The organism is Nocardia sp. NPDC127606 (assembly GCF_042671725.1).
In the GTDB taxonomy this organism is placed as follows: Bacteria; Actinomycetota; Actinomycetes; order Mycobacteriales; family Mycobacteriaceae; genus Nocardia.
The window spans coordinates 1278718-1336388 of record NZ_JBHXWQ010000001.1 but is presented as its reverse complement, the minus strand read 5'-3'; the positions used below and the strand labels follow the sequence as shown (position 1 = coordinate 1336388).

The following is a 57671-nucleotide window of genomic DNA, read 5'->3' as shown; positions in this document are numbered from 1 at the left end:
GTCCACCGGCCTACCCGAACGCGTGGCCGCCCGGGTCGTCGCCGACATCGTCGGCTACTTCGACGAGACGGCCGAGCAGTTCGTCCGGCGCAGGCACGCCGAGCTGCAAGCTCGGGAGATGCGCAACGCCGAGATCTGGCGACGCCTCGAGATCGAACTCGGCGAGCGCCCGGTCGCGGCCCCGTCCTTCACTGAACGGCAACTTCGTCGCATCGTCTACGGGTAAGGGGTTCATCACGCCATGTGTGGAATCGTCGGATACATCGGTCACCGGCAAGCCGTTCCCGTGCTGCTGGAGGGTCTGCATCGGCTCGAATATCGCGGCTACGATTCGGCCGGATTGGCGCTGCCGCATCGAGGGAAGGCGCGTGTGTGCAAAACCCGGGGCCGGGTGCAGGACCTGCGCGACAAGGCCGACACCACTGCCCTGCGCGGCACCGTCGGCATCGCGCACACCCGCTGGGCCACCCACGGCGAGCCCAGTGATGCCAACGCCCACCCGCATACCGATGTCAGCGGCCGTATCGCCGTGGTGCACAACGGCATCGTCGAGAACGCCGAACAGCTGCGGGCCGAGCTGACCGCGCTCGGCATCGATCTCGTCTCCGACACCGACACCGAGGTGATCGCCCACCTGGTCGCGCGTGAACTCGAGGAATCGGAATCCCTCGAAGACGCCGTTCGCATCGCGCTGCACCGGGTTCGAGGCACCTACGGTCTGCTGGTGCTCGACGCGCGCCGCCCGACCGAGCTGGTGGTGGCCCGCAACGGCAGCCCCATCGTGCTCGGCGTCGGCGACGGCGAGATGTTCGTGGCCTCCGATGTCGCGGCCCTGGTCCACCACACCCAGCGGGTGGTGTTCCTCGACGACGGCGAGCTCGCGACCGTCCGCGACAGCGAATTCCGCACCAGCACACTGGAAGTCGAGTCCGAACAGACCGACAAGACCCCGACCACCATCGACATGGTGGCCGAGGACTACGCACTCGGCGGATTCCCCGACTTCATGCGCAAGGAGATCGCCGAACAGGGCGAAGCGGTGCGCCGAGCGCTGCGTGGCCGCCTCGACGACCGCTTCGCCACCGCCCACCTCGGCGGGTTGAACATGGACGCCCGGGAACTGCGCAGCATCAGCAAGGTCGTCTTCCTCGGTTGCGGTTCGGCCTACTACGCGGGCCAGCTCGGCGCCCAGCTGATCGAGGAACTGGCCCGTATTCCGGCCACCGCGGAACCGGCCTCGGAGTTCCGCTACCGCAATCCGGTCGTCGATCCCGACGCGCTCTATGTCGCGATCAGCCAGTCCGGCGAAACCCTCGATACCCTCGCCGCGGTGCAGGAGCTACAGCGCAAGGGCGGACGGGTCATCGGCGCCGTCAACGCGGTGGGCAGCGCGATCGCCCGCCAGTGCGGGGCGGGCGTGTTCCTGCACGCGGGCCCGGAGATCTCCGTTGCCTCGACCAAGGCATTGACCAACATGACCGTGTCGTTCACGATGCTGGCCCTGCTGCTCGGCCGGGTTCGCGACCTGTCGGCCGCCGACGGCCATCGCATCGTCGACGGCCTGCGAGCCCTGCCCGCCGCCATCGACCAGGTCCTCACCGACGAAGACGCCATCGCCGAGATCGCGCACCGCTACGCCAAGGCCCGCAGCATGTTCTTCATCGGCCGGGTACGGGCGTGGCCGGTGGCCCGCGAAGGCGCGCAGAAGCTCAAGGAGGTCTCCTACGTGCACGCCGAGGCCTACCAGGCCTCCGAACTCAAACACGGCCCGCTCGCGCTGATCGACCAAGAGATGCCGAGCGTGGTGATCGTCCCCGACGACGAACTGCTGGCCAAGAACCTCAGCACCATCGAACAGATCAAGGCACGCGGCGGACCGGTGATCGCCGTCACGAACGCGGACCTGCCGCCGAACGCGGCCGACGAAGTGATCCGGGTCCCGCGAGTGGCACCGGAGTTGGACCCGATGCTGCTGACGATCCCGCTGCAGCTGCTCGCCTATCACACGGCCATCGCCCTCGGCCGCGACGTCGACAAGCCCCGCAACCTCGCGAAAAGCGTCACCGTGGAGTAGCGGTCGCGTCGAGCGCGACGCACGGCGACGGGGCGGCTGGCAGGATCGTGGCGTGACTACCGCGAACCTGACCCGCTCCGAGACCGCCGCGCGATCGGCGGCGATCACCGTCCGCGCCTACCGCGTCGAACTCGATCTGTCGGCGGCCCCGGATCGGACCCGGGACGGTTTCGCGACGACGACCACTGTCGAGTTCGACGCCTCCGTCGAGCAGACGTGGCTCGACTTCATCGGCCTGTCCGTGGAATCGGTGACCGTGAACGGCGTGGAGGTCGCGGTCGAGTACGACGGGGCCCGGCTCGTGGTCGGTGGATTGTCCGAAACGAACGTGGTCCTGGTTCGGGCCACCGGTGCCTACAGCCGTTCGGGCGAGGGCCTGCATCGGTTCCTCGATCCGGTCGACAACCAGACCTACCTCTACACCCAGTACGAGCCCGCGGATGCGCGGCGGGTCTTCGCCTGCTTCGAACAGCCGGATATGAAGGCGCCGTTCACGTTCGCGGTGACCGCGCCGGCCGGGTGGCAGGTGATGTCGAATCGGCCTTTCGCGGCCATCCAGGACAACGGCGTGCTCCAGAACGTCGAGTTCTCCCCCACCTTGCCGATCTCGACCTATATCACCGCCATCGCGGCCGGTCCGTACCATCGCGTCGAATCGTCTTGGACACGCGGCGAACTCACGATTCCGCTCGGGATCTACTGCCGTGCCTCGCTGGCCGGCTATCTCGATGCCGACACGATCTTCGAGGTGACGAAGCAGGGTCTGGACTTCTTCGCCGAGAACTTCGACTACCCGTATCCGTGGGGCAAATACGACCAGGTGTTCGTTCCCGAATACAACCTGGGTGCGATGGAGAACCCCGGGCTGGTCACGTTCACCGAAGCCTACGTGTTCCGTGGCGCGGCCACCGCCGCGCAGTACGAGGGCAGGGCCAACACGATCCTGCACGAGATGGCCCACATGTGGTTCGGCGATCTGGTCACGATGGTGTGGTGGGACGACCTGTGGCTCAAGGAATCCTTCGCCGACTACATGGGCGCGCTCGCGAGCTCGGAGGCCACCGAGTGGACCGACGCCTGGGTGGCGTTCGCGAACCGTCGTAAGGCCTGGGCGTATCTGCAGGATCAGCTGCCGACCACGCACCCGATCGTCGCCGACATCACCGACCTCGAGGCCGCCAAACTCAATTTCGACGGCATCACCTACGCCAAGGGCGCCAGCGTGCTCAAACAGTTGGTGGCCTATGTCGGCAGGGATGAGTTCTTCTCGGGGGTGCGCCGCTATTTCCGGACGCATGCCTTCGGCAACACGACTCTCGACGACCTGCTGACCGAGTTGTCGGCCGATTCAGGCCGCGATCTGGCGGGCTGGGCGCGAGCCTGGTTGCAAACAACCGGGGTGTCCACGCTGACCCTCGGCGACGGTGCGATCGTGCAAACCGATCCGCGCCCGCACCGGCTCGCCGTCGGACTCTACGATTTCGATCCCCTGGGTGACTTGGTGATTCGCGAGCGGGTGGAAGTCGACATCGTCGACGCACACACGCCGGTCGCCCTGCAACCCGCTCCGCTGCGTCTGCTCAACGACGGCGATCTCACCTACGCGAAGGTCCGTCTCGACGTGGATTCGCTCGCCACCGTGGAGAGCTCGCTGAATCGGGTCACCGACCCGCTGGCGCGCGGACTGATCTGGTCGGCGCTGTGGAACGCCACCCGCGACGGTGAACTCGACGCCGAACGCTACCTGTCGATGGCACGTGATTTCGCGCCCACTGAAACCAATATGGCCCTGCTCACCGCGGTTCTCGCGAACGCGTCCTTCACCATCGGCCATTACCTGCCCGATCCGGCGCAGATTCGGTGGGGTGGGGAGTGGCTCGAATCCTGCTGGGCCACACTGCATTCGTCGGCACCGGGTTCCGGAGCGCAGCTGGCTTGGGCGCGTGCGGTGGCGGCCGCCGCCACCGTCGACGGCCGCCGTGCCACCGACATTCGGGCGATCCTGCTCGACCGGGCACCGGAGGGCTTGGCCCTTGATCCCGATCTGCGCTGGGCGCTGTGGACCGCGCTGGCCGCCACCGGCGACGCGAAGGTCGCCGACCTCGACGCCGAAGGGGAACGAGACGACACGGCGTCGGGGCGAACCGCTCACCTGCGCGCACTCTTGGCCCGGCCGGACGCAGAGGTCAAAGCCGCGGCATGGGATTCAGCGCTCGGCGACACCACGCTGACCAACGACCATCTCGACGCCACCATCGACGGATTCCGGGCCGGCTGCCACCGCGACCTGATCGCACGCTACGACGACGCCTACTTCGCGGCACTGCGCACGGTATGGGATCAGCGAAGCATCGAGATCGCGCGCCGCATCGTGGTCGGGCTCTTTCCCGCCGCCGATTCACTCGAGGGGGTCGACCGGTGGCTCGCCGTGAACATCAGCGCGCCGAACTCATTGCGTCGCTTGGTCGTCGAACAGCGTGACCACCTCGCCCGGGATTTGCGCGTGCGCGGCGTGAATTGATATTTCCCATTTCTCGCCGGGTTAAACATATCGATCGAAAAGGTCGCGCTGTCAACCCCAGTCGACCAATAACGGTTTAATAACCTCCGCGTTGGTGAACCCTTGATCTATGACCAACTCACGTAATCGGACAACGAGTACGCCGAGCATGGATCTGACCAGCACCACCATCATGTTGGCCACCTGCGTGTTCTTCCTCTTCGGCCTGACAGTGCTGACCGGATCGCTACCCGCCGCGATCCTCGGCGCCTCCTGTCTCGGCGCGGGAATGATGACGGTGCTCAAAACGCTGGACCTGCACTGAATTCAGGTCCACTCCACCGTTTCGGTGCGCATTCCCAGGCCAGGAGCTGATCCGCATGTCCAAGACCACCGACCGCACCTACGAACACGCCGAGCCCCTGTTCGCGCACTGGGCGCTGACCGATCCCCGCAGCCCCGAACACGACGCCCTGCGGGACCGGATCATCGAGGTCTGTCTGCCGCTGGCCGAGCACATCGCCCGCAAGTACGCCGGCCGTGGCGAGATCTTCGACGACCTGCTCCAGACCGCGCGACTCGGCATGGTCATGGCGGTCGACCGCTACGACGTGACCACCGGCTCACCCTTCCTCGGCTTCGCGGTGCCCACCATCATGGGTGAGGTGCGCAGGCATTTCCGCGATCACATCTGGCCACTGCACGTTCCCCGTCGCGAGAAAGAACTCCAGGGCAAGGTCAGGGAAGCGACCGAAGAGTTGAGCCGTCGGCTCCAGCGGTCCCCCACCGCCCCCGAACTCGCCGCCGAGCTCGAGGTTCCGGTCACCGACATCGCCCGAACTCTCGTGGCGGCCAATGCTTTCCAGACCCGCAGCCTCGACACTCCCGCACGCGACAACGACGGCGATCCCGGCATGACCGTCGCCGAGACGTTCGGCTCCGAAGATCCGAGCTACCGTCTCACCGAAGACACGATCACCGTCGCACCGCTGCTGGCGCAACTGACGCCGCAGGACCGGCAATTGCTGATCTGGCGGTTCTACGACACGCTCTCGCAGGGTGAGATCGCCGAACGCCTCGGCGTTTCCCAGATGAGTGTCTCCCGCAAGCTCACCAAGCTGCTGGGTGAGCTGCGCACCAAGGCCGCCGACGAACAACCGGTACCCGCCGCCTGATCTTCGGCCCGCCCGCACCGTGTCGAAACGGTGCGGGTGCGTGCTGGGACCGATACCGTCCATTGACTCTGCGGCTACCGGGCTGCACAGTTGATAAAGCAGAATCTCGCGCGTGTCGTGGCGGCGTCCACCGGGTCGGCGCTGTTCACATGGTGTGTCAGTGTGGTGCTCGTCGGCGGGAAGGGTGCGATGACGATGCGCGGTCGACGGAATCGACGGGACCGAGAGATTCGCGAGGTGCGGGAAATCCGGGCCAGTCCGGCCCACCAAACCGCAAAATTCTTGCTGTCGGTGCTGATGCTGGTCTGGTTCGGGGCCGGGCTGGCGGCGGCGATGCAGCGGGACTACTTCACGAATACCCCGGCCAATTGCGGCGATCTGGGCACGATCGGACTCACGGTGCTCGCGGGCCCGCTCAACTACCTCGGTATGAACCCGAAGGTCTCCGAATGCCAGTTGCCCGAGCCCAGCCGATGAGCGCACGCGCCACCGGAAACCGGTTCCCCGCCTGCCTCAGATGAGTTCGGCGAGCTGGTCGCGGTCGGTGGCGTCGAGCTTGATACAGGCGCGATAGATGTGGCCTTCGACCGTGCGGACCGACACGCAGAGTCGTTCGGCGATCGCGCGGTTGGACAGGCCACGGCCGATGAGGGCGGCGATCTCGCGTTCGCGTTCGGTGATCGGCAGGGGTCGGGCCGCCGCGGTGATAGCGGGGGTGCCCGCGCCGTCGCAGCGGGCGGCCAGGGCCGTTGTGCGGGCGGCCGCCTGGGCGCTGGGCCTGCGCTGTCCGGCGTGGTCGTAGATCGGCACCGTCTGCGCCTCGGCGTCGGCGGCCGACAGCAGCAGGCCCGCGGACTCGAACTCGCCGCTGACCGCGGCGAGCGCGCGGGCGTCGGCAGCGGCGAGGGCAGCGGCGTGGCGGGCGTAGATCGCCGCCACCGGGCCCTGGACGCGACCGGCGACGCTCGCGAGCCGGGTGGCGAGGGTGCGATCGCCGAATCGGGTGGCGTGGTGCAGCGCTTCGGCCTCCAGGGCGTATTGACCGGCGCTGTGCGCCAGGTCGGCGGCCTTGCGGGCCAAGTCGACCGCCGAGTGCGCGCTGTGTTCGGCAGCGGCCAGCCAGGCGCGCGCGATCATCCGCTGCGGTTCGTGCAGGGCCATGTGTGGCCCGCTGTGCTCGTCGGCGTCACCGAGCACCCGCTCGGCCTGTTCGACCTCGCCCAGCGCCGCGTAGGCGCGGGCGAGCAGCAGCCGCGCCGGCAGCTTCCACGGCAGCGAGGATTCGGCGTTGAGCGCCGCCAGCGCCTGTTCGAAGGCGGTGATCGCTTCGCGGAACCGCCCCCGGTAGGTGGCGACGACCCCGTCGGCGATGCGCGCGATCGCCCAGCCGACGAACTGGCCCGCCGAGGAGAACTCACGGTATTCGGTGGCGCGCTGTTCGGCGAGATCGAGGTCGCCGATGGTGGTCAGCGCGAGGACGTCGCCGTAGCGGACCATCACCCGGATGATCCCGTCGGTGGACTTCTGCTGGGCCCGGCTGCGGGCGGCGATCGGCGCGAAGTCGGCGCCGCGTCCGGCCACCGGCATCGCCAGACCCAGGGCGAACGCGGCGAAATCGACCGCTTGACGGGGTGAGTTCGGGTCGGCGATCACCCGCTCGGCAGCCTCGATTCCCTCGGCGAGGTGATTTTCGTGCACCGCCATCGCCGCCGCGGCCGCGTCGACCGTCAGGCGCAGGGCGGGATACTCGACGCGGGCGCGCAGCATCTCGACCAGGTCGCGGGCGTGGTCGACATCGCCCAGCGACCAGAACCGCAAGCTGGCCCGCACCACACCCCACTGCACCAGTTGCAGCGGATCGAGGCGGTCGGGGTCGAACCGGGCCAGGATCTCGTCGGCGTGCTGCGGCCTGCCCTGCCAGAGCAGCGCGCGGGAGAGCAGTTCGGCCGCGCGCAGCCCACCACCGCGCTCGCACGCGGCGCGCGCGAGCTGTTCGCCCAGCGGCAGATTGGCCAGCGACACCGCGTCCTTGGCCGCGTCGATCAGCATGACGATGTCGATCGGCCGATCGCTGTCGACGCACAGCCGTGCCAGCCGGATCCGGTGGGCCGGTGTGCTCAGGTCACGGTCCTGCAGCGTTTCGACGAGGCGCCCGCGCCGGGTGCGCGCGGCGGCGGTGCCGAGGCGACAGCGCACCACCTCACCGAGCAGGGGATGGCTGAACCGGACATCGACGACCCCATTGTGGCTCGTGAGCCGGATCAGGCCGGTGACCTCGGCGGCGTCCACCGCGTCGGCTCCGACGAGCTCGCTGAGGATGTCGATGTCGAGCGGCTCGTGCACGGCCAGCGTCTCGAGCACGTCGAGCACAGGCGCACCCGCCCTGCTCAACCGCTCGCCGAGCAACTCGACCAGACCCGAGGGCACCGCGGTGGGCCCGCGCAACTGCCAGACGCCGTTGACGTCGGTCAGGGTGCTCGCCTCGACACCGCCCTCGACCATGTTGCGCAGGAACAGCGGGTTGCCCGCCGAGGACTCCCACATCACATCGGCGCTCAGCCCCTCCAGAGTCCCGCCGAGCACGGTCTCGACGAGTTCGGTGCACTGGGTTTTGGTGAACGGCGCCAACTCGATTCGCTCGAGGTAGCCGTCCTTCCACAGTGAGGTGACCGCGTCGGGCAGCGGTTCCCCGGTGCGGACGGTGGCGATGATGCGGGCTCCGCGATCGACGGCGATCTGGTGTACCAGCGTGGCGGAGAGGATGTCGAGCAGGTGCGCGTCGTCGACGCCGATCACCGCGTCGGGCTGGGCGAGCACGTTCTCCCGGGCGGAATGCAGCAGCGCGAGCGGATCGCGCGAGACCGACGCGGCGATCCAGGGCGCGAACGCACCGAGTGGAATGGCTTGTGACGACGCGGTACAGGCCACCCAGCGCACCGGCTCGGACAGCACCGCGGTGACCATCCGGGCCAGGGTGGTCTTGCCGACGCCCGCGGCACCGACCAGGATCACGCCACCGGTGTCGCGGTTCGTCAAAGCCTTACGGACGGCGTCATATTCGGCGGGACGATCGAGCAGCTGCCAGAGTCCGCCCATACATGAAAAGTGTAGTTCTCGTCCGGCCCCGTCACAACGAATCGGCCCGGCGACACGCGTGCGGACCGGCGCGGCGGGCGCACGTGGCGGCTGTACGGGTGCCGCGGTGGTCATGGCGGGAGCTCGGTGGCGTCACGGGGCTCGAGCCGCGGCGCGTTGTTGACGTCGTGGCGGTAGTTGCTCGATGCCTCGTACACCCGCTTCTTGAGCCGGTTGATCGAGCCCAGCGGTCGGTGCGCGTCCAAGCCTCGCCAGGAGTTGAACGAGAGCACGTCGTCGCCGTAGGCACGCCGCTGCGGGGTGTACGGATCCTGCACGTCGAAGCGGATGGTCGCCACCGTGCGGTGCGGTGAGTCGTCCTCGGGCCATGGCACGGTCGCGTCCTCGATCGGCATGGTGGCGGTATCGGTGCACAACTGCACGCGCAGTTCGTAGGTGGCGCTGTGCCCGGCGAAGAAGTCGACGATCAGGTCCTGATGCGCATTGACGCCCGCGTCGGGGTCGACCGGTTGTCCTTGCAGCGCGGCGACTTCCGGCGACACCGGCACGTAGAGCAGCTTGGCCACGTAGTCGCCGTAGCGCAGTGGCGCCGAGGAGTAGAAGGTCTCGCCGAGGATGTGGGTGTTGGGTGCGACGAAGACACCGAGATTCGGTGGCACGCTGCGCCCGATCCGGCGCAGCACGTGCGTGTTCAGCGCGGCGACGAGATCGCTGCCCGCGCGCAGGGCGGCATCGGGCAGCCGGGCCAGCACCCAGGCGGTCGGCATGCCCTTGGTGAGGTAGGCGTGCGCGTCGGCGAAGAGGAACTCACGGTGGGTGACCATGATGAAGTCCTGCGTGCTCGCCTCGTCGTCGGGCAGCGCGCGCGGCCCGTGCACCCCGAGCACCTTGATCCCGAGTCCGCGGACGCCGCGTAGCTGATCGCTACGGATCACCCCGGAGGTGCTCGACAACCGCGCGATCACCGGATAGGTGGCCGGGGTGGCGAACATGCCCTGGGCCAGTTCGGGCGGCAGGCCCGCGGGCACCGTCAGTTCGCCGCGCAGGATGCCGTGACTCTTGGCGTGTGCGTCGCGCAATCCACGCTTGTACTTGCGGTAGGCGCGTTCGTTGTTGTCGCGCAGCACCGCGATGATCTTGTCGATGATCTGTTCTTCGTCGGGCCTCGGTTGTTCCAGGTCGTCGCGGTAGCTCAGGTAGCTCATCGCGGGCTCCTCCACGGGGCGAACGGATTCGCGACGCCGTCCAGCGCCGGCGCGAGAGTCGGGAAATGCCGCAGCAGCACGCTGCGCATCGTGTTGTCGCGCACCCAGGCCAGGCCCGCCTCGGTGTAGACCTCGGGCCGGAAGTCGGTGGTGAAGAACCGGTCCGCCGACAGCCGCCGCGACGCCATCAGCACGAACACGCGAAAAGCGGTGTCGCTGAAGCCGAAACCGGGCGGCTTGGGTTCGGCATAGAGGCCGATCATCAGGTCGACATCGTCCACGTCGCCGTACACCTGTTCGAGCTCGCGCGCCCACCGCGGATCATCGGTGAGTTCGTCGAACGAGGTGACCGGCGGCAGTCGCAGGTGTCGCCGGAACTCGTTGTAGCGCGGCACACCTCGCTCGCGGACCCGCAGGATGTCGACGGTCGCGAGATCGAGCAGCGGCTGGCCCGGACGCTCGAGCTGTTGCAGGTGGGCGGGGTAGTTGTGCAGCGTCAACGCGCCGGGGTTGGCTCGGCCGAAGGAGTAGAGCAGCGTGTCCATCGCCGTCTCGGCGAGCCGTTCGCGGATGTGGGCGACGCCGAGTTCGGGCAGCGGGTGCTCGGCCAGCACGGTGTCGTCGGCGAGGCTGCGGACGACGAGCGCGTCGGGGATCAGCGGGTGCATGCGGTAGACCGAGACGAACTCCTCGGTGAGCGAGTACGGCACTCCGCTGTCGTCCCGCGCGGAACCCGGTATGCCGCACAGCACTTCGTTGCCGATGAAGTGGCCGAAGCGCCGCGAAATCCGCTCCCCCAGCACACCGAACCAGTTCGCGCGCATGGCCGCGACGGTGGTGGGATGGGCGATCACGGCCGGTGTCCAGTCGACGGTGTGGATCTTCGCGATCAACGCGGAGTTGACCAGTCGGGCGGTGTCGTAGAGCTGCTGATCGTTCATGTCGGGGTAGCGCCGGGTCAGGCGGGCACAGATCGCGTTGTGTTCGCGCAGGAACAGCGAGTGCAGCAGGGCCAGGCCCACCCAGGCATTGGCCGCCGACGGGTCGAGTGCCACCAGCCGCTCGGCGTCCAGCGGCGGGAGCCCGAGTTCGTCGATCACGAGCTGGCCGTGTTTTCCCGAGCGCAGCGAAGCGGCGAATTCCGCTGTCTTGCCGTAGATCTGAGAGGCGTCCCACCAGTGGGTCTCCCCGGTGACGTAGGTCGGCGCGGCGGCCGGATCGGGGGCGGCCACCGCCGCCGTGCGTGGGATCGTCATCGGGGGGTGCGGCCACTGGTCGTCGTCGTCCAGGGTCACGATGAACGGGTCGTGTTCGGCCGGGTCGTGCACGAACCAGTCGTGCACCTCGAACTGGATCCAGGCCGCCGCCAGCAGATTCAGCGTGGTGGCCGGCTGGAATCGGTCGCGCGTGAGCAGCTGCCTGCTGATCGTGCGCGGGTTGGGTTCCATGATCCGCGCTGGAGCCTCGGGGTAGGTGCTGTCGAGTGGGACATTGCGGCCGAATCGGCAGCCGATCGAACCCGCGCGCGGGTCGTCGGGGCTGTTGTAGGTGCCCTCGACGGTGCGAGCGTTGCGGTACTCGCCGGTGTCGTCCGGGGGCAGCGGTCCGGCCGGGTGCGGGCCCGTGTCGAAGAGGTTGCGCGCCCGTAATCTGCTGCGCAGGCCGACCAGCACGGCCAACCCCAACGGGGTCGGGAGCCGGAACCAGCCGACACGCCGGTCCAGCGCCTCCGCGGCGGTGACCAATGCGCGGGTGACCAGTGACTGTTGCTGTGCGTCGACCATCGAGAACCTCCACGGAATGGCGCGTGCTCGCCGCCTACCGGACCGATCGAGTCCAGTCTCCGACACCTGGTCAGGCCTGTCACGAGTAGTCCACTACGCGCGGGCACGCGCGCGCGGCACCGCGCCGCCGATCCGGCGCCGCTGTCGTCGATGGTCCTCACGCGACCCGGACACCCGACCTGATCGGGTAGCGCACTACGCGCGCGCGGCGGCCCGTCGATGGGCGAATCTGGCTTCCAGGGCGCTCGCGCACCGCGGGCAGTACCCGTCACAGCGACAGAAAGGGGGCCCGGGTGATCACGCCGATCGAGATCAAAGTGAACCTCGACGGGGATGTCGCGGGCGCGCTGCACCGGCTCCGATGTCCCGATACCGCCGCGGCCTACCGCGACATCTGGTTCGCCGAGCCGCTGCACCCGGGTACTACGGGGGCGCCCACGCTGCTGTCGAGCCGTATCGTCATCCGGTTACGCAGCGGCGAGGAGGAGGACGATCTCACCGTCAAACTGCGACCGTGCGTGCGCTCCCAGCTGGCGGGCCGCTGGGCGGCGCCTTTCACCGAGCCGGGTGTCCGGTACCGCATCGAAAGCGATTGGTCGGCCGATCGGCGGATGCTGTCGGCCTCGGCGATCAGCGTGCGGTCTCCCGGTTCGCTGCGCGCGGCGGTGGCCAGGGGTCTCGATGTCACCGACGAGCTTCACTCGGCTCAGCGGCAGTTCCTGGTCAGCTGCACCCCACCCGGCGTGGCGGTCGACCACCTGCGCGCGATGGGACCGGTCGCTTCGGCACGGTGGACGGGGGTGCCGGTGGGGAACCTGAGCGCCGACGTCGAACGGTGGACCACCGCCGGACTCGACGTGCTCGAACTCTCAGTGAAAGTCGTACCACGACAGGGCGATTCGCCCGTCGATCTGCACCTGCGCGCGCTCGACGCCCGGCGTGAACTCGACGCCGCACTGCGCACGCTCGGCGTGACGATCGCCTCGGGTGACACCAAAACCGAGCAGGTGCTCACCGCATTGGCGGCGGCGCACCGGCTCGGGTAATGCTCGGCAGGGGGTCGGTGGCCGGTCCTGATCGACATCGTCGGCGACGCGGACCTGCCCTTCGACTGTCACGGTGCCGGACGGCCCGGATCGACCACGCTGTCGATCGGAGCTCGGCGTCCGGCGGATCCGTGACACTGCCATCGCGGCGGCTCAATTGGCGATGATGAAGTTGAACAGCACCCTGATGTTGCTGTTCCACCCGACGTGATATCGCACCGTCATGGTGCCGTCGGCGTGCGGAACCACATTCAGGACCTGGGTCGTGGCAGGCCCGAGGAACGGGGTGTTGTTGGTGTCGATCTCGGTCAGGCTGACCGAGACCTGACTGTCGGCCCGGACATCGGCCTCCGGGAATCCGAATACCCAGGCACCCGTTCCGTGGGTGCGCAGGATCTTCCGTGCCCAGAAGATCGACGTGATATTCGTCTGGCTGATCGCCCGAACGTCGGCTTCTTCGGCGCCGTAGCCGGTTTTCGCCGGCGCGAACGCCTCTTCTTCGGTATCCGCGCTCGCTGCCACGACCGCGTCTTCGATATCCGTCTCCAACATTTCGGTGCCCTTTCCTCGGCGGAAATACTGTGTGGAGCAATCGTCGCGCGCGGGCGCGTGGGTGCGAATGCGTAATCCACTACCCGAATACGCGCAGGTGCGACGGCGTTCGTGGCGCCCATTCGAGTAGTCCGCCACGCTATCGAGTTCGGCACGGCCGCAGCAGGATCGAGAGGTGCCGAATATCTCGGCATCAGACGATCACTTTCTCTAGATGGAGGAACGGCAGTGAGCGGATATTCCTTGCATATCGGATTGAATCGGGTCGACCCCGCCGCGTACGGCGGCTGGGACGGCGCTCTCGCTGGATGCGTGAACGACGCCAATTCCATGGCCGCGCTGGCCGCCGCACAGGGATTCGCCACGTCGACGAAATTGCTCGACAGTGCGGCGACCTCCTTCGCGATCATCGGCGAAATCGGTCAGCTGGCGCACACTGCGCAACCCGGCGATCTCGTGCTCATCACCTATTCGGGCCACGGCGGCCAGACCTGGGATGTCGACGGCGAGGAGGACGACAGCCAGGACGAGACCTGGGTGGCCTTCGATCGCCAGATCGTCGACGACGAGCTGTATCAGATGTGGCGGCAGTTCGCGGCGGGCGTGCGCGTAGTCGTGTGCTCCGACAGCTGTCACAGCGGCTCGGTGGTCCGTGACGTGTTCACGCGCGACGCGAGGGCGGCGATCATCGACGTGGCCGAACGCGCCGCCGCCGACGACCCGGCCGGGCTCACCGTGGTCGCGGGTAGCGCCAAGGCGATGCCGCGCGAGGTCCAGACCGAGGACAACAAGCGGCGCAGGCAGCTGTATTCGTTCGTCCAGCGCCTGAGCGGTCCGCAGGCTCGGGCCGACATCAGGGCGGGCGTGCTGCTGCTCGCCGGCTGCCAGGATTCCCAGCTGTCCTATGACGGGCCGGTCAACGGGCAGTTCACGGGGTCATTGCTCGAGGTCTGGGCCAACGGCACCTTCACCGCCGGGTATTCCCAGTTCCACCGGCAGATCATGAACATCATGCCGCCCGACCAGGTGCCCAACCTGTTCACGATCAACGCGGCCGCCGATTTTCTCGATCAGCGCCCGTTCACACCGTAGCCGCCGAGGGTGCGGGGTTCGCCGCCCCGCACCCTCACGGTCGGCGCCACGGGGCCGGCAGGACGATCGTGGCGACGAAGACATTGCGCAGGTGCAGATCGACCGGCAGGTCCGCGGCGTCCGAGCCGGGAAGATTCTCGGTCTCGCGCAGACGCAACCGCAGGTGGCCGCTCTCGGGCGGCAGCGGCAGTGGGGGAATCCGCCCGTCGGCCGCGCGCTCCACGGCATGCCCCGGCACCGGCCGCCACGCCGGGAGATCCGGTGACTCGGCGGGGTCGGTGACCACGGCATCGACCGTGTCGGGCGCGTGCGGGCCCGGGCAGGACTCGAGGAACACCGTCAGCCGATTGAGCGGATTCGGTGACGTGCCGGTCACCGTGATCCGCAGCTCGGCCCCTGATCGTTCGACGACGACCTTTCGATCGGGCAGCAGTGGCACGCTGTCGGCCACGACGAGCGGTGACAGGCTCATCCCGTCCAGACTGCTGCGTTGATAGCGGGCGACCACCAGACGCGTGAACGGGTTGTAGGACCGCTCCCCTGGTGGCGCGGCGATTTCCACGTCCGCGAACCACCGGTCACCGCCGGGCGAGACCGGATGTGGGGCGATGGTGACCGACTCGCCCAGCTCCGGAACGAAAACCGTGACCTGCCCTGTCGATGCGGGGAACCACGCGGCGGGCGGGAACGGCCGGGTCGCCGGTGTGCCGAACAGCGGATCACGTCCCATCCTGCTCACGGCCTCGCGCACGGCAGGCGACGGGTCAGCGCCCGGCGCGAGAACCACCGCCAATTGCTCACCATCGCCCGTCTCGTACCAGGGGCGTGCCACCTCCACACGCAATCGCCCACTGTCCCTGGTGAGTTCGATGCGATCGGTGCCGATCCGTTCGGTGCGCCAGCCGAACGCCGGGACGACGCCGAGCACCACCGGCGCGGTCGGTCGCGCACAGGACGGAACAACGACGGGCGCCTGCGTGCGGTCGACCGCGAACGCGGACTCGGGTTCACCGGCTTTGAAGTACTGCCGAAACCGGCTCACCGCGGTGAGTGTGTAGTCGATGACGCGGTGTCCGGTGTCGCCGAACTCGTGTCGAATCCGCACCTGCGGTGCTTCACCGGGCGCGATCGTCTGGCTGTGCAGGTGCGCGATCTGGACCGGGCGGCGGGTGGCGGTGGCTTCGGGTCCGGTATCGCTGATCTCGGTCCACGCGGCGGCGACCTCGAGGCGTCCGGTGCTGTCGGGGTCGAGACCGGCATCGGCGCCCACGGGCGGGAACGTCGGTGTGAGCAACACCGTCGGATCGTGCGCACCGCGGATGACAGCGGTCGCGGGCAATGCCCACAGTGGTTGGCGCAGTGGACGTTTGACAGCATGTACCACCGTGACCCGAATCGGTGGCGTGACCGCTGGATTGCGGCCGAGTTTGGTGCTGTCCGGCGAGATCGCCGCCTCCCCCGCGCCGCCACCGGCGAGGAAGTCGCTGATGGCCAGGTGGTTGGACAGCTCACCGTCGAGGGTGGAGCTCAGCTCGATCGTCGCTTCCTTTCCCTTGGCCAGCGCGACGATCAGCACGGCGCCGTTCCACCGCACGGAAATCGCCCGGTCGCCGGACTGTTCGTGCAGCTGCAGGGTTTTGGAGGCGAAGTCGGGCCAGCCCGGAGCCCACGCGCTGTGGTCGCCGATGGGCGTGACGAGTCCTGCCTGACCCGCGCGCACGTGTGCCCGCACGCCGCTGGCCACCGGGTCGGGTAGCCCCGAGCCACTGCCGTCGGCGTCTATCGCGCGCTGGGCCAGCCGGAAGGACTCCTCGTCGGTGAGTTCGTCGAGCACGCGGTGCTGTTCGATCAGGACGAACGGTGCGGTCGGGGGGCGCAGGACGCGCGCGTCGACCGCGGGGTAATCCGGGTCGCTCGCGCTGATCTGACCGACGGTGCGGTCGAAGTCGCTGCGGATCACCAGCCGCACGACCGCCGCACCCGGCGCGAGTACCGCGGGTCCGTGTACCTCGGGTGGCGGTACCGGGTCGTGGCGCAGGTAGCTCACGCCGGTGCTGGCTACTGTCGCGTCGGCGAGTTCGGCGGCGGTGAGCCCACCACCGGCCATATCCGCGATCCGCACCCGCATCTGGTACAGATCGGCGAACCGTAGCGCGGGCATGCTGCGTGGCGGAACGGTGAAGGCACAGCGGAAGTCGAACGGCAAGGGCTGGGCGGGATTGCGGGCCGGGCCCGCGGTGTCACCGCGCAGGTTCGGTGAGGGCAGCGCCAGACTCCAGCCGTCCCACCGGACCACGACCTCGTCGGCACGCAACAGCCCGTCGGCCCCCCGGACCGCCGCGAACGGCTTGACGTGCCCTTCTTCGCGCCCCGACACGATGTCGACGCCGTTGACGCGATAGTCGGCGTCGCGTTCACACACCGACAGCCACGGCGTTCCCTCGCGACGGATGTCCACGCGATAGCCGAGCACGAGGTCCTCGGCCGAGAACACAGCATCGCCGATCGCCCTGGCTCGTCGCCCGGCACCGCTGCGCGCGGCGAACTCCCGGGCGCGCCCGGGCCGGATCAGCGAGATCCCGCTGGATCGGACCGGTGGCATGGTGGCGTTCTCGGGCGGGTTCAGCGCGAAATCGTGTGCCGCCTGCCGGAATCCGTCCGCACCGCCGTCGATGTCGAAGGTCGCGATCGCCCATCGTCGTGGTGCGGCGGGAGCGCCGGGGTCGGTCAGTGAGGCGGAGTCGGAGAGATCGAGCAGGCCCGCGCGGATACCGGAGGAGCCCTCGGCCATCGGTGCGGGCCGGAAGCTCGCCGGGGTGAGTTCGTAGCGCGTCCACGGGGACGTGACGAGGTTGCGCAGAAACGGCGGATCGGTACACCGCACACTCAACTGCGCCGTTCCGACATCCAGATCCGCGGCCTCGCAACGCAGTTCGAAGATCAACCCCAGTTCGAGCAGGACCGACGGATGTTCGCGCAGGTTCGAGACCGTCCGGTGGAAATCGGCGACGACCGGTGGCGGCGGCGCGATCTCGTCCGGGACCGGCGGTGTCGCTGCGCCGTTCCACCCGGCGATCTGGTCACGGACGGTGGCCTCGGTCTCCTCCGGTGTCCGTTCGGCCCCGGTGCGGGTGACGGTGCGCAGGGTGGCGGCGACTTTCCGTGCGGTGTTCGAGGTGTCGGAGACCCGGGGTGGTTGCACCGTCCGGTCTTCCCACTGCCGCACGAAACCGGCGTCACCGCCGAAGAATTCGGCCCACAGCGCCGATTTCGCTTGGCTGACCAGACGCGGCGACCGACCGATCACCCGCTCCCCCGCCGCGCTGCGTACCCGCAGTTGGAAACCCACCTGGTCGGTCAGGATCGACGGCCAGTCCGTCAGCCCGAAGTCGCTCAGCGTGCCTTCCGACAGCCTCGGCACCACCAGCACCCGCAGCGACAGCTCGGTGCCGTCGCGGCCGTCGGGAACCGCGACCCACAGGATCTCGCTCATCGCTCGCCCACTTCGTATACCCGCGCGACATCGTCGGTGCAGGCGCCCACGATGATCCGGCGATCGCCACCGGAGGCCAAGTGGCTCATCGGCATCGGATGCAGGAACCGATCGAGCTCGCGTCCGGTGACCGGGTCGACGACCGCCACCACCGAGTCGTCGACGGAGACCACCAGCCTGCCATTCGCGGCGAACACCAGGTCGTTGACGGCGGCCCTGGTCGGGATCCGCTGCACCAGGACCCGCTGATCGCCCCCGACGCGCCAGATGTCGACCGTGTGGGCGGTGCCCGCCGTGGCGAGCAGGCCGGCGTCCGCCGACAACGCCAGGACTGTCACCGGCCCCGGGTGCTCGATGCGCCATCGCCGCTGTCCGGTGGTCGCGTCGATCGCGACGGTGCTGCCGTCTTCACTGGCTGTGACCACCATCCCGTCACCGACTCGCAGCGCCCTGATCTTGGCGTCGTGTTCGAACGGCGGGTGCAGTTCCTCGCCGGTCGCCGCGGACAGGATGCGAACCTTGCGATCCAGTGCCGCGGTCGCCACCCAGGCGCCGCCCGGCCCGATCGCGACGTGGGTGACGGCCAGTGGATGCGGACGCGTCCAGAGTGCGACCACGTTCTCGGAGTCGGCGCCGGGCACCCGGTCGAACAGCCGTGCGTTGCGGTCGGCGCTCGCACTCGCCACCCGGGTTCCGTTGTCGCTGAAGGTGACCGCGTTGACCGGGCCGTTGTGGCGCGCGGTCCAGCGCGCGCCGGTCAGCGTGTCGAAGTGGCGCAGCCTGCCGTCGCTGCTGCCGGTGACGACGCTGTGTCCGTCGGGGCTGACCGCGACGGCGCCGATCGGGCCGGGGTGGACGCGTTCGAGCATGAGCTCACCACCGGCCGCGCGGAAGACGACGAGCCGGGATTCGGCGGCGGCCGCGACGATTCCGGCGGCGCCGTCGCTCGCGGCGACAGCGGCGATGCGGGCCTGGCAGTCGCGCCGTGAGCGTGCGGGTGTGCCGAGTTCGTACACGCGAACACTGGTTTCGCCGCCCGCGATCACCCGTGCGCCGTCTCCGGTCACCGCCAGGTGGGCGACGTCTCGCCCGGGATCGGACCAGACCACCGCCTCGCCGTGCGCCTCGACGACACTGATGCCCGCGCCTTGCGGCACCGGCGGCACTGCCACGTTGACGACCAGTTGCGCACCCCCGGAGAGGAATTCGCTCGCGAAGGGCAGTCCGTTCGACGGCGTGGGCAGCCGCCGCCGCACACTGCCGTCGACCACCGCCAGCACGGCCACATCCTGGTTCCCGACCCGCACCAGCGTGGTGCGGTCGGGACCGAAGACAAGCGTGTCGAACCAGAGGTTGGCGTTCGCCAATTCGGGCACGTCGATCGCCCCGCGCTGGATGGGTGCCCCGTCGGCGTCGGTCTGGAACTCGTAGGTCACGATCTCCGCCCATCCGGCACTGGCGACGATCACCGCGTCGCCGTCCGCGGTGAACACCGCGGCCGACGGGATGTTCTGATGGTCGCCCAACTCCCACCTCGGCGCGCCTGTGCGCGCGTCGACCAACGACGGGCATCCGGTGCACAGCAGCGTGGAGTCGAGCCCGAACCGGGGGCGCGACAACGCACTTTGCAGTTCGTACCGCAGCGCACCGGTGGCCGTATCGAGCACGAAGACGTGCGCCGATTCACCGGCGGCCTGATTGCGGACGCCGACGACGCCCAGGTGTGTCCCGTCCGGGCCGAACTCGAGGAAGCCGCCGCCGTCGATCGTCCAGATCTGCTCGCCGGTCGCGGTGCGCAGCAACGAGATACGCAACTGCGAGTCCGGGCCCTGTGTCGAGACCGCGACCGTGGCGCCGTCGGGGGCGAAGACCGCGTCGAAGCAGGCCAGTCCCGGCAGGGTCCAGGCAGGCCTGCCGACCGCGGCGTCGATCACGCTCAGACCGAGCACCGTACCGTTGCCGATCCCCACCGACCACAACGCGCCCGCGAAGATCCATCGTCCGTCGTGGCTCGTGGCCACCCGGCCGACCCCATGGGTCAGCTCGGCGTCGAGCACCACCCGGAAGAATTCGGATTCGTCCATCACCCTCGCCCTACTCCCACGAACGCGGCCCGGTACTCGAGCCACTGCGCCATTGCCGTATCCCGATCACGCAGCGCCGGGCGGCGCGCCGCCCCGCCCGCGAGCACCCATTCACCGCTGTCGAGTTCGACGCTGTCCGACCAGAGCGTGAGGTCGACCTCGATGACCAGCGTCGCCCGGCCCACGAGCGCGTTGCGCTCGGGCCGGTAGGTCAGTGACAGGCACAGCTCGACCGACACGCTGATCAGCCCGAGCACTTCGACGCAGCCACCGATGCGCAGATAGCCGCACAGTGTCACGGCACCGCCGCGTTCGAGGGTGAACCGAACTCCACCGAGCGCGTGCACTTCGCCCGAGGCGACGACGAAATCGACCGCGACGAAGGCCCCGAATTCCAAGGACGCCTCGAGCCGCCGTAATCCGTCGCGATCGAGCTCGATCTCCAGGTAGCCGCCTCCGCCGAACATCATCACGCTGAGCTGGAACGGGCTGACCCGACTGGCGAAGCCGAAGGTGAAACTGACCGGGTCGCCGTCGAAGGGGATGTCGATGGCCGCGGTGAGTGCGATGTTGCGCATGACGAACGCGCCCGCGGTGACCGGCGGTAGAGGCAGTGCGTAGCGCACCGCGATGCCGCGGGTGGTGATGTCGAGCAGCTTGCCGGTGTCGCCGAGCCGTACCAGGTCCTGGAGTTCCTTCAGCAGGGTCAGCTCGCCGACGAATTCGACACCGATCCCGTCGACGCTGACATCGGGTGCCGATCCCCCACGCTGGGTGACAGTGAGGGTCGCGAAGGTCAGGCGCAGCACCCGCTGCGGTCCCGGCGGCAGCTCGAGGCTGAAATCCTTGACCGCGCAGAGGGTTTCGTTCTTGTCGGGCGAGGCGACAACAGTGAGATCGAGCCGGGTGCCGGGCCGGGCCACGAACGTGCCCGTCGATCGTAGGGCGACATCGCGCCACTGCATCCGGACCTCCGGCGCCGCACCGGCCCGGGGCACCGCGGTGATCTCCGGCGGCAGGCGCAATTGGGTCACCAGTGTCTTCAGCGGAAAGCCCAGCAGCGCGGCCTGATCCGACGGGAACAGCGCGGCGGGGTCGATCAACCCGGTTGCCGGATGCGGCAGGGCTCGCAGGCTCACCGGCCCGAGACTCCGCGAGATCGCGTCGGCGACGTACTTCGGGGCGACCAGGCCACCCGATCGTCCGGCGTCGCGGGCGAAATCGATCTCGCGGGTCTGGTTCGACACCATCTCCATCAGCACATCGGCGGCGCCGTCGCGCAGGTAGTTCTCCGACAGCCGCACCGAGGTCAACCGGTCGTCGCCGCGCAACACCCGCAATGCGGGCAAGGCGATCTCGAGCTGGTCGAGGCCCGCCCGGTATCCGTCGGCGAGCGACTGGTTCGCGATGCCCGCGATCGTCACCCCGTGCACTTCGTGGATATCGCCACGGGCACGCCCACCCGTGCCCGCGATGTCGATCGGTGTCGGAGCGCACGTCACCGCTTGCGTGCCGTAGTCGCGCGAAAGGCGCTGGGCCAGACCGGGGTCGGTGAGTGAGCTCACCGCGCCGACGGCGATCTCGGCGACGAAGAACAACGGCAGCCCGAAGGTGAGCACACCGGTGCCGGTCGTGCACCGAATCGGGAACAGCACCGGCGTACCGGCGGTGGTGGTGGGCCGGAAATGGGTGGACTGTTCGCCGATGCCCGGCAGTGCGGTCCGCTGCCAGCCCGCACCGGGAACCGCGGAATTCGGCGAGGCCAGATCGGTGAACGTCGTCTGCTCGATCTCGATGTCGCCGAGCGGGAATCGGCGGCGCAACCCCGGGTTGTCGGGCGGACGACGCACCGGCTCGACCACGGTGAGCACACCGATCCGGCGCAGCACCGCGGCCCCGCCTGCCGTGGTGTCGAATTCCCGGGTGACGACCTCGAGGTATTCGGCCCGGTGGCCCAGCGGATACAGCACACCTTCGAATCGCGCGCGGACCAGCATGTCGCGACCGAGCACGGTGCGCTGCTCCCATTCGAACGCCGCCCAGCTCCCCCGGGCGTGCAGGGTGGCACCGAGAGCGCTGAGCTCGAGCCGGGCGGCGGTAGCCGGGCGCACGGCCGTCTCCGCCACGAGTCGTGTGCGGACCGCGCGCGGCGTCCCGAGCGTGTTGTTCGGCGCCGCCGGACCGAAGTCGGGATCGGCGGTGTTCGCGATGTCGTGCTCGGCGGCCCGGACGGTCAGGTGCGCGTCCGTCAGCGCGGCGACAGCAGGAACTTCGGCATCGACGAGGCGGGTTCGCCACATCGCCTGCACGCCGGTGGTCGAGGCGGCCGAGCCGTGTCGGCACACGACCGCGCCACCGGCGGTACCCGCACCCGGCACCAGGATCGTGCGCCACGGGATCTCGAGTGCGGTCTCCTGCGCCGATGCCACAACGAGCGGAACGCCACTCATCGCCTCCAGGATCCCGTTCGCCGTCAACGGGATTCGGCGACCGGCAGCCATGGTCGCGACCACCCGGCTCGGGCCTGCGAGCATTCCGCGCCACCCGGGCACGACCGTTCCCGTCGTACCCGCCGCCAGTGCGAGCGGCGCGGGTGATCGCGGGGGTGAGCACTCCTCGCCGACGTGCTGCGGGGGGAACCACAGCGTGAGCCGGGCCCGCTCCCCCGCGATGAGCACGCCGGTCCCGTCGGTGGTGAAGCCCGACCAGCGAACCCCGATCACCAGGTGGTCCGCCGGTCGGACCAGCAACGCGTCGCTCATCTGCCCTCGCCTCTCCTCGCGCGGGCGCGTCGACTCAGTCGACCGCCGCTGCCGCGGTATCGCTGCGCCCACGCGACGCGGCCCGCGCGTTGTCCTCGGGCGGCGCCCCGTCCTGCCGGAAGGTCACCGAGACCACCGCGCCCGGATCGGACACCTCCAGAGCCAGGAAGGTCTGATAGAGGTCGACGCCGGTGTACTGACCGCCCGGTGCGCCGCCGATGATCTCGACCAGAGCGAGATGCAGATGCGGGGGAATTCCGCCGAAGCCGAACACGGTGCCGAGGAAATCGCCACGCGAGATCGTCGATCCCGGACCGAGGCCGGCCGGAACATCGGCCAGGTGCGTGTAGAAGGCACCCATCATGTCGTTGTGCGCGCGCACGAAGATCTGTGCGCCGTAGACCTTTCCGTCATCCGTGGCGGGATCGTGCGGGTGATACCGGGTGATGTGACCGTCGAACGCCGCGAACACCGGCGTGCCCGCGAGGCCACCCAGATCCATGCCGTACTCCACGTACCAATTCGGGCCCTGGTGACCGCCCTGATGCGGGCCGCCGAGTCCATGGGTGAACCCCGAGGGATCGACCGGCGCCGAGAAGTCGATCGTGAACGCACCCCGGGAACGGGCGAGTGCCCGCGGACGGGCGATGCGGCGGAACAGCGGCAGTTCGGCGGCGATCTCCGGCGGCACCTCCTCGGAGTCCCAGGCGAGGCTCGCGCCGGGAACGGCGCCTTCGATCTCCTGGATCTTGTCCTGCACGACCCGCATCTGATCGTCGTCGAGATCGCCGATCCGGGTGTCGACGCTGATTCCGAGCTCGTCGGCCACGGAATTGGCATAGGTGACCGGGTCGTTGCCGTCGGACGCGGGCGCGTAGCGAGCGAATGCCTTCAGAATGGACAGGTCTCGATAGGAGGCCGATCGCAGCAATTGCGCGATCGCGAAGTATCCGTCGCCCCAGGTGGGGAAGATCAGAAAGTTGTGCCAGTTGAATTTACCGGGATACTGCCCGAAGTCCGGGCCGCCCGCCACCCCGGTGATATTGCCCGGATTGTTGTTCAGCCAGGCGAAACTGCCCTCGTGATTGCGCATATGCGGTCTGCCACGGGCGATTTCGTCGGCATGGATCACAAAGTTGAAGATCTCCTTGCCGTGGCCGCCGTAATCGGTGGGGTCGTTCGGATTCGTGCCGGGGAACCAGGTGGCCCGCGGAATGTTCTTGTCCAACGACATTCTGCCGTTCCAGTACCAGACGTGGTCGCCGAGTTCGAGTGTCATCTTCCACCTACCTGTGTCGAGTGATTGTTGTGCGAATCGTGTTGTCGCTCAGGCGGACAGCGTGTGTCCGATCGTGGCCGCCACCGCGGCGTGGGCGAGGTATTCGGCGATGTCGTGCGCCCGCTCCTTGGGGTTCTCGACCGGGAGGTCGCGCAGATCCGGCCCCCAGGCCTGACGCAGCGGGCAGCCGATGGCGATCGGATCGCCGGCGTACCAGGTGTTGAGCCATTCGCCGACCCGCTCGGGCCTGCTCGGCCCGCCCGTCAGCAGCTTGCGGTGCACCCCGTCCATCCCGAGCGGGCTGCCCGCTGTCACCAGCAGTCGCACGTTCAGTTCGCGGGGCAGCTGGGTGAGCAGATCCATCGCGACCACGGTGCCGAGACTGTGGCTGACCAGGATCAGTTCGCCCTCGGTGGGCGCATCGACGAGCACCGTGTCCAGCACACTCTTGCGGACCCGTTCGTCGTCGAGATAGGCGGCGACGTCTTTGAAGATGGCGCCGATGAGCGCGGAATCGAGGCCACTGCGGGCGGCGATCCAGCTGAGCTGGTCGCGCAACCGCCCCAGCACCACCGCACCGAACCCGCCGAAGAGCTCGCGCGCTTGCGGGTCGGCGGGCAGGTCACCGGCGTCCGGCATCCCGGCCCGGCGTGCGGCCTCGGCGACCAGGCTCTCGTACAGTGCCGGACCGGAGTCGACGGCCTCGCGGGTGTCCATGCTCTCCACGAGCTGGTCACCGTAGAAGGGGAAGTACACATCGGCGGGGTCGATGGGACTCAGGCCCGCGAGGGTGAGTCCCTTGTTCAAACCCGCTGTCCAGTTGCGGCGCAGCTCGACCGGGTCGCGGCCCTGTTGTCCGCGCCCGTGCAGGAACAGCACGCTGCGGCGACCACCGAACGCGCCCGACCGACCACGCAGGCCGCGCACCAGGCTTTCGGCGACCGACGACGGTGGCGGCAGCGCCGTCGCCGCCTCGCGCGGTGCGACCGCCGCGAGCCCGAGTTCGTCGAGCAGGGCGCGCTGGGCCGAATCGAACTGCCGCGATCCGAGATCGTGCAACAGCACGCTCACCCGAACGCCTTCGTTGGCGATCCAGTCGATCGCGTCGTCGCCGTCCCCGGACTGCCACAGTTTGCCGTCCTTGCGCAGCACCCGGCCTTTGTCGTCCTTCTTCGGAACTCCGGCGTGATGCAGCGCCACGATCTCCCACTGATCGTTGAAGACCGGCGAGCCCGAATTCCCCGGCTCGGTGTCGGAGGCGTAGTGCAGGAAATCGTCGAGTTGCAGGTCGAGGCGGTTGTGCCGGATCGAGATCTCCTTGAGCCGCCCCGAGGGGTGCCCGACGATGTTCATCGCCTCACCGATCACGATCTTGCCCGACTTGGCGATCAGCGGGTTCCAGCCGAACGTCGCGCCCGGCGCCACGCCGTCGGGCCCCGGCGCCACGCGCACCACGGTGTAGTCGAGGTGCTTGTCGGTCACGAAGAAGTCGTCGGGTGCCAGGCGGTAGCGCACGGTGGGGTTCGGGACGTTGTCGATGTCGACCTCGGCCCGGAACTCGATCACCACCGACTCGGCCGCCCCCCGCGTCGGCAGCACATGATTATTGGTGAGCAGCAGTTGCGGGGACACCATCGAACCGGTACCCATCGGCACCTCACGGCCGTTGTCGGCCAACGAGATTCGCGCCACCGCCGCGGCGGCGCGAGCACCACGGGTCAGGAAGTTCGCGGCCTGCAACTCGTTGGCGAAGCCGATGACCCGCTCGAGCGAGCGGATGCTGTCGACCGGGTCCTGCCTACCGAGTTCGATCACCGCCTGCGCGGGGACTTCGCCGGTGACGAGCAACCGGTCGGCGCGGGCGAGAATCTGTTCCTTGGTATCGACGACATCGGACTCGGTCACCGCCCGCAGGCGGGTCACCTCATCGCGTTGCGCCTCGGTGTCGTCGAATCGCTGCGATGCGGCGTCCATCTGTTCGTGCCGTGCGGTGCTACGAACTTCGCTCTCGGTATCCATGGGTCACCTCGCCCGGAGAATGTGTGCTGGGGTATTCAGCGTGGGCGCGAGCGCGGTACCGATCACGAGTAGTGGACCACTCGACTTCACCGCGCGGGCCCCCTGCGCGATGTCACGGATAGATCGTGTGGGCGGCGTTCACATCGCCGGCCGACAGCGCGGAGCGCTGGCCCATCGTCACGCCGGGCGGCACGGGAACGCGTGCGAGGATCGTCGCCTGCCCAGTGGTACTGAACGCCGTCGCGGGGTAGTGCATGATCGAGCCGAAGTCGTAGCCGCCCACGTCGTCGCCGTCGGTGATGTGCTGGTCGAAGTTGTGCCGGTGGGCCGGGTCGACCCGGTCGAGCCGCACCGCGATGAAGTTGCCCCGGTCCTCCCTGCTCTGCTCGTGCCAGAGTCCGAGCGCGTGCCCCATCTCGTGGACCACGGTGCCCACGGGTGCGGAGGCGGCGAGTTCGATCGTCTGTCGTCCGCCCTGCCGCCCTACCGGCGACCGGCTCGACGCGCTGGGCACGAACCGCACAAAGTCACCGTGGGCGCCGGTGCGCGGGACGAACCGGATCCTGGTGCGTGAGTTCCAGTGCGCGACCGCGTCGAAGACCCGCTGCGGTGCTGGCAGCGCCGGGTCGACCTCGAAGGGGACCACGGCATTCGGCCAGCGGAATACCGCACCGGAGATCACCACGCCTTCCTGTCGACGGCGGGCATCGATCTCCTCGACGGTGCCGAGCACGATGTCGCCTTCGAAGATCGCGAGGTCGTCGACCGCCGCGTAGCGCAGTTCGCGCACACCGTGCGCGACGCTGCCGATCAGCGCGGAGCCCGCCTCCGGGCCGGAATGGAATTCGCCGGTGTCGATGGCCGGTCGAACGGTGTCGTCGATGATCATGGCGATCGCGCTTCCTGTGTCGGAGTCGACGACGGCGGGATCCGTCGCCTCTGCTGGAAAGCGTGGTCCGCCGGCCTCCCGGCTCGCGTGAGTAGCGCGCTACCCGATCACGCGCGGGCGTGATCGGGCAGCTTCCTCGTCACTTACCGATATCGAGACTGCGTGCAGGGATTCGGCAGTGCGGACATCGTCGCCAGGTCACAGATGCCGCTGGTCAGCATCTGAATGGGGGTAACGCCCAACAGGACGATCAGACCGATGAGGTCGCCGTGTCGGAGTAACTCCCCGGCCGAATTCGCGGCCGCCGATCCGTAGTCCAGCGCCGACGAGCCGGTCCCGGCGACCGGCGCGGGTTCGGCGGTCGAGGTCGCGGCGGTCGCGACCAGGCTCGCGGCCATGACCGTGCCGGCGGCGAGTCGAAGGGTAGTACGCATTGCGCGCTCCTTTTCAGGTGATGTCGGGCGATTCAGCGGTGGGGTTGGCTCATGTCGCGGTTCATCGTCGGAATTTCGATGCTGATCGGCAGCCTCAACTCGGCCAGGTAGACCAGGGCCGCCTTGCGGAGGAATTCATCGAGGAGCCAGTAGGGGTCGCCCAGCGGCGGGACAGCGGTGAGCAAGCCTTCACGCACGGCGATGAAGGGTCCCCAGCTGATGCGCAGCAGGGGGTCCCAGACCGGTTCCCTCGGGATCGCGAGCCCGTCTGCGATGGCGTCGCCGAGCAGGAAGCGGGTGAAGGCGCCGAGGATCGGCTTGCTCAGCAGCGCGAAGTCGATGTTGGCGCCCAAGCCCAGGAGCCGGTCGGCGAGCTTGGCGCCTTCCGGTGTCGCCTCGATGATGGGGTCGAGGACCTGTGCCGCTTGGGAATTCGCGTCGGGCCAAGTCTGGGGGATGTATTCGTCGCGGACGCCGAGCAGGTGCGCGGCTACCTGCCAGGAGTGCAGGAACGCCGCCGATTCGTGGGCCGGGATCGGCACGTTCCAGGCGGTCAGGTGCTTCATGACGGTGGTGGGCAGGCTGTGCCAGGTGACCATGATGTCGTTCTGGCTGATCGGGATGTCCTCGGTGGCCGAGTGCACCCAGTGTGGTGACTGCGGCAGCAGGTGGCGCACCGCCGCGTGAACGAGGCGGGTCTTCACACAGGTGACGATCATTTCCCCGTCGGCGCCGTAGGCATTCGCACTACCGATGTCGTAGCCGAGTTTGGCGGTTTTGGAGATGCGGTCCTTGAGGTCGTGTCCACCTTTGGAGTAGTAGACCGCCCGGGCTTCCTTCGGGATGACGGTGCTCATCATGCCGCTGGCGAATCCGTAGAGCACACCGAGATACAGTCCACGCTTCTTGTTGAACTCGATCGCGGTGCCCAGCGCGCCCTGATCGGTCCAGTGCGGCAGTCGGCGGGCGTACTCCATGAAATCGCGGAGCTCCGAGGGCAAACCATCCGGCAGCGGTTCACCGTTTCTGGTCCAGGTACGCAACAGCTCATTGACCCTGGGCACTTCTCCGCGATCGATCAGCCCGGCGACGAGCTCGTCGGCCTCGGGGTCCCACACGGTCATCGGGTCGGCACCGGACCCGGACCCGGCCACCGACCCCTGCGGTGACCAGGTCCACGGCTCCGCCCGCGCGGGGGTCATCATCGAGAACGCGCCGAGCGCCCCCACGATCCCACCCGCCTTCAACGCACTACGTCTGTCGAATCCATCCATGACGTCACTCCTCGTCGAGCACTTGCTGATCCCGACCGCACGGACCACAGAGGACGGGTCCACCAGCATCGAGACCGGAATGAGCAGTAACTTAACAGCCGCTTCAACGTCCCGTAATCGCTTTGCACAATCGATCAACGGCCGTTTACAAGATGAATCTCGCAGAAATGGCCAGTAACTTATGACATGCGCGCGGCATGCGGGTCGGCACTGACTACGCTGACAGCAGCCCGCATACGGAGGTAGGCGAGGCACGTGCACCGACCCGCGAGGAGAACTACCCATGTGGCCGTCCGACTGGCCTTCGTCAGCCCGCGCGATCGCGACCGCCGTCGAGGCCGCCGTCAGCGCGGCGCGGGCGGCTGACGAATCCGGATTCGACGAGACCACCGCGGATCTGTCCGAACTCCCCGCCGACCAGGTCACCGCGGTGCTGGCGGCGATCGTTCGGGACCTGCTCGAGATCGCGCATCCGGACGGTCTCACCGGTGACGATGTGCGCGCCGTGCTGGAATCGGTGGTGCGCCGGTCGGCGACGTGGCTGCCCCGACTCGACGCTGCCGCGGTCTTCAGCGCGCTCGCCGGGGCGCTCGGGGTCGACGAGTCGGCCGAGTCCGACCGGGAGTGGACGAACCCCCAACCCGCAGCGGTACTCCTGATCGAATACCTCGCCGATCTCGCCCGGACACCGCCGGGTCCAGCCGTTCAGCGCGCGATCAACGAGATCGCCAGGGCCGAAACCGTCGAAATGCCCTGAGCCGCTTCATACCTGCCAGGTGGGTCAGCGGCCCGCGGCGGTGAGCCGGTAGTCCGCTTCGAGCAGCATCCATCCGCTCAGCTGCACCGAGAGGTCCCGGCTCAGGTTCGCTGACGATGCGGCGGACGCGTCCGCTAGCTGGAGGAAGGTTCCAGGATGTTCGGGCACCGCGATCGGGCGGGTCCAGTCCGCACCGAACAGCGGCAGTCCGTTCACCTCGGCACGGTTTTCCCAGGCCGCCCGCGCGGAGGCGTGCACGATGCTCGCCGCGGTCGTGTTGTCCAGCGACAGTGCGGCTTCGGCGAGAAAGCGCGCGAGGATTCCCATGAAGAGCCCCGAATCGTTTCCGGCGGCGGCGGCGATCACTCCCGCGGTGGTGAGCCGGTGCTCGACCGCGGCAATCACCGCGGCAGCACGGCGACCATGAACCGAATCGCCTGTGCGCAAGGCCAATTCGGTTTCCAGCCCGATGGTCACACCCTGGCAGTAGGTGTGCACGGTGCGATCCACTTGTCCGCCGGGCTCGTGGACCCCATCGTGGATCAGACCGCTGTCGGTGTCACGCAAGCGCGTGTGCAGGAAATCGGCCAGTTGGTCGGCGCGGGAGAGTTCGCCGAGGCGCGCCAACGCGATGCCGGTCGGGCCGATCGCGGGCGTGTTGTAGAAGTCGTCGCCGTTGCGCCATGGCACCGCACCCACATCCGGGTTCCACCCTTCGAGCAAGGCGCCGCGCAGATTCCCGATCGCGTCGTCGAACCGGACGTCGAGCAGTCGCTCGGCGCGCTCGAGGGCGATCGCCAACCACCCCATGTCGTCGTAGTACCGGTTGGTCCAACCGGTGATGTTGCGGGCTCGGATACCGCGTGCGAGGGCGACGACCCGATCGATGCGGTCGGGAGTGCGGGCGCGGTGCGCGGCATCGATCGCGCAGTCGAGCAGGTGTGCTTGCCACCAGTAGCACCATCGCCCGAGCATGGACCTTTCCGCCAGGTCCGCGGGCCACGCGAGCACGCCCAACCGATAGTCGGGCAGACCGAGCAGCGAGTGCACATGCCGCTGCACGATCGCCTGTTCGGCCAGATCCGCCCGCTCTCCCGGATCACTGTCCGCCGAGCACTTCCGGGTGATCGTTCCCGCCTGTGTCGGCTGCGCCACCGCGGTCAGCGCGATCGCCGCCCCCGCGGCGCACAGCACACTGCGCCGACTGAACTCGTGGTTCAGGCGATCCATTCGCTCGGACTCCTCCTACTGGGCATCGGCGTCGGTGCCGAATCCTCAGAGTTCCGTGTCGCGATTGCCAAAGCTTGAACTGCTCCGGTGCGCCGTGAAAACGTTTCACACCGGTTACGGCTCGTCGGCCTCGGTTCCCGGTGAGTAGGGCGAGCTGAAACCGGGCACCCATTCGAACGGCGTCGACCCCGGCGTGGCGGTCCGCTCGGCGGCCGCGGCGAACGGGGCGTTGTTCTGGGTCAGCCGGACGATGGCGCGTTCGAGCGCGGGCAGGATCTCGGTGATCGCGAGGTCGCCGTGCGCGAAACGTCCCAGCAGGGCATAGACCATATTGGTCAGTACCAGGGCGAGATCGGCGGCGTAGTCGTCGTCGAGATTGGCGAACATCGTGCTCACCGCGGGCAACACCGCGGCGAAACCCTGCGCGTCGAGTCGCTGCCCGCCGGGACCGGAGCGGGCGTGGTAATAGGCGGCCAGCATCCGGGGGTGACGCTCCCACGGCTCGAATACGTAGCGGGTCACCCGTTTCAACACGTCGGCGAGCGATTCATCGGCTCGCGGCGGGTCGAGTTCGGTATAGGTATTGGTGGCCATCCACTGCGCGACAGCGGCGAGGACGAGTTCGTCGCGGGTGGGGTACAGCTTGTAGACCGTGGTCAGCGACACCTGGGCGACGCGGGCCACCCGGCGCAGCTGAACCGCGTCGTACCCCTCCGATTCGAGCAACGACAGGGTGGTTTCGGTGATCTTGCGCGCGGGATCACCTTCGCCCTTTCTGGCCACCACGTCACAGTAGTCCATCGCTTCGTCGCGCCACCGAGGCGATTCGACCTCAGATGCGCGTTCCCACATCCGCGGCGACGAGGTTGTCCATGGCCCGCTCCGCGACCGCCGCGATGGTCATCGACGGATTGCACGCGGCGGCGTTGCCCGGCAACAGCGCACCGTCGAGCACGTAGAGCCCCGGCTGGTCATGGACTCGACCGTCCAAGTCACACACCGAGCCCATGCTCGCCCCACCCAGTGGATGCCAGGTCGAGGGAAACAACGAGTTGGTGTCCAGCAACATCCCGGTGGATCCCGCGATGCGGCGCACCGCGGGGTCGATGTGGTTGTTCTGGATGGTCCGGTCGCCGTCCTGGGGCCAGTGCAGAATCGCGTCGTCGCGCGCGGCGTCGTAGGTGAACGCCCCGCGACTGTCACTGACGCCGTAGCCGACGAGCATCGTGCTGGCCGGATCCACCGACATCGGCGGGATGGATGCCTGGATCACGGTGTGCGCGGCCTGCGGATCGTCCCAGTTCTTGCTGCCGTAGACCACCGGACCACCTTGTGACGCACCGAATCCCGCGGTCGGGTCCGTCCAGACGTAGATGCGGTCGGCGTTGGTGCCCCAGTTCTGGCCGAGCCCGTCGGGAAGGTCGGGAATCAGGCCCTTGGCGCCCGCGCGCACGAGCAGCCGGGTGGTGTTGAGACTGCCCGCGGCCAGGATCACCGATCCCGCGGTGAGCACTTTGTTCTCGACCACGACACCCGCGGTGTCGAGACGTTGCACGTGCACGGTCCAGCGACCGTCGCGGGCGCGTTCGAGATCGGTCACCTCGTGCAGGGTCTGTACCTGGCACCGGCCGGTCGCTTCGGCGGCGGCGATGTAGGTGACGTCGACGGAATGCTTGCCGCCGTTGTTGACCCCCATCGCACCGTCACCGTTGGTGTAGGAGGCCTTCATCTCCCCGCGCAGCTCGGCCAGCGCGAAATTCCAGTCGATGGGCATCGGGATCTTCGACAGCGGCATCCCGGCACCGCGCACCCGCTCCGCGAAAACCCGTGCGGCCCGGTAGTTGTCGGCGGCGATCAACTCGTCGGGAGCTTCGGCCAGGCCGAGCATCCGCGCCACTCGCGGATAGTGCACCCGATCCATCGTCGCCCAGTCCAGCGCTTCGGGAAAATGCGCGTTGAACACCGCCTCGGCGGGCTGCAACGACATGCCCTGATAGACCAGCGATCCGCCACCGACACCGGCGGCGCACAGCGCGGTCATGTTCACCCCGGGCACTGCCTCCACCAACCCGACGTAGGGGTCGAACACGAGCGGTCGCCCGAACAGATTCGGACTCGACCGGTACCACAGCAGTCGCTTGTCCGGGGCGGACGCGCGCGGGAAGGTCTCGGCATTCGGCCCGCTGGGCCACCGCTGACCTCGCTCCAGAACCGTCACCGTGACACCGGCTTGCGCCAGCCGCAGGGCGCTGACGCCGCCGCCGAACCCCGACCCGATCACCACCACCCGATGGTCCTCGTAGGTCAGCGGAACAGTGTTGGACCGCAGGGCGATCGGAGTCGGCGTGCCTGTGGGGCGGGCACCGAGAAATATCCCGCTCGCTGTTGCCGCGGCAACCAGCATCGAGCGGCGCGAAATGGCTTTCACACACAGATCCTTGTTCAGTCGATGCTGCAGCCGGAGACCGGCTTGTCCGCGAGACGATCGAGTAGATAGGTGAACGCGTTGTCGGGCCCGAAGCCGTCGATGATCTCCGGCCCGAAGTGATTCGGGATGGTGGTTCCGGGCAGGATCGGCGGGAGCTCGTTCGTGCGGAAGGTGACCGTCGCACCCTTGCCGCACCAGTCTTCGGCGAGTCGCCGGGCCTGTCCGTACGGGACGGTGTCGTCGTTGCGGCCACTGGTGATCAGGACCGGCGTGGCCGGCGTGGAGTTGCCGATCCGCAGTTCCGCCAATACCGGTGCGGCTTCGGGCAATTCGGCGAGGTGGGCGGACAGCGGTCGGCCGTCCTTGGTCAGTGACTCGGTTTTGAGGAAGGGATGGTGCATGATCACGTCGGCGATGCACGACTCGCTCAGGGTCTCGAGCATGGCGCGACCGGCCGGGCTGGTGACCTGGTCGACCGCACGCTGCAGCTCGGGATAGCGCGCGAGCATGCCGTTGACGGCGAACCCGATCGCACCGCCGATCAGCGCACCGTCGATCTTCTCCAGGATCGCGGTGAGGTCGGCGACCGGTCCACCTGCCCAGGTGCCTTTGAGATGGAGTTCCGGCGCGTAGCTCGGCTGCATCTCCGCGGCGGCCGCGGTGGCGCCACCGCCCTGGGAGTAGCCCCAGAGCACGACCGGCGTCTCCGGTCCGACACCGCCCAGATTGTTGGCCGCGCGCACACCGTCGAGAATCGCGTGCCCGCTCTCGAACCGGTTGGCGTAGGTGTGCATGCCGGGTGTGCCGAGGCCGACGTAGTCGGTTACCAACACCCGCGCACCCAGGCCGCTCCACACCACCGACGACGGCAGCTCCTGGTTCGCCGAGATCCCCAACGGCTCGGTGGACACCGCCATGCCTGTCGAGAACGCCACCGACATCGCGCAACGGTCGGCCTGACCCGACGTGCCGGGGCCGATGACCACCGTCGGACGCGGTCCCGCGCCTTGCCACGGACCGGTCGGCTCGAGGTAGGTCCCGCTCACCGCGACCGGGGACCCGTCCTGCAGTCGAGACGTGTACATCACGTGCTGCGCCTTGCCCGGCCATCCCTGCTCGGTGGGCGGGGTGACGAACAAGGTCATCGGCTGCGTCTTGATGATCGCGCCCGGTTCCTGCGGAATCCGGTCCGGCGGTGTGTAGAACGCGCTGACGGGCTCGGCCGCGGCCTGCCCCGTCCGGGTCACCACCCCGGTTGCCGCCATCGCACCGGCCAAGACCATGATCGCGACGGCGCGCCCGGCACGCGGCCACACCCGTCGAAGATCCTGTCGCTTCATCGAGAACCTCTCAGTCGTCATCACCGACCGGCATCGTCGCCGCAGTGACCCAAGTCGCCGGAGGAGCTTGATCATGATGCCTGTCACACCAGCGCCGACAGAGAGTAACACGGTTACTATCGAGTCTCGATAGCGCGCTTGACGATCTTGCCCGTGGCCCCCTTCGGCAAGGTGTCGACGAACTGGATCACGCGCGGAATCTTGTAGGCGGACAGCCGTTCGCGGGCCCACGCCGACACGTCGGCGGCCTCGAGCACCGATCCCGGCCGGCGCACGACGACGGCCGCGACCTCCTCGCCGTAGTAGTCGTCGGGAATGCCGATCACCGCCACCTCGACGATGTCGGGGTGCGCGAAAAGGATCTCCTCGACCTCGCTCGGATACACGTTGTAGCCGCCACGAATGATGAGGTCTTTGACCCGGCCGACGATGCGCAGGTCGCCGTCGGCATCGGTGGCCCCCAGGTCGCCGGTGCGTAACCAACCGTCGTCATCGAGCACTTCGGCGGTATCGCGTGGCCGTTCCCAGTACCCCTTCATCACCGTCTCGCCACGGATGAATATCTCTCCGATGCTCGACGGAGGGCACGGGCGGCCCGCGTCGTCGCGGACCTCGATCCGGGTGGACGGCGTCGCGCGGCCCACGTATCCGACCTTCGCGCCCCGATCGATATCGGTGAATGTGGCCGATGCCGTGGTTTCGGTGAGCCCGTACCCCTCGAGAACGGTGCAGCCGAATCGCGCCCGGAATTCCCGGGTCACCGCGGCGGGTAGTGACGCGCCACCGGAGACCGCGATCCGCAACTGCGCGAAGTCGCCGGGGTCGACCTCTGCCGCGATGTGCAACATCGCGTTCCACATCGTCGGCACCCCGACCAGGACGGTGAGCCGATCGCGACGCAGCATCGCCATCATCGCCGTGGCGTCGAAGCGCGAGAGCAAGGACAGCGACCCACCAGCGGTGAAGGTCGTCATCATCACCGAGGCCTGACCGAAGACGTGGAACAGCGGCAGACCCGTGCCGGTGCGATCCAATCGTGTCGAACGGCTGCATTCGACGCCGATCACGCCCGCGGACAGCAGATTCGACACGGTCAGTTGCGCGCCCTTGGGACGACCGGTGGTCCCCGAGGTGTAGAGGATCGCCGCAGTGTCGTCGAGGTCGCGATCACGAACCTCGGTCGACGCGGGCCCCTCGTCCGCGCCGGGCCGCAGCGTCCACACGGGCACGCCGTGCACCTGTGCCGCGGCCGACGCCGCGCTACCGAGGGTGTGCCAAGCGATGACGAGCGCGCATCGCGCGTCGTCGAGGACGTAGTCGACTTCGTGCTGGGTCGACATGGTGTTGATCGGGACCACCACTGCACCGGCCACCTGGATCCCCAGGTAGGCGACGACGAACTCGGGCACCGACGGTGCGACGAGCAGAACTCGATCACCGGCCCGCAGCCCTGACTCGACCAGCGCCGCGGCGTAATTGATACTCCGCGAACGCAATTGGTGATAGGTCCACGCGGTGAAGCCGCCGGAGGCGGAGCTGTCGCCGCGAATGGCCACCGTGTCGGGGTGGGTATCGGCGTGCCGGCGGACGGGATCGAAGAGATTGGCCATGGCTCAGTCCTGTCGTCCTGGGTACCGGATCGCGTTTTCCTCGGCACGCGGATTGCCGACCAGCTCCGAGGCAGGCTCGCCGAAGGTCATGACCAGCCGGTCCTCGCTGTAGCGAGGCCAGCCGGGGTCGCCGTTCGTCGCGAAACCGATCCAGGCCGTGTGCATTTCGTCGGCGATCCGCTGGGGCGGATTCGGGCCGGTGAGGCTGGTCGCCGCGGCCAGGTTGTCGAAGACGAACGGCACCTCCAGTCCGTGTATCGCACCGAGTCCCGCTCGCTGCCAGCCGAATTCGTACAGAAACGCCGGAGTGTCGACGGCGGTCCGATATTCGACGAGTTGCCTGGTGGGGCCACGGAATACCGCGTCGGTCACCATCGCCGCGAAAAGGTCGCCCGCGGTGGCCTCGGGGCGGTTGGCGGCGTACGGCGTGATCGCCGACGCGCCGATACCGAAGCGTGCGAGCGCGAACGGTAGCGCGTCGACGGTGATCGCGTCCCCGAGCCCGGTCGGCACCGTGAACAACCGGAACTCCTCGGTGGTGCACCCCGCGAGCAGGGCGACGCCGCGGGCCGATCCCGCCGCGATCGCCTCGACCGGCACCGCGGGCAGAACATCTCCGTCCACTACCGGGAAGAAGCTCATACCGGCGCCCGCGACCAGCACCGACTCGCCCCAGCGGGCGGGGTCCGGATCGCGAGCGAAGTCCGCACGCACCGCCTCCTGCGCGGCCAGCAACGCCGACGGTGACACTGCCGCAAACGCTTCCGCGTCCGCGCGCACCCCCAGCACCTTGCCGAGTTCGCCGCCCAGCAAACGAGCATCGTCGACGGTCGCCGCGACACCGGCGTTGCCGCTCTGCATGATCGCCCGAGCGAACAGGCCGGTCGCGGCCGGCGAACTCAGCAACGCGGCGACGCTCATCGCACCCGCCGATTCACCGAAGATCGTGACGTTGTCGGGATCACCGCCGAAAGCCCGCGCGTTGTCGCGCACCCATGCCAACGCGAACAGTTGATCGAGCAGGCCGCGATTGGCCGGCGCTCCGTCGAGTACCGCGAATCCTGAGGCGCCGAGCCGATAGTTCATCGCCACGAGGACGACACCGTCCCGTGCGAAGGCGGCGCCGTCATAGGCCGGTACCGCGTTGGAACCGTGCGCGAACGCACCGCCGTGGATCCACACCATGACCGGCAGGCCGCCACCGCCGGGGTCGGGCGTCCACACATTCACGTTCAAGCATTCCGTGCCCGCCACCAGGGAAGTGCCCAGGAGTTGTTCGATACCGGGCGGATACGGCCCCTGTAGGCAGGTCGGTCCGAGCGCGGTCGCCTCGCGAATCCCCGCCCAGCCCACGACCGGTCCCGGCGCGCGGAAGCGTGCGCGCCCCACCGGGGACGCGGCGTAGGGAACGCCGAGAAACGCACTGACACCGTCGACGGTCCGGCCTCGCACCCTGCCACCGGTGACCTGGACGACCGGTCTGCCGGTGACCGTGGGCTTCACAGGTCGACCAGGTCGTACTCGGCGACCCGCTCCATCAGGAATCGCAAATGGTCATCGGCGTTGCCGAGTGTCTGCTCGATGGCGGTGAGCCGTGCGAAGTACTGGGATATCGGGTGTTCCTTGGTCATTCCGATGCCGCCGTGTAGCTGGACAGCCGATTGGCCCACGAACCGTGCCGATCGTCCGACGCGCAGCTTCGCGCGCGAGGCCACCGTCTGGTCGATCAGGCCGTCGGCCAGCGCCGTCGAGGCGTAGACGGACATGCCGTGAGCGAGCGATACCGCGATATGCATGTCGGCGGCGCGGTGGGTCAGGGCCTGGAAAGTACGCAACGGAACACCGAACTGCCTTCGGGTACAGAGAAATTCGGCGGTGATTCGCACAGTCTCGGTCATCGCGCCCACCGCTTCGGCACACAGTGCCGCCTGGGCAGCGACCTGAGCCGCTTCGATGGCCGCCTCGGCACCGCGCGGGGCCAGGGGCTCGGCGCAGACCTGGTCGAAGACGATGTCGGCCACCCGCATACCGTCGTGGGTCGTGCTCGCGTGCCTGGTCACCCCCGCCTCGGCGGGGTCGACGAGGAACAAGCCGATGCCGTCGGCCCCTGTCGCGCTGACAACGAGCAGATCGGCCTCGCCGCCGTAGAGAACCGGTGACTTGTGCCCGCTCACCCGCCACGAACCACCGTGGCGCACCGCCGCCGTCGCGAGCGACCGCAGTGGCCAGCGCGTGCACGGCTCCTCGTGCGCGAACGCGAGCCGAAGCTCCCCCGCCGCGACCTTCGGCAGCAGCTCGCCGCGCTGGGCCGGACTGGCCGCCTCGACCAGCAAGCTCCCCGGCAGATAGGCGCAGTCGAGTACCGGAACCCGGGCCGGGCCGGCGCCGAGTTCGGACATCACGATCATCGCCTCGATCGGACCCGCACCCTGGCCGCCGTCGGCTTCGGGAAAGGTCAGCCCGAGCAATCCGAGGTCGGCGAAGGTGGTCCAGAGATCCTCCGACGCCCGCGCGGGGTCGGCCAGAACGTCACTGACGGTGTCGCGCAACATCGTCTGTTCCGCGGTCGGTTCGAAATGCATGGCGTCAGCTCACAGTCCGAGGATCGTCGAGGCGATGATGCCGCGTTGCACCTCGGTCGATCCTCCGTAGATGGATGTCTTGCGGCAGTTGAGGTAGGCGCCGGCGCTGCGGCCCGTCCATCGGTTGTTGTCCGGCAGGAGCGCGCCGGGGCCCGCGACCTCCATCATCAGCTCGGTGGCGGCCTGCTGGAGTTCACTGCCACGAAGCTTCAGAATCGACGACGTCGGCGCGGTCGGCCCGTGCTCCGACCCGGCGACAGCACCGAGCTGAATCAATTCCAGTGCGAGCGTGTCGTTCTCGAGCTCGGCGAGGCGCGCGGCGAACAACGGGTCGTCGAGCAGTGTGCCCGGGCCGACTCGGGTGTGCCGGGCGCGCGCCTTGATCGTGGACAGCGCGACCTTGGTGCGTCCGATCGCGGCCATGCCGGTGCGCTCGTTGCCGAGGAGGAATTTCGCCTGGGTCCAGCCCTGGTTCTCCTGCCCGACAAGGTTTTCGGCGGGCACGCGGACCTCGTCGAGGAACACCTCGTTCACCTCACGGCTTCCGCCGACGAGCTCGATCGGCCGCACGGTGACACCGGCGGCATCCATCGGGATCAACAGCAGCGAGATCCCCGCTTGCTTCTTCACCGCAGCGGGGTCGGTGCGGACGAGGCAGAACATCCAGTCCGCGTACTGGGCCATACTGGTCCAGATCTTCTGCCCGCTGACGACGTAGGCGTTGCCGTCCCGAGTCGCGGTGGTGCGCAGGGAGGCGAGGTCAGAGCCCGCGTCGGGCTCGGAAAATCCTTGACACCACCAGATATCGAGGTTGGCGGTCGGCGGCAGGAAGCGCGCTTTGAGCTCCTCGGCGCCGAACCGGGCGATCACGGGGCCGATCATGTCGACGTTGAAAGTCAGGGGTTCGGGCACCGACGCGAGTGCCATCTCGTCGTGCCAGAGGTGACGTTGGACGGGCGTCCAGTCCCGGCCACCCCACTGTTGCGGCCAGTTCGGCACCGCGAGGTGGTTGGCGTTGAGGATGCGCTGGGTGGTGACGAGCGCCTCGCGGCTGAGCTCGCGCCCTTCCCGCACGCCATCGCGGATCTCGGGCGGGATCTCGGTGCGATACAGGGACCGCAGCTGATTGCGGAAGGCGATCTCATCGCCGGTCAGTGCCAATCGCATTGTCGTTGTTCACTTTCTGCGCAGGGAAGTCACCAGCCGGTGGCGGTGGCCGCCACATCGGCGAGGTCGACGAGGTGATCGATCTGGTCGGTCGTCGGAGCCCCGGCGGCGGTGCTGTTGTCCGGGTTGTCGAGGGTTCGGCGCCGGATGCCTTCGGCGATGGTCGCCAACTTCCAGAGCCCGAGCGCGTGCCAGAAGGCCAGCGCCGCGGGATCACGTCCGGTGTGGTCGAGGTATTCGTCGGCGAGTTCTTGTCTGGTGGGGAACCCGGGCAGCGTCGTCATCTCGAACCCGGCGATCGCGGGTTCGCCCGGTTCGGACCAGTAGGCGAGCAGACTGCCGAGGTCGGCGAGTGGGTCGCCGAGGGTGCACAACTCCCAGTCGAGCACCGCGGTGATCGAACCGTCGGTGGGCGCGATGATCATGTTGCCCAGGTGGAAGTCACCGTGCACCAAGGTCAGTTCGTGCTGTTCGGGGATCGCCTCGGTCAGTCGATCGGTGAGCTGATCCACCCGCGGTGCCTCCCGAGTTCGAGACTGCGCCCACTGCCTGGACCAGCGGCGGACCTGACGGGCGGGATAGGGACGCCGTCGTGCGCACCGACTCCGAGAACCCGCGGCACCGGAACGTCGGTGTCGAACAGGGCACGCACGACGCGCGCTTCGCGGACCACGTCGTGGGCGGAGGCGAGCAGTTCGCCCAGTGGTGGGCGGCGCAGCACCCACCGGCGGTCGGCCGTGTCGGTGACCAGGTAGGTCAGGTTGGAATTGCCTGCCCCGATGCGGGCGACCTCGATCGGACCCGAACACCGCAGGCCGAGCGAGATCAGCCATTCGCGCAAGTGGGCACGGTCGATGGCTCGTCCGGCAGCGCTGCCGGTGTTGTGCGCGGAAGCCGGGAACACGTCAGATGACTCCTTGCCTTGGAACGATTGAGGCCAAACGTTCCACTAATCCACGCTTCATGTCAATGATCTGACCGAGACTTCGTGGACTTTGCGCAATTCAGCTTTACCGTAGGTAAAGCCGTGCTAGAACTTCTGGCAGCACAACGATGTCCTAGGAGCACTCATGTCTTCCCCCACTCGAATCGCCACTGCCCACCGACGGCCCGGCTACCTGAAACGACTGGTCCTGGCCGCGACACTGGCCGGGGCCGCCGCCGTCGGTGCACCCGCCACCGCGCAGGCCGCTCCGCAGTACCCCGTCCCCTACGGGCTGATTCCCGGAATCGTCCACTTCGTCGACCGCGCGTCCCCGCCCGGAGCGAACGACTGGACCTGCCGTCCGAGCGCCGAACATCCGGAACCAGTGGTGCTGGTCCACGGTCTCACCGCCACGATGGCCGCCAACTGGACGACCATCTCGCCGCTGCTGGCAAACAACGGCTACTGCGTGTTCGCCCTGAACTACGGGCTCGACCCCGCCGCACCGCTGCCGTTGAACCTGATTCCGGGCACCGAGTCGATGCGGGAATCGTCCGCCCAGGACCTCGCGCCGTTCGTGGATCGCGTGCTCGCCGCCACCGGGGCGCAGAAAGTCGACCTCGTCGGTCACTCGGAAGGCACCGTGATGCCGCGCTGGTACATCAAGTACCTGGGCGGGGCGGACAAGGTCGCCAAGTCGGTGAACTTGACCCCGCTCAACGACGGCACCAGAGCCGGCGGGCAGGCACTGATCGCCCGCGCCCTCGACGCGCTCGGCGTGTGGGACGATCTCCAACTCCGTGCCGAGGCATTCGGATTCGGTGCGAGCCTGCAGATGACGAGCGGCTCGGACTACCTCGACGCGGTGAACTCCGGTGACGCCTACCCGGCAGGCATCGACTACACCTTCATCATGACCCGCTGGGATCAGGTGGTGGCGCCACACACCAGCGGCATGGGGCCGATCGCCCCGAACGTCACCAACATCGTCGTGCAGGACCAGTGCCCACTGGCCATCTTCGAACACGCGGGCGCGGCCTCGGATCCCGTTGTCGCACAGCACATCCTCAACGCGCTCGATCCCGCCCACCGGGTACCGGTCGATTGCTTCGCCCACCCGCGCAACGGCTGACGGTAGTCTCCTGCACCATGACCAGGTCCGATTCGGAACCGGCCGACCTGCGGCCGCGCCGCCGTTCCACGGCGGTGCGGCCGTCCGACGACACGTTGCTCGACGGAGTTCTGTCGGTGTTCGCCGCCCACGGCTTCGACAACGTCACCATGGAGCAGTTGGCCACCGCCGCCGAAACCTCCAAACCGACGCTGTACGCGCACTTCGGAACCAAGGAACAGCTCTTCGACGCGTGTGTGCGCCGTGAGGCGGCGAGCCTGCTCGAGTGGATGCGGGAAAGCTACCGGCGCGCACAGGGATTCGATCTCGACCGGCATATCGCAACGACCACACGCGCGCTGTTCGACTTCGCCGCCACCCACACCGAGGGCTTCCACGTCCTCTTCGGTGCGCCGACAGCGGGGCGTTCGCACGAAGCGCGGACCGCCACGATCCGATCGGTGGCCGACACCGTCGCCGAACTGATCCGGCACGAATACGGCGGCGCGGACCTGCGGTGGGGCGCCAGCGCCGACTTCTGCGCCGCGGCGATCACCGACATCGGGGTCCGCGGGGTGCAGCAAGCCCTCGCCCAGAACCTCGATTTCACCGCGGCCGCGAATCTGACGATCTCGATCATCGTCGCGGCGATGCGCCATCTCGATCCCGATGCTGTCCGCGCGGTCGACGCCGACGCCGAATCGGCCACCCGCACCGAACCGTCTCACCCCGCTGAACCGGACTACGCACCGCCGACCGGCGATCGGCCACCGCCGAGCCTGTCCCCCTCGACCCCCGGAAATGAGGTGCTCGACACCGCGATTCGCATGTTCCTGCGCGGTGAGCGGCTGGAATTACATGCGGTGGCCACCGAACTCGGGATCAGCCGCACCACGATCTACCGCCGGTTCGGCACCAGAGAAGACCTACTCGGCCTCGCCATCGCCCATCAGTTCGAGCACGTGATCACGACCATCGACAGCCGCTGCACCAGCCGGGGAGCCCACCGCATCTCCGAAGTCTTCGATCGGGCACTGCGCCGATTGGCCGCCGACCCCGCATTGCGCACCTATCTCCAGAACGAATCGCCCGCGGCCCTGCGGCTGGTCACGCAGGCCGACGGGCCGGTGCACCGCGGCAGCGTCGCACTGGTCGAACGGCTCATCCAGCGCGCCCAGGAACAGGACGGCTACCGCCCGCCGATCGACCGAGTCACCTTGGCCTTCGCTCTCGTCCGCCTCGGGGAGAGCTTTCTCTACAGCAACGCCGTCTCCGATGCCGAAGGCGACATCGACCACCTCCTACGGGTGCAAACGACACTCCTCGGCGTTGCCGCCCCCGTCGGCGGTCCGTGAGTTCGACTGCACCCGACACCTTGTCGCCCTGCGGATACGCGTGGCGAAAGCTGTTCCAGCAAATCGTATTTCAGACCGCCTCGGCTGTGGGATGGTGCCGGAATGCTGATCGAATACGGAGTGTGGGGTTCGCGATTGGTACTGGCCGGGGCCTTCGGATTGTCGACGTGGGGGAAGTTGGCAGACGGGCCCGCGACACGGAAGGCGGTGGCGGATTTCGGCATACCCATCAGAGGGGTGCCTGTGGTCGCGATCGGATTGCCGGTAGCCGAAGGGCTGGTGGCCGCCGGGGTCCTGCTGCCCTGGACGGCGGGCATCGCCGGTGCCGCGGCATTACTACTGCTCGCGGGGTTCACCGCGGCGATCGTGCGGTTGCTGCTGCGGGGTGAGCATCCGAACTGTTCCTGCTTCGGTGCGGCGAGCGCGGGGCCCATCGGGTCCGCGACACTGGTGCGCAACGGACTACTGATGGCGCTCGCCGCACTGGTCACGGCAGGGGCGCTGCGGTATCCGCAGGTTCCGGCCGGTTTGCCCGCCGAGGCAACCGCCGGGCTGGCGCTGATCGTGACCTTGGCGGTAGTTCTGCTCTGGACGCTCGGGGAGCTGGGCGAGCTACGTAGGCGGGTCGACGAACAAGCGCTCTCGACGCTCGGCGCCGAGGGCCTGCCGGTCGGTGCGGTGGCACCCGAGTTCGAATTGCTGGCCGTCGAGGGTGGGCGGATCAGCCTGGAGTCGCTGCTGGCCCCGGGGAAAGCGGTGCTGCTCGTGTTCGTTCATCCCGGTTGCGAAATGTGCGCGGCGCTGGCTCGTGAATTGCCGCGGTGGCAATCACGGGTCCGGGAAGCGCTGACGATCGTGCTCGTCGGCAACGGTGATCTCACCGAACACGCCGCCTGGGGCCGCACACAGGAGGTAGGCGAGATACCGGTCCTGGTGCAGCAGGGCAACGAAGCAGCCTTGCGCTACCGGGTCCGGGGAACGCCGTCGGCGGTGTTGATCGGCGCGGACGGTCGGGTCGCCGGCGCTGTTGCCCGGGGCGCCATGGCGGTCCGGGAGTTGATCACCTCGGTGAAGGCGGATTCAGGGCGGCGGTCACCGCGTCGAGAAGAGCTCGCCTCAGGGACGCGCCGATGAGCGCTCCCCGCTGCCCCGTTTCAGCGGACAGAAACCAACCGATTCCCTAAACCTGTTGCTTACCAACAGCTTTCATCCGCAATGCCCGCACACGGCCGCTAATCGGCCGATACACTCGACCTCGCAACACGCTCGACTGCCGCTCGTTCGAACACATCGACAAGGGGAAAATGTCATGGCGCTCTTTGCATTCACCGACTACAGCGGAAAAGAATTCATTTTCCAGCTGAACAACGAACAGCGGATCTCCGAGGCGCGCCGGATCCTGTCCGGCGAGGAAACGATGTCCACCCACGTCATGGGCAAGATCCGCAAGACCAAGCAGAGCTACAACCCGGAGTGGAGCTTCCACCTGGACCCCGACACCATCACCTTCTTCACCATGGCCATCGAAGTGTGTGATTCGAGCATCCAGTACACCGAGGACTTCCTCGACGAGGCGTGCGGCGCCTTCCTTCCCGGCTGTTTCTGGTGCCCGTGGTCATCGCGGCTGACTCGTGAAGTGACTGCCTCGGTCAACGCCTGACATCGGCTCCGGCCGACGCGCCGCGCGTCGGCCGGACCCTTCGAATCAAGGCTCGCGAGTGCGCGATTCGTGGCACCGCAAGCTGGTGGCACCGGAGCTAGGTGATATCCGTCCGGTGGCGTGCCGCATCGAGGGCGGTAAATGCCGCCGCGGCGAGGATCATCACCGCCGAAACGAGCAGAGCCACGTCGAGTCCGTGGTGGAATGCCGCCTTGCCCGCGTTGAGCACCTCGGAAACCTTCGACAGGTATTTCAGATACGGGCCGATGTCGACGCCCTCGGGGATCTTCCCGAGTTCCACGGCTTGAATGGCGTCGGGCTGTAGCGAGGTCGGCAGACCCAGTTCGTCCATGCGCGCCTTCAGGTCCGCGGACAGGAACCCACTCACCAGCGCACCGAGCACGGCCACACCGAACGCCGAACCGACCTGGCGCATCGTATTGGTCACCGCGGCAGCCATTCCCGAGTGTTCCGCCGGAACTCCCGACATCACAGCGGACGTCAACGGCACCACCGCGATCCCGAAGCCGAAGCCCGCCACCGCCATCGCGGCCGACAGCGAAGGATCGTGGAGCTCACCGGAGAGCATATGGCGGGTCAACAAGATCCCGCCCGCGCCGACCACACAGCCGAGAATCATCGGTGTGCGCGCACCTCGCCGCGCCACCCAGAATCCCGCGACCAGCGAGCCGACCACGATCGCGGCGGCCATCGGCGCGAACACCGTGGCCGTACGCGCACCCGAATACGACTGCATCACTTGCAGATACAGCGCGGTGAAGAAGAAGATCGAGAAGATGCCGAAGTAGACGGCGAAGGCGACGATCAGAGCACTACGCACGGCCGGAAAGCGCAGGTAGTGCAAGTCGAGCATAGGGGCGCGGGCCCGTGTTTCGACGGCGATGAACCCGGCGAACGCGAGCCCACCTATCGCGAAGAACGCGAGCACCGACGGCGCGGCGTAGCCGCGATCCTGGCCGGAGATCGCCGCATAGATCACCGACCCGAAAGCCGTTGCGCCGAGCAGAGCTCCTGCCCAGTCGATCGGCTCGGGGCTCGGGTCGGCGCTCTCCGGAACCGACCACAGCGCGACGACGAGCGCGACCGCCGCGATCACCAGGTTGAACCAGAAGATCGAGCGCCACCCGTACGCATGGACCAGCACGCCGCCCAATACCGGTCCCGCCGCCAACGCCAGCCCCGACACCGCCGCCCACACCCCGATCGCCTTCGCGCGCGTGCGGTCGTCCGGGAAGATGTGCCGAAGCACCGACAGTGTTCCCGGCTCCGACGCCGCCGCACCGAGCCCCATGATCGCGCGACCGGCGATGAGCACCGCCACACTGCTCGCGAGCGCCGACACCACCGACCCGGCACAGAAGATCACCAGGCCTGCGATCATCACCCGCTTGCGGCCCCAGCGGTCCCCGAGCGACCCACCGGCGAGCATCAGCCCGGCAAACACCACGGTGTAGGCGTTGACCACCCACTGCAGCGCGGTCACGTCCGCGCTCAGATCACGCCGAATATCCCCCAGCGCCACGCTGACGACGGTGGTGTCGAGAAAGGTCACAAATACCACTACAGCGACTGCGGTCAGAGCGACACGCAGTCGCGCCGTCCCGCCCGGCGCATTGCCCATCGGTCTCACGGGCACAGGGTACTGGCGGGTTCAGCCAGACGCCAGACGGCCTCCGGGCGACGACATCAGCGGGACTCGCACCGGCGGAACTGCCGGGCCTACATAGGAATTCCCTATGCCACCTGCTGACATTTCGTCTTTGCCTCGCGCTCTTTTCCGGACATACCGTGAAACAGCTCGGCAAACGACGCACCGCGATTTCATCGAAGATTCGCACGCCGCACACGTCGATTCCCTGCTCCGCCGAGCGAATACGCACTCGAAAGGACCGGTGGCATGACCACGATCGAGAATATTTCGCACACGCGAGAACTCGCCGGAAAACGAGCTCTGGTCACGGGCGGTTCCCGCGGAATCGGAGCGGCCGTCGTGCGCCAACTGCTGGACGCGGGCGCCGAGGTGCTCACCACCGCCAGATCGGCGACGAACGCGGTTCCGGACGGGTCCATCTTCGTGACCGCCGACGTGCGAACACCGGCCGGCGCACGGGCACTCGCCGCCGCCGCGCACGACGTGCTCGGCGGGGTGGACATCCTCGTACACAACGCCGGTGGTGCGCGACCGCACGTGAGCGCGTCGGCCATCCCCGACGAGGAATGGCAGGACGCGCTCGACCTGAACTTGCTCGCCTCGGTGCGGCTGGACTCACTGCTGGTACCGCAGATGCGGGAACGGCGTTCCGGGGCGATCGTGCACATCTCCTCGGCCGCGGTCCCCACCGCGGCGCCGCAGTTCCTGCACTACGTGGCCGCGAAAGCCGCACTGCAGACCTACAGCCGGGGGCTGGCCTTGGATGTGGCCTCCTCAGGAATCCGGGTCAACACCGTGTCGCCGGGCAGGACCGCCACCCCGGGCGGTGCAGAGACCCGGGAGTTGTGGGCACGGATGGACACGACAGTGGGCGAGACGGTCACCGCGACCGGCACCACGCCGCTGGGGCGCGACGGCCGGCCCGGCGACATCGCCGACGCGGTGCTGTTCCTCGTCTCCGACCGGGCGAGCTGGCTCACCGGCACCAATCTGTTCGTCGACGGGGGCGAATTCCCCCGGGGCTGAAGCCGGTCAGCGCGCCGGCGGGAGGGACGCTGCCTCGGACCAGGTCTGGCGGCGAAGGAGTTCGAGCAGGGCGGCCTCCGCCGGGCCCGGATCGGTCCGGACGACAGCGATGACGGGCTGGGAAACGAGCGGATACACCGGACGAACGAGGTGCTCGTGACCGTGCGGCACGGCCGAGGCCGGGACGAGCGTCACCCCCAGCCCGTGAGCCGCCCACCGCACCGCCGTCGACGTCTGGGACACGCGGGCGGCGATGGTCGGGGTCAGCTCGTTGCTGCCCAGCACATCCAGGAGTACGGCGTCGAGCGCGCTGTCCCGGTCGAACCGCACCCACGGCTCCCCCGCCAGCTCACGCAGTTCGACCCGCTCCGCGGCGAGTTGGGGGTGCCCGGCGCCGAGCACGACGACGAACTCCTCGTCGCCGAGGTGGTGGGCGTCGTCGGGAGACTGCTCGCACGCCGCCATCAGGGCGAGGTCGAGGACGCCTTGGCGCCCCAGCCGTTCCAGTTCGGCGGAGCTCGGTTCCTCGTAGACGGTGACCTCCACCCGGGGGAAGCGGCGGCGCAGCGCACCCAGCGCACGCGGCAGTTGACGGGTACCGAAACCCATCTGGGCCGCGACCACGAGCTCACCCACCAGCTCGTCGGCGCCTGCCCGCGCCGTCGCCCTTGCCCGCCGCGCCGCGCTCACCGCGACCTCCGCTTCGCGCAGGAACGCACGACCGACCACGGTGGGTACCAGTCCCGTCGGTGTGCGAGCGAACAGCTTCACGCCGAGTTCCCGCTCGAGGCCACGGATCTGCTGCGACACCGACGGTTGAGCAACGTGCAACACCTCCGCCGCCGCCGTCACCGACCCTTCCTCGGCCACCGCCAAGGCGTACTCGAACTGACGAAGGCTCATCGGTAGTTCCTCCCTGCGGGCGTCGAGCTGCCCCCGCGATGCTAGGCCGGTGGCCACAAGCAGGCCACGATCGGTTCGTCGGCGACCAGCGGAGCACGACGCACGATGGTCGAGCCGTCCAGCGCGCGGGGTGTGCGAGACTGGGGTGGTGAGCGATGCCGATGCGGGCACCTACGTCGAGGCGGGCGAGTTCCGCCGCGATACCAACTACATCACCACGCGGATCACCGCCGACGGACGTGAGGGCTATCCCGTCGAACCGGGTCGGTATCGGCTCGTCGCGGCCAGGGCGTGTCCATGGGCCAATCGCACACTGATCGTGCGCAGGCTGCTCGGGCTCGAGCCGGTGCTGTCGCTCGGCCTGTGCGGGCCCACCCACGACAAGCTCAGCTGGACCTTCGATCTGGATCCGGGCGAGGTCGATCCGGTGCTCGGCATCCACCGTCTGCGCGATGCCTATCTGGCCAGGTTTCCGGACTATCCGCGCGGCATCACCGTGCCCGCGATGGTCGACATCGCCACCGGGCAGGTCGTCACCAACGACTACGCGCAGATGACCCTCGACTTCTCGACCGAATGGGCCGCCTACCACCGGCCGGGCGCACCGCAGCTGTATCCCGAACCGCTGCGCGAGCAGATCGACGAGATCAACCGAGACGTGTTCCGCGACGTCAACAACGGCGTCTACCGCTGCGGATTCGCCGGTGATCAGGACGCCTACGACGCCGCCTATGTCCGGCTCTTCGCCGCGCTCGACCGGATCACCGAACGGCTGAGCACTCAGCGCTACCTGGTCGGCGACACCATCACCGAGGCCGACGTGCGACTGTTCACCACGCTCGCCCGATTCGACCCCGTCTATCACGGCCACTTCAAGTGCAACCGAACCAAACTCAGCGAGATGCCGGTGCTGTGGGCTTACGCCCGCGACCTGTTCCAGACTCCCGGCTTCGGCGACACCATCGACTTCGGGCAGATCAAAGAGCATTACTACGTCGTGCACCGCGATATCAATCCCACCGGCATCGTCCCCGCGGGGCCGGACCTGTCGAACTGGCTGACCCCGCACCACCGCGAGGAACTGGGTGGGCGCCCCTTCGGGGACGGCACCCCACCGCTCGCGCCGATCCCCGCTGAGCAAGTACCCTCGATCGACTGAGGCCGTGTCCCTCGTGGCCCGATAGCCAAGCGCGGCAACGGGTTCGGTGATCCGTCGGACCGGTTTCGTGTCGGTGCCCAGCGCTAGCGTGCTCGGGTATGGACACCGTGCCCGATGCCTGGTTCGCCGACTTGCTGACACAGCTGCGCGCGAGCGACTTCCGCGCCTTCACCCGACTCGACGTCGAGCAGGTGTGCGGTACTGCGGGGTGGATGCTCCAGGGTGCGGGCGCGGTGTCCATCCCGGGAACACCGTCCGGTGGTCACATCGACGACGACCACGACCCGAATGCCGACGGTGAGCAGCGCGCGCACCTGTCCATCGCCGTCGCGACCATCGAGCCCGAACAGTTCCGTCACTACCTGGACCTGACAGTGACGACTTGGGGTGTCCCGACATGGTTCAGCGGGCTGTCGGAGCTCGGCGTCGGCTGGGTCGACGGCGACGCCTTGCGCACCCTCGAGCTCTCCGACCGCGGCACGGTGTCGCTGCGGATCGAGTCCCTCGATGCGGATGCCCGTCGCAGGTGGTGGAACTGGAAAACCCAGTACCACTACCCGGATTTCGTCGACGAGGATGACCGGATCCCTGACGATGAGCACGATGTCGCGGAGACGAGCGCCGACGATTACGACGCCGGCTTCACCTGGTCGGCCGGCTCGGCCGGGCGCGGCAGCGAGATCTGGAGTGTCTACACCCTCGGTCACCTGCGTGGCCTGCTGACCGAGCTGCTGGGCAGCGTGCACCTCGCCATGCGCGCGCTGGGTCCCGGCCCCGAGCCGCTCGTCCTGCACTTCTTCGACCGCGACAAGACAGCGGACCGCTACGCCCAGCTCGAGCTGTCGCCGACCGAAATCCGCCTGCGCGCCTTCACCACCGAGGCCACCCGCCCACACCTGGACCGGCTCGACTTCGTCGACTGCGGTGACGGCAGCGCGACCCGGATGTGGCCGACCGACCAGGCACGGGCCGCCGCCACCGCCACCGTGGTCTTCCTGCACCGAGTCGGGCTCGGCTCGCAGAATCTGACGATGACCGAGTCGGGCAATCCGCTACCGATCGAGCACTTCTCGGTGGATCTGCAGGTGGACCTGGAAGGCGACGGCGACCTTTCGGCGTCAGCTGTCCTGTAGCCGTTCGAACTGCCCATCGGATCGCTCGGTCCGCCGGCCGATCAGGGCCGCGAGGAGGAACAGGGCGATCAAGATCAGCAGGTGGGCGACGAAGAGCGCCAGCACGGGGAGCGCGAAGCCCTCGTCGGTGAGAATCCCGCGGTCGCTGACGCAATACAGGGTGAAGTTGGTCGAGGTTCCTTCGGAGTCGTGGAAGGTGTCCGACACGACGACGGGTTCGGTGGCCGGGGACGAGCAGAACAGGGGTGCGGTGAGTTTCGCTTCGCCCGGCCAGATGGCAACAGCGATGAGAATGGTGAGAAAGGCGGCGGCACAGGCAAGCGACACCGCGGAAATCAGGACCCGTCGCATTCGCTATACCTGCTGTACTCGAAGGAATGTGCCGGTCCGGTCGAATTCGGCGACCATTTCCGCGCGTGGCGACAAAACATTGGCGACTATGCGGATCTCGCGGCCGAAACGGCTCACCACGATGACGGTCACCTGCCCGTTGGGCAGCGCGCTTCGGGCGAGAGCGGTGTCGACGATGTCTTCGATACGCGACAGACCGGGCACCTCGCTGACGGCGAAATCCTCACCGTCGAGGTCGTCGGTGGCGGACACCCGCACCGGGCGTGGTGCGCTGAGGGCGCCGAGGGCGAAGGAGTAGTCGTCGAGCTGCCGGGATCGATCCGGTGGCCGAACGCGCAGGCGCACGGTGGGTTCCCGAGCGGCCAGCACCTCGTCACCGGCCAGATACCGGGTTATCTGGGCGGGTTGGTCGTTCAAGGTCAGGCGGAACTGGGTCGAGTTCGGCGGGGTGAGGATGATGACGTTCGCTTCGAGGTCGGTGGCGCCGGTTCGCCGACTCAGCGCCGCGATGGCCTCCTGCGGCAACGAACTCACCAAGCCGCCGCCACGCGCTCGCACCTGATCCTCGAAATCCGCCCGGTCCACCGCGCCCACGCAGCCACTGGTGCCCAGCACGACCAGGCAAACGAGGACCCGAAACCATCTGCCACCGCGCACATCCCGAATGCTAAGCGTTGCGCCGGGATCGCGCCGATCGTCAGCCGCCGACAGGTTGCAGAACGCGCAGAATCGGGTCGTAGGCCCAGTTCAGCATGCGCTCGGCGTCCTGCCTCGCGGCGGCGCTGCTGTGATCCGAGCTGTGCAGGACGACGCCGATCAGCGGAATGCCGGCGCGGACCGTCTCGAACAACAGGCAGTGTCCGGCGGCGTCGGTGTTTCCGGTCTTGATGCCGATGGTGCCGGGATATTCGTCGAGCATGCGGTTCGTCGTTTCCCAGTGGTGCTCGCGGTTGGCGGGTCCGGCGGGAACGTGGAAGTCCCGCGCACCGACGATCTCACGGAACAGCGGCAGGTTCATCGCCCGCACCCCCAGTGCCACCAGGTTCGCCGGGGTGGAATAGGTGGAGTGATCGGTGGGGTACGGCATACCGGCCGGGTCACTGAAATGCGTTCCCGCCAAACCCATTACCCGCGCGGTGTCGTTCATTCTGGCCAGGAAACCGTCCTGACCGGGACCGAACGACTCGGCGACGGTGTAGGCGGCGTCGCAGCCCGACGGCAGCAGCAGCGCGTAAAGCAGTTGGCGCGCGGTGAGCACCTCGCCGGGAACCAGCCCCGCGGTACTACCGTTCTCCCTGGCACAGTAGGCGCCCGCTTCGTGCGGCACCGTCACCGGCCGTTCGAGGTCACCGCTGACGATCACGACCACGGCCGTCATCACCTTCGCGATACTGGCGATCGGGACCGGGGTGTTCGCCTCGCGCGACCACACCACCGTCCCGGTGAGCCCCTCCGCCAACGCCGCACCCGAGGCCTGCACACCATCGGGCCCGGCGGCCGGCCACGGCAGCAGACCGTCAGCACTCCCGGAGGGTGCGGCGGCCGCAACACCGTGACCAGCGGCGACGATCAGAACCCCGACAGTGACGGCGTGCAACACCTTGGCGAATGTCCGCATGGCGACATTCTGGCGTACAACTCCGCCGACCTGCGGGATTTACCCCTCGATTCACCGAACTCGTTGCCGTTCCGGTCGACGACCCGCCGGAACTATGCCTGGAACTCCCGGACATAGCTCGTGTCGACGCCGAGTACACCGACCGAGGTCGCGCCGCCCGGCTGACCGAGTGGCTCCGCCCGTCCGGGTAGCGGTTCGTGGAAGAAGCGGACGTTCTCGGTGACGAACTGTTCTTGACCGGGCGGCAGATCGTCTTCGTAATAGATCGCTTCGACCGGGCAGGCCGGCTCGCATGCGCCGCAGTCGATGCACTCGTCGGGCTGGATGTAGGCCATTCGATCGCCGATGAAGATGCAGTCGATCGGGCACTCCTCGATGCAGGCCCGATCCAGGATGTCCACGCAGGCGGCGCCGACCACGAACGTCATGTTGTGCTCCTCAGCTGTACTGGCCCGCAACTTGCGGTAGTGCCGATCCTGGTGCGCGCGCCCACAGGCGGGTAGACCCCGATATCCACCACCTCGTAAGGTTTCCTTATGAGCTTGCCGCCCGGAACTCCTGATCTGGAGGTGCTCGATCTCCTGGTGTCGGTGGCAGAGCTGGGCAGCCTCGGTGCCGCGGCGCGCCGACACGGCATCAGCCAGCCCGCGGTCGGCATGCGCATCAGCGCGCTGGAACGGCGGCTGCGGCTGCGGCTGGTCGATCGCGGCCCCACCGGTTCGGCCTTGACCGACGCCGGTGCGGCCGTGGTCGAACTGGGTCGGCCGGTGCTGGCCGCGGGACTGGCTCTGATGGACGGTGTCGCGAACCTGCACCGCGAACTGTCACCACAACTGCATGTCATCGCCTCGAAAACGATTGCCGACCATCGCATTCCGCAGTGGCTGGCGGCGTTGCGCAAGCTTCGACCCGAACTCGCCGTCGAACTCGACGTGGCGAACTCCCAGCAGGTGACCACGGCGGTGCGCGATCGCGAGGTCGTGCTCGGATTCGTCGAGGGCCCGCAGGCGCCCGCGGGGCTGGGGAGCCGGGTGCTCGTGGCCGACGAGCTGGTCGTGGTCGTCGCGCCGACCCACCCGTGGGCCACCCGCGTGCGCCCGGTGAGTCCGCGCGAACTCGCCGAGACGCCGCTGGTGTGGCGCGAGAAGGGATCCGGAACACGGGACACCGTCTGGGCGGCGCTGCAGATTCACGGCACCCCCGCGCGGCCCGCGGCCGAACTCGGTTCCGCCGCGGCCATTCTCGCCACGACCCGCAGTGGACTCGCCCCCGCGGTGGTCAGCCGGCTGATCGTCGCCCACGAACTCCGTGCGGGCACGCTGCACGAGGTCGACCTGGCCGATTCGCTGGTTCTGACCCGAAAGTTTCGCGCCATCTGGCACCGCAGCACCCCACCATCCGGCCCCGCGGGCGACCTGGTCGACCTCGCCGCCCGCATCGAAGCGGCCCGACCGACAGTACGACGACCGCCGAGAAACTGATCCGGCCGCAGATCGTCGCATGCAGTTCGTCGGCAAAGGAGCCCGAAGCCCGCCTGAGCGCGCCGTGACTACGGCTCCGAGAGGATCTCGACGTAACCGTCGGTGCCGTTCACTCGGATGCGCTGCCCGTCGTGGATCAGCTCGGTGGCATGTTCCACACCGACGACGGCCGGGAGTCCGTATTCGCGGGCGATCACCGCACCGTGGGTCATCAGGCCGCCCACTTCGGTCACCAACCCGGCGATCCCGACGAACAGCGGGGTCCAGCTCGGATCGGTGTACGCGGTGACCAGGATGTCACCGGATTCCAAGTCGGCCTGCGCGATGTCGGCGATGACGCGGGCGCGACCTTCGATCGTCCCGGCCGAGACCGCCAGGCCGGGCAGTGCCCCGGCGGGGAGGTCCTCGCGTCGATACGCCCCGGCGAGCGCCTCACCGTCGGAGGTGAGCACTCGCGGCGCGGTGAGTGACTGATACGAACGGAACGCGTCTTGCCGTTCGTCGACGAGTTCTCGGTCGGCCCGATGGGTGCGAACGACCTCGTGCAGCTCGTCGAATCTCAGGAAGAAGATGTCGTCGGACTCGTCCAGCACACCGGCCTCCACCAGCCGTTCGGCTTCGCGTAGCAGCGCCTGCTTGTAGACGAAGTAGCGGCTGACCATGCCGTACTTCGGGTACTCCCGATATCCGGAGAAGGTGCGGACACGCTCGATCATCCGCGCGGTCTCGGCAGCCTTCTGCTCTCCTTCGGACAGGGCGCGCAGGCGACGCAGGATCTGTTGTTCCGATTGCCCGGCTTCGCGCAAGCCGTCCTCGAAACGACGTCTGCCCTCGCCCGGCCCGAAGTTCTTGATATTGCCGAGGACCGTCGGCACCAGCGTGGCGGGACTCTCGCTCCAGCGTGACCGGGTGATGTCGATTTCGCCGGTGCAGCGCATGCCGTACTTGCCGAGGAACTCCTCGATCGCGGCGCGTGCGTCGTCACCGCCCGGGTGATCGGCCAGACCGCCCAGGAAATCGTCGCCCTCGATCCGCTCGAGGTATGCCACCACCTCCGGGTGCGGGCGGATCACATCGGCGACGTCCAGCAACGCCAGGCCCATCTCCGATGTCACGTTGCCGGGGACCGACTGGGTGAGTGCGTCCGCGGCGTTCTTCTCACCCAGCCATTCTCGCAACCGATCGTTGAGCCACTCCGTGGCCTCCATCGCGGCCATGATCACCTGCAAACCCTGGGGAGCGAACAGGACCCGCCGCAGCTCCTGCTGGATATCGGTCCGGATGAAGTCGAGCAGCGGCGGTCCGGACAGATCCGCGATGTCGCGCTTCATGGCCGCCAGCGATGCCTCGCTCTGCGCGATGAGCTCGGTGACGATGTCGGGATCGGTTTCGAGCGGCGCGGGGGCGGCACCGAAAGGTGTCGCCGGTGCACCGGAATCCTCTTCTGGCACTTGACGAACGAAGTCACCGCGCTCGAGCACCGTGCGCAGCGCGTCCCCCATCAGCGGGTCGGACTTGCCGAGTCCCGCCGCCAAGGCTGCGCCTTTCGCGGGCACGGACACCATCGCGGTGACGTCGACGAACAACCGGCCGCCCGCGTCGCGCATCGGCGCGTTGCTCGTCAGCTGCCACACCGAGAGCCCCAACGGCTTCATCGCGTCGGTCATCATCTGCTGATGGCCCACCGACACATAGACGTGGTTCTCCCCGTCGTCGGCGACGGGGATCGGGAACAGGCTGGTGATCGGCCTACTCTGCACCACGCGGAAAACCTCACCGTCCGAACACCATTCGATGTCCTGAGGGCTGCCGAAATGCGCTTCGATGCGGCGGCCGAGCCGCGCGAGCCGCAGCACCTGCTCATCGGAGAGGACCGGCTCGTTTCGGTGCTCGCCCGCGATCTCACGCACCTGAGTGCCGCCTGTCGGGACCGGCTCCACGCGAATCTTCTTGGTGGCGATCGTCTTGTCGGTGATGTGGTCGTCGCGAACCCGGTAGACGTCGGCATTGACCAGACCCGACACGAGCGCCTCACCGAGACCGAAACCCGCGTCGATGGACACGACCGTCCGGTCGGAGGTGAGGGGGTCGGCCGTCATCAGGATGCCGGCGGCGCGCGCGAACACCATCCGCTGCACGACCACGCCCATCCGGATCTTCTTCTGGTCGAAGCCGTTTCGGAGTCGATAGGTGACCGCCCGCTCGGTGAACAGCGAACCCCAGCACCGGCGGACATGCTCGACGATCGCCGCCGATCCCACGATATTCAGGAAGGTGTCCTGCTGACCGGCGAACGAGGCGCCCGGCAGATCCTCGGCCGTCGCACTCGATCGCACGGCATAGGCGTCACCTACTCCGAGCTGAGCATGCGCGGCCAGGATCGCCTCCGCGACCGCGTCCGGCACGACCAGCTCCTCGATCGTGCGCCGCAGCTGGGCGCTCAGCCGGGAGATCGAGGCCCGATCACCCGGCGCGAGGCGCGACACCTCGTCGAGCCGAGCATCGAGCGACGGCTCCCCCGCCACCGTCTGAGCGAAAGCATCGGTCGTCACGCAGAACCCGTCCGGCACCGCGACACCGTCGATCCGCGACAACTCACTGAGGTTGGCACCCTTACCGCCGACGATCGAGACCATTGTTCGATCGACCTCACCGAACCCGAGCACATAGGCCATCCCGCTACTCCTCACCTGGTGGTTTCGGTCTAACGCGAGCGATTATGGACCAGGATCGAGCGCCTCATGAGGGCCCGGAATCGTGTATACAGTAGAAGGGGGAAGCAATGGGAGCGCTCATGCGCCCGACACCAACGGCACATCCGTGACCACACCGGGTTCCAGCCGACCGCAGCCCCGATCGGCGCCGATTCGAGTCGGGTTGCCACATCGCGAAGCAACCGGTCTCCGAGAGCCGAGCGCTGCCGCGTGACAGGCGCTTGTGTCATGTTGCCGATCGATTGCGGATGCCGAGATTTTCACCTCGCGCCCCGATCCGGGCCGCCTGCGACCCCGAATATGTGACAGATCAGCGAGTACGCAGCGTCCAGCCCCGGCTTTGCCTGTGAGGACAACATGGCCACCGAGAACCCTTTCGACTCCTTGCCCACGGCCGATTCTTCCGCCGAACCGGGCCCGCCGTCCTGGGCTGCGCCTGCCCTGCTGCTGTCGCTACTGATGCTCGGCCTCGACCTGGTGGCCCTGATTCCGCTCGGTGCGTGGATGCGCGACTACGGCATCGGCCTGGTCTGCACGATCTACCTGCTCCACGTCCTGGCGTCGACCGCGGTGGCCGCGTGGACCGTGAGCCAGTTCCCCCTCCAGCTCGATATCGAACCCGAGCAGCAGAACACCTAGCCGTCCCGCCTCGGCCACGGGGATGCTGGTGCATCCCTGCTGAATTGTCGGC

At 68.1% G+C, this 57671-nt stretch carries 45 protein-coding genes and 1 pseudogene (1 of these 46 running past the window's edge); 18 read left to right on the top strand and 28 right to left on the bottom strand.

Translation table 11 applies throughout. The features are described 5' to 3' along the window. The 6 genes from ACFVJ5_RS06300 to ACFVJ5_RS06275 form a co-directional block, all read left to right on the top strand. Window positions 1-226: the 3' portion of a hypothetical protein gene (locus tag ACFVJ5_RS06300; RefSeq protein WP_378990060.1), read on the top strand. 44 nt of this gene lie to the left of the window's left edge; only the last 226 of its 270 coding nucleotides appear in the window; the start codon falls outside the window, past its left edge; the stop codon is at window positions 224-226. A 15-nt stretch (window positions 227-241) separates the two neighbouring features. Beyond that, window positions 242-2074 carry a glutamine--fructose-6-phosphate transaminase (isomerizing) gene (glmS, locus tag ACFVJ5_RS06295; RefSeq protein ID WP_379218815.1) on the top strand — a complete coding sequence of 611 codons (1833 nt, stop codon included), beginning with the start codon at window positions 242-244 and terminating at the stop codon, window positions 2072-2074. Window positions 2075-2126: 52 nt separating this feature from the next. Next, window positions 2127-4595 carry an aminopeptidase N gene (gene pepN, locus ACFVJ5_RS06290; protein ID WP_379218814.1) on the top strand — a complete coding sequence of 823 codons (2469 nt, stop codon included), beginning with the start codon at window positions 2127-2129 and terminating at the stop codon, window positions 4593-4595. A 109-nt stretch (window positions 4596-4704) separates the two neighbouring features. Further along, window positions 4705-4899 carry a hypothetical protein gene (locus ACFVJ5_RS06285; protein ID WP_379218813.1) on the top strand — a complete coding sequence of 65 codons (195 nt, stop codon included), beginning with the start codon at window positions 4705-4707 and terminating at the stop codon, window positions 4897-4899. A 55-nt stretch (window positions 4900-4954) separates the two neighbouring features. Further along, a complete protein-coding gene (locus ACFVJ5_RS06280; protein WP_379218812.1) occupies window positions 4955-5749 on the top strand; it encodes a SigB/SigF/SigG family RNA polymerase sigma factor in 795 nt (264 codons plus the stop codon). 162 nt (window positions 5750-5911) lie between these two features. Beyond that, a complete protein-coding gene (locus tag ACFVJ5_RS06275; protein WP_379218811.1) occupies window positions 5912-6226 on the top strand; it encodes a hypothetical protein in 315 nt (104 codons plus the stop codon). A gap of 36 nt (window positions 6227-6262) precedes the next feature. Here the strand turns inward: ACFVJ5_RS06275 and ACFVJ5_RS06270 are convergent, their stop codons facing one another. The 3 genes from ACFVJ5_RS06270 to ACFVJ5_RS06260 all read right to left on the bottom strand — a co-directional run bounded on the left by ACFVJ5_RS06270 (window position 6263) and on the right by ACFVJ5_RS06260 (window position 11834). Further along, on the bottom strand, window positions 6263-8845 hold the full coding sequence (locus ACFVJ5_RS06270; protein ID WP_379218810.1) for a LuxR C-terminal-related transcriptional regulator: 2583 nt from the start codon (window positions 8843-8845) through the stop codon (window positions 6263-6265). Between the two features lie 110 nt (window positions 8846-8955). Continuing rightward, window positions 8956-10050 carry a catalase family protein gene (locus ACFVJ5_RS06265; RefSeq protein ID WP_379218809.1) on the bottom strand — a complete coding sequence of 365 codons (1095 nt, stop codon included), beginning with the start codon at window positions 10048-10050 and terminating at the stop codon, window positions 8956-8958. Further along, window positions 10047-11834 (bottom strand): peroxidase family protein, encoded by a 1788-nt coding sequence (locus ACFVJ5_RS06260; RefSeq protein ID WP_379218808.1) that lies wholly within the window; start codon window positions 11832-11834, stop codon window positions 10047-10049. The genes ACFVJ5_RS06265 and ACFVJ5_RS06260 overlap by 4 nt, the downstream gene beginning before the upstream one ends. A 293-nt stretch (window positions 11835-12127) precedes the next feature. Between ACFVJ5_RS06260 and ACFVJ5_RS06255 the strand changes: the two genes are divergently transcribed. Next, complete coding sequence (locus ACFVJ5_RS06255) at window positions 12128-12880, top strand: hypothetical protein (RefSeq protein WP_379218807.1); 753 nt, start codon at window positions 12128-12130, stop codon at window positions 12878-12880. A gap of 153 nt (window positions 12881-13033) precedes the next feature. On the opposite strand, the gene ACFVJ5_RS06250 is transcribed toward ACFVJ5_RS06255, so the two are convergent. After that, window positions 13034-13432, bottom strand: a complete 399-nt coding sequence (locus tag ACFVJ5_RS06250; RefSeq protein ID WP_379218806.1) for a hypothetical protein — start codon at window positions 13430-13432, stop codon at window positions 13034-13036. Window positions 13433-13660: 228 nt separating this feature from the next. Between ACFVJ5_RS06250 and ACFVJ5_RS06245 the strand changes: the two genes are divergently transcribed. Next, on the top strand, window positions 13661-14524 hold the full coding sequence (locus ACFVJ5_RS06245; protein WP_379218805.1) for a caspase family protein: 864 nt from the start codon (window positions 13661-13663) through the stop codon (window positions 14522-14524). Window positions 14525-14558: 34 nt separating this feature from the next. Here the strand turns inward: ACFVJ5_RS06245 and ACFVJ5_RS06240 are convergent, their stop codons facing one another. The 8 genes from ACFVJ5_RS06240 to ACFVJ5_RS06205 all read right to left on the bottom strand — a co-directional run bounded on the left by ACFVJ5_RS06240 (window position 14559) and on the right by ACFVJ5_RS06205 (window position 28758). Beyond that, window positions 14559-18017 (bottom strand): hypothetical protein, encoded by a 3459-nt coding sequence (locus tag ACFVJ5_RS06240; RefSeq protein ID WP_379218804.1) that lies wholly within the window; start codon window positions 18015-18017, stop codon window positions 14559-14561. Next, complete coding sequence (locus ACFVJ5_RS06235) at window positions 18014-20101, bottom strand: WD40 repeat domain-containing protein (protein ID WP_379218803.1); 2088 nt, start codon at window positions 20099-20101, stop codon at window positions 18014-18016. Before ACFVJ5_RS06235 ends, ACFVJ5_RS06240 begins: the two co-directional genes overlap by 4 nt. Beyond that, window positions 20101-22863 carry a hypothetical protein gene (locus tag ACFVJ5_RS06230; protein ID WP_379218802.1) on the bottom strand — a complete coding sequence of 921 codons (2763 nt, stop codon included), beginning with the start codon at window positions 22861-22863 and terminating at the stop codon, window positions 20101-20103. The genes ACFVJ5_RS06235 and ACFVJ5_RS06230 overlap by 1 nt, the downstream gene beginning before the upstream one ends. A 34-nt stretch (window positions 22864-22897) precedes the next feature. Next, the gene (locus ACFVJ5_RS06225) at window positions 22898-24142 is read right to left on the bottom strand and encodes a peptidoglycan DD-metalloendopeptidase family protein (protein WP_379218801.1); all 1245 of its coding nucleotides are present in this window, start codon (window positions 24140-24142) and stop codon (window positions 22898-22900) included. Between the two features lie 48 nt (window positions 24143-24190). Continuing rightward, complete coding sequence (locus ACFVJ5_RS06220) at window positions 24191-26161, bottom strand: trypsin-like serine peptidase (protein WP_379218800.1); 1971 nt, start codon at window positions 26159-26161, stop codon at window positions 24191-24193. A gap of 112 nt (window positions 26162-26273) precedes the next feature. Next, complete coding sequence (legP, locus tag ACFVJ5_RS06215) at window positions 26274-27050, bottom strand: Dot/Icm T4SS effector Zinc-dependent metalloprotease LegP (RefSeq protein ID WP_379218799.1); 777 nt, start codon at window positions 27048-27050, stop codon at window positions 26274-26276. Between the two features lie 143 nt (window positions 27051-27193). Beyond that, window positions 27194-27484: a hypothetical protein gene (locus ACFVJ5_RS06210; protein ID WP_379218798.1), complete on the bottom strand. Its 291-nt coding sequence runs from the start codon at window positions 27482-27484 to the stop codon at window positions 27194-27196. Window positions 27485-27516: 32 nt separating this feature from the next. Continuing rightward, a complete protein-coding gene (locus ACFVJ5_RS06205) occupies window positions 27517-28758 on the bottom strand; it encodes an oxygenase MpaB family protein (RefSeq protein WP_379218797.1) in 1242 nt (413 codons plus the stop codon). Window positions 28759-29041: 283 nt separating this feature from the next. Here ACFVJ5_RS06205 and ACFVJ5_RS06200 point away from each other — a divergent pair, with 283 nt between their 5' ends. Continuing rightward, window positions 29042-29515, top strand: a complete 474-nt coding sequence (locus ACFVJ5_RS06200; RefSeq protein WP_379218796.1) for a hypothetical protein — start codon at window positions 29042-29044, stop codon at window positions 29513-29515. A gap of 24 nt (window positions 29516-29539) precedes the next feature. On the opposite strand, the gene ACFVJ5_RS06195 is transcribed toward ACFVJ5_RS06200, so the two are convergent. The 9 genes and pseudogenes from ACFVJ5_RS06195 to ACFVJ5_RS06155 all read right to left on the bottom strand — a co-directional run bounded on the left by ACFVJ5_RS06195 (window position 29540) and on the right by ACFVJ5_RS06155 (window position 40728). After that, the gene (locus ACFVJ5_RS06195) at window positions 29540-30745 is read right to left on the bottom strand and encodes a glycoside hydrolase family 76 protein (RefSeq protein WP_379218795.1); all 1206 of its coding nucleotides are present in this window, start codon (window positions 30743-30745) and stop codon (window positions 29540-29542) included. Between the two features lie 114 nt (window positions 30746-30859). After that, window positions 30860-31528, bottom strand: coding sequence for a TetR family transcriptional regulator (locus ACFVJ5_RS06190; protein WP_379218794.1), 669 nt, complete (start codon window positions 31526-31528; stop codon window positions 30860-30862). A gap of 49 nt (window positions 31529-31577) precedes the next feature. Next, complete coding sequence (locus ACFVJ5_RS06185) at window positions 31578-33173, bottom strand: GMC oxidoreductase (protein WP_379218793.1); 1596 nt, start codon at window positions 33171-33173, stop codon at window positions 31578-31580. 14 nt (window positions 33174-33187) lie between these two features. Then, a complete protein-coding gene (locus ACFVJ5_RS06180; RefSeq protein ID WP_379218792.1) occupies window positions 33188-34513 on the bottom strand; it encodes a lipase family protein in 1326 nt (441 codons plus the stop codon). Window positions 34514-34629: 116 nt separating this feature from the next. Further along, window positions 34630-36123 (bottom strand): class I adenylate-forming enzyme family protein, encoded by a 1494-nt coding sequence (locus ACFVJ5_RS06175; protein ID WP_379218791.1) that lies wholly within the window; start codon window positions 36121-36123, stop codon window positions 34630-34632. Window positions 36124-36126: 3 nt separating this feature from the next. Continuing rightward, window positions 36127-37626, bottom strand: coding sequence for a carboxylesterase/lipase family protein (locus ACFVJ5_RS06170; protein WP_379218790.1), 1500 nt, complete (start codon window positions 37624-37626; stop codon window positions 36127-36129). Further along, window positions 37623-38705: an acyl-CoA dehydrogenase family protein gene (locus tag ACFVJ5_RS06165; RefSeq protein WP_379218789.1), complete on the bottom strand. Its 1083-nt coding sequence runs from the start codon at window positions 38703-38705 to the stop codon at window positions 37623-37625. Before ACFVJ5_RS06165 ends, ACFVJ5_RS06170 begins: the two co-directional genes overlap by 4 nt. Before the next feature lie 9 nt (window positions 38706-38714). Continuing rightward, window positions 38715-39872 (bottom strand): acyl-CoA dehydrogenase family protein, encoded by a 1158-nt coding sequence (locus ACFVJ5_RS06160; protein ID WP_379218788.1) that lies wholly within the window; start codon window positions 39870-39872, stop codon window positions 38715-38717. Window positions 39873-39901: 29 nt separating this feature from the next. Beyond that, window positions 39902-40728, bottom strand: a pseudogene (locus ACFVJ5_RS06155) (phosphotransferase family protein). 214 nt (window positions 40729-40942) lie between these two features. On the opposite strand from ACFVJ5_RS06155, the gene ACFVJ5_RS06150 reads away from it, so the two are divergent. From ACFVJ5_RS06150 to ACFVJ5_RS06135, 4 genes are all read left to right on the top strand, one after another. Continuing rightward, window positions 40943-41929: a lipase family alpha/beta hydrolase gene (locus ACFVJ5_RS06150; RefSeq protein WP_379218787.1), complete on the top strand. Its 987-nt coding sequence runs from the start codon at window positions 40943-40945 to the stop codon at window positions 41927-41929. A gap of 17 nt (window positions 41930-41946) precedes the next feature. After that, on the top strand, window positions 41947-43263 hold the full coding sequence (locus ACFVJ5_RS06145) for a QsdR family transcriptional regulator (protein ID WP_379218786.1): 1317 nt from the start codon (window positions 41947-41949) through the stop codon (window positions 43261-43263). A 102-nt stretch (window positions 43264-43365) separates the two neighbouring features. Beyond that, the gene (locus tag ACFVJ5_RS06140) at window positions 43366-44397 is read left to right on the top strand and encodes a peroxiredoxin family protein (RefSeq protein ID WP_379218785.1); all 1032 of its coding nucleotides are present in this window, start codon (window positions 43366-43368) and stop codon (window positions 44395-44397) included. 175 nt (window positions 44398-44572) lie between these two features. Beyond that, the gene (locus tag ACFVJ5_RS06135) at window positions 44573-44923 is read left to right on the top strand and encodes a calmodulin (protein ID WP_379218784.1); all 351 of its coding nucleotides are present in this window, start codon (window positions 44573-44575) and stop codon (window positions 44921-44923) included. 97 nt (window positions 44924-45020) lie between these two features. Here ACFVJ5_RS06135 and ACFVJ5_RS06130 read toward each other — a convergent pair whose 3' ends face one another. Continuing rightward, a complete protein-coding gene (locus ACFVJ5_RS06130; protein ID WP_379219793.1) occupies window positions 45021-46565 on the bottom strand; it encodes an MFS transporter in 1545 nt (514 codons plus the stop codon). Between the two features lie 276 nt (window positions 46566-46841). Here ACFVJ5_RS06130 and ACFVJ5_RS06125 point away from each other — a divergent pair, with 276 nt between their 5' ends. Continuing rightward, a complete protein-coding gene (locus ACFVJ5_RS06125) occupies window positions 46842-47621 on the top strand; it encodes an oxidoreductase (protein WP_379218783.1) in 780 nt (259 codons plus the stop codon). A 6-nt stretch (window positions 47622-47627) separates the two neighbouring features. Here ACFVJ5_RS06125 and ACFVJ5_RS06120 read toward each other — a convergent pair whose 3' ends face one another. Further along, entirely contained in the window at window positions 47628-48524 is an 897-nt protein-coding gene (locus ACFVJ5_RS06120) for a LysR family transcriptional regulator (RefSeq protein WP_379218782.1), read from the bottom strand. A gap of 145 nt (window positions 48525-48669) precedes the next feature. On the opposite strand from ACFVJ5_RS06120, the gene ACFVJ5_RS06115 reads away from it, so the two are divergent. Next, the gene (locus tag ACFVJ5_RS06115; protein WP_379218781.1) at window positions 48670-49683 is read left to right on the top strand and encodes a glutathione S-transferase family protein; all 1014 of its coding nucleotides are present in this window, start codon (window positions 48670-48672) and stop codon (window positions 49681-49683) included. Between the two features lie 98 nt (window positions 49684-49781). Next, entirely contained in the window at window positions 49782-50816 is a 1035-nt protein-coding gene (locus tag ACFVJ5_RS06110) for a hypothetical protein (protein WP_379218780.1), read from the top strand. On the opposite strand, the gene ACFVJ5_RS06105 is transcribed toward ACFVJ5_RS06110, so the two are convergent. The 4 genes from ACFVJ5_RS06105 to fdxA all read right to left on the bottom strand — a co-directional run bounded on the left by ACFVJ5_RS06105 (window position 50802) and on the right by fdxA (window position 53213). Continuing rightward, on the bottom strand, window positions 50802-51167 hold the full coding sequence (locus tag ACFVJ5_RS06105) for a hypothetical protein (protein WP_379218779.1): 366 nt from the start codon (window positions 51165-51167) through the stop codon (window positions 50802-50804). The genes ACFVJ5_RS06110 and ACFVJ5_RS06105 overlap by 15 nt on opposite strands. 3 nt (window positions 51168-51170) lie before the next feature. Then, window positions 51171-51824, bottom strand: coding sequence for a hypothetical protein (locus ACFVJ5_RS06100; RefSeq protein WP_379218778.1), 654 nt, complete (start codon window positions 51822-51824; stop codon window positions 51171-51173). Window positions 51825-51864: 40 nt separating this feature from the next. Continuing rightward, window positions 51865-52785, bottom strand: coding sequence for a D-alanyl-D-alanine carboxypeptidase family protein (locus ACFVJ5_RS06095; RefSeq protein WP_379218777.1), 921 nt, complete (start codon window positions 52783-52785; stop codon window positions 51865-51867). Window positions 52786-52877: 92 nt separating this feature from the next. Then, window positions 52878-53213, bottom strand: coding sequence for a ferredoxin (gene fdxA, locus ACFVJ5_RS06090; protein WP_379218776.1), 336 nt, complete (start codon window positions 53211-53213; stop codon window positions 52878-52880). A gap of 108 nt (window positions 53214-53321) precedes the next feature. Here fdxA and ACFVJ5_RS06085 point away from each other — a divergent pair, with 108 nt between their 5' ends. Continuing rightward, on the top strand, window positions 53322-54266 hold the full coding sequence (locus ACFVJ5_RS06085) for a LysR family transcriptional regulator (protein ID WP_379218775.1): 945 nt from the start codon (window positions 53322-53324) through the stop codon (window positions 54264-54266). 68 nt (window positions 54267-54334) lie between these two features. Here ACFVJ5_RS06085 and rph read toward each other — a convergent pair whose 3' ends face one another. Further along, a complete protein-coding gene (gene rph, locus ACFVJ5_RS06080) occupies window positions 54335-56941 on the bottom strand; it encodes a rifamycin-inactivating phosphotransferase (RefSeq protein WP_379218774.1) in 2607 nt (868 codons plus the stop codon). 396 nt (window positions 56942-57337) lie between these two features. Here rph and ACFVJ5_RS06075 point away from each other — a divergent pair, with 396 nt between their 5' ends. Then, window positions 57338-57619, top strand: coding sequence for a hypothetical protein (locus tag ACFVJ5_RS06075; RefSeq protein WP_379218773.1), 282 nt, complete (start codon window positions 57338-57340; stop codon window positions 57617-57619). Window positions 57620-57671 lie beyond the last annotated feature (52 nt).

Coding starts and splice junctions, on each gene's coding strand:
- glmS (WP_379218815.1), top strand. CDS start 242: ATGTGTGGAATCGTCGGATACATCGGTCACCGGCAAGCCGTTCCCGTG.
- ACFVJ5_RS06285 (WP_379218813.1), top strand. CDS start 4,705: ATGACCAACTCACGTAATCGGACAACGAGTACGCCGAGCATGGATCTG.
- ACFVJ5_RS06280 (WP_379218812.1), top strand. CDS start 4,955: ATGTCCAAGACCACCGACCGCACCTACGAACACGCCGAGCCCCTGTTC.
- ACFVJ5_RS06270 (WP_379218810.1), bottom strand. CDS start 8,845: ATGGGCGGACTCTGGCAGCTGCTCGATCGTCCCGCCGAATATGACGCC.
- ACFVJ5_RS06265 (WP_379218809.1), bottom strand. CDS start 10,050: ATGAGCTACCTGAGCTACCGCGACGACCTGGAACAACCGAGGCCCGAC.
- ACFVJ5_RS06260 (WP_379218808.1), bottom strand. CDS start 11,834: ATGGTCGACGCACAGCAACAGTCACTGGTCACCCGCGCATTGGTCACC.
- ACFVJ5_RS06250 (WP_379218806.1), bottom strand. CDS start 13,432: ATGTTGGAGACGGATATCGAAGACGCGGTCGTGGCAGCGAGCGCGGAT.
- ACFVJ5_RS06240 (WP_379218804.1), bottom strand. CDS start 18,017: ATGAGCGAGATCCTGTGGGTCGCGGTTCCCGACGGCCGCGACGGCACC.
- ACFVJ5_RS06235 (WP_379218803.1), bottom strand. CDS start 20,101: ATGGACGAATCCGAATTCTTCCGGGTGGTGCTCGACGCCGAGCTGACC.
- ACFVJ5_RS06230 (WP_379218802.1), bottom strand. CDS start 22,863: ATGAGCGACGCGTTGCTGGTCCGACCGGCGGACCACCTGGTGATCGGG.
- ACFVJ5_RS06225 (WP_379218801.1), bottom strand. CDS start 24,142: ATGACACTCGAACTCGGCGACCACGTCTGGTACTGGAACGGCAGAATG.
- ACFVJ5_RS06220 (WP_379218800.1), bottom strand. CDS start 26,161: ATGGATACCGAGAGCGAAGTTCGTAGCACCGCACGGCACGAACAGATG.
- legP (WP_379218799.1), bottom strand. CDS start 27,050: ATGATCATCGACGACACCGTTCGACCGGCCATCGACACCGGCGAATTC.
- ACFVJ5_RS06210 (WP_379218798.1), bottom strand. CDS start 27,484: ATGCGTACTACCCTTCGACTCGCCGCCGGCACGGTCATGGCCGCGAGC.
- ACFVJ5_RS06205 (WP_379218797.1), bottom strand. CDS start 28,758: ATGGATGGATTCGACAGACGTAGTGCGTTGAAGGCGGGTGGGATCGTG.
- ACFVJ5_RS06200 (WP_379218796.1), top strand. CDS start 29,042: ATGTGGCCGTCCGACTGGCCTTCGTCAGCCCGCGCGATCGCGACCGCC.
- ACFVJ5_RS06195 (WP_379218795.1), bottom strand. CDS start 30,745: ATGGATCGCCTGAACCACGAGTTCAGTCGGCGCAGTGTGCTGTGCGCC.
- ACFVJ5_RS06180 (WP_379218792.1), bottom strand. CDS start 34,513: ATGAAGCGACAGGATCTTCGACGGGTGTGGCCGCGTGCCGGGCGCGCC.
- ACFVJ5_RS06175 (WP_379218791.1), bottom strand. CDS start 36,123: ATGGCCAATCTCTTCGATCCCGTCCGCCGGCACGCCGATACCCACCCC.
- ACFVJ5_RS06165 (WP_379218789.1), bottom strand. CDS start 38,705: ATGCATTTCGAACCGACCGCGGAACAGACGATGTTGCGCGACACCGTC.
- ACFVJ5_RS06160 (WP_379218788.1), bottom strand. CDS start 39,872: ATGCGATTGGCACTGACCGGCGATGAGATCGCCTTCCGCAATCAGCTG.
- ACFVJ5_RS06150 (WP_379218787.1), top strand. CDS start 40,943: ATGTCTTCCCCCACTCGAATCGCCACTGCCCACCGACGGCCCGGCTAC.
- ACFVJ5_RS06145 (WP_379218786.1), top strand. CDS start 41,947: ATGACCAGGTCCGATTCGGAACCGGCCGACCTGCGGCCGCGCCGCCGT.
- ACFVJ5_RS06140 (WP_379218785.1), top strand. CDS start 43,366: ATGCTGATCGAATACGGAGTGTGGGGTTCGCGATTGGTACTGGCCGGG.
- ACFVJ5_RS06135 (WP_379218784.1), top strand. CDS start 44,573: ATGGCGCTCTTTGCATTCACCGACTACAGCGGAAAAGAATTCATTTTC.
- ACFVJ5_RS06130 (WP_379219793.1), bottom strand. CDS start 46,565: ATGGGCAATGCGCCGGGCGGGACGGCGCGACTGCGTGTCGCTCTGACC.
- ACFVJ5_RS06125 (WP_379218783.1), top strand. CDS start 46,842: ATGACCACGATCGAGAATATTTCGCACACGCGAGAACTCGCCGGAAAA.
- ACFVJ5_RS06120 (WP_379218782.1), bottom strand. CDS start 48,524: ATGAGCCTTCGTCAGTTCGAGTACGCCTTGGCGGTGGCCGAGGAAGGG.
- ACFVJ5_RS06110 (WP_379218780.1), top strand. CDS start 49,782: ATGGACACCGTGCCCGATGCCTGGTTCGCCGACTTGCTGACACAGCTG.
- ACFVJ5_RS06105 (WP_379218779.1), bottom strand. CDS start 51,167: ATGCGACGGGTCCTGATTTCCGCGGTGTCGCTTGCCTGTGCCGCCGCC.
- ACFVJ5_RS06095 (WP_379218777.1), bottom strand. CDS start 52,785: ATGCGGACATTCGCCAAGGTGTTGCACGCCGTCACTGTCGGGGTTCTG.
- fdxA (WP_379218776.1), bottom strand. CDS start 53,213: ATGACGTTCGTGGTCGGCGCCGCCTGCGTGGACATCCTGGATCGGGCC.
- ACFVJ5_RS06085 (WP_379218775.1), top strand. CDS start 53,322: ATGAGCTTGCCGCCCGGAACTCCTGATCTGGAGGTGCTCGATCTCCTG.
- rph (WP_379218774.1), bottom strand. CDS start 56,941: ATGGCCTATGTGCTCGGGTTCGGTGAGGTCGATCGAACAATGGTCTCG.
- ACFVJ5_RS06075 (WP_379218773.1), top strand. CDS start 57,338: ATGGCCACCGAGAACCCTTTCGACTCCTTGCCCACGGCCGATTCTTCC.